Origin of the sequence: Paraglaciecola hydrolytica, from assembly GCF_001565895.1 — a bacterium.
In the GTDB taxonomy this organism is placed as follows: Bacteria; Pseudomonadota; Gammaproteobacteria; order Enterobacterales; family Alteromonadaceae; genus Paraglaciecola; species Paraglaciecola hydrolytica.
The window spans coordinates 96,670-154,340 of the sequence record NZ_LSNE01000009.1; the positions used below are offsets into that span (position 1 = coordinate 96,670).

At 41.9% G+C, this 57,671-nt stretch carries 46 protein-coding genes and 1 pseudogene; 29 read left to right on the forward strand and 18 right to left on the reverse strand.

Annotated features, from left to right (window positions below; genetic code table 11):
• Nucleotides 1-161: 161 nt before the first annotated feature.
• The 5 genes from dnaK to AX660_RS16215 all read left to right on the forward strand — a co-directional run bounded on the left by dnaK (nt 162) and on the right by AX660_RS16215 (nt 5,013).
• Entirely contained in the window at nt 162-2,081 is a 1,920-nt protein-coding gene (gene dnaK, locus AX660_RS16195) for a molecular chaperone DnaK (RefSeq protein WP_068378937.1), read from the forward strand.
• Nucleotides 2,082-2,230: 149 nt separating this feature from the next.
• Nucleotides 2,231-3,370: a molecular chaperone DnaJ gene (gene dnaJ, locus AX660_RS16200; protein ID WP_068378940.1), complete on the forward strand. Its 1,140-nt coding sequence runs from the start codon at nt 2,231-2,233 to the stop codon at nt 3,368-3,370.
• Nucleotides 3,371-3,529: 159 nt separating this feature from the next.
• A complete protein-coding gene (locus AX660_RS16205) occupies nt 3,530-3,967 on the forward strand; it encodes a DUF2059 domain-containing protein (protein WP_068378943.1) in 438 nt (145 codons plus the stop codon).
• A 243-nt stretch (nt 3,968-4,210) separates the two neighbouring features.
• Nucleotides 4,211-4,594 carry an SMU1112c/YaeR family gloxylase I-like metalloprotein gene (gene gloA2 / locus AX660_RS16210; protein WP_068378946.1) on the forward strand — a complete coding sequence of 128 codons (384 nt, stop codon included), beginning with the start codon at nt 4,211-4,213 and terminating at the stop codon, nt 4,592-4,594.
• A gap of 53 nt (nt 4,595-4,647) precedes the next feature.
• Complete coding sequence (locus AX660_RS16215) at nt 4,648-5,013, forward strand: putative quinol monooxygenase (protein ID WP_201027459.1); 366 nt, start codon at nt 4,648-4,650, stop codon at nt 5,011-5,013.
• A gap of 78 nt (nt 5,014-5,091) precedes the next feature.
• Here the strand turns inward: AX660_RS16215 and AX660_RS16220 are convergent, their stop codons facing one another.
• Both AX660_RS16220 and AX660_RS16225 read right to left on the reverse strand, forming a co-directional pair.
• Nucleotides 5,092-5,418, reverse strand: a complete 327-nt coding sequence (locus tag AX660_RS16220) for a hypothetical protein (RefSeq protein WP_068378949.1) — start codon at nt 5,416-5,418, stop codon at nt 5,092-5,094.
• A 447-nt stretch (nt 5,419-5,865) separates the two neighbouring features.
• Entirely contained in the window at nt 5,866-6,342 is a 477-nt protein-coding gene (locus AX660_RS16225) for a c-type cytochrome (protein WP_068378952.1), read from the reverse strand.
• A gap of 209 nt (nt 6,343-6,551) precedes the next feature.
• Between AX660_RS16225 and AX660_RS16230 the strand changes: the two genes are divergently transcribed.
• Nucleotides 6,552-7,208 (forward strand): cytochrome b/b6 domain-containing protein, encoded by a 657-nt coding sequence (locus AX660_RS16230; protein WP_068378954.1) that lies wholly within the window; start codon nt 6,552-6,554, stop codon nt 7,206-7,208.
• A gap of 53 nt (nt 7,209-7,261) precedes the next feature.
• On the opposite strand, the gene tmpT is transcribed toward AX660_RS16230, so the two are convergent.
• From tmpT to AX660_RS16245, 3 genes are all read right to left on the reverse strand, one after another.
• A complete protein-coding gene (tmpT, locus tag AX660_RS16235; RefSeq protein WP_068378957.1) occupies nt 7,262-7,903 on the reverse strand; it encodes a thiopurine S-methyltransferase in 642 nt (213 codons plus the stop codon).
• An 81-nt stretch (nt 7,904-7,984) separates the two neighbouring features.
• Nucleotides 7,985-9,556: a PH domain-containing protein gene (locus AX660_RS16240; RefSeq protein ID WP_068378960.1), complete on the reverse strand. Its 1,572-nt coding sequence runs from the start codon at nt 9,554-9,556 to the stop codon at nt 7,985-7,987.
• Nucleotides 9,549-10,100, reverse strand: a complete 552-nt coding sequence (locus AX660_RS16245) for a PH domain-containing protein (protein WP_068378962.1) — start codon at nt 10,098-10,100, stop codon at nt 9,549-9,551. The genes AX660_RS16240 and AX660_RS16245 overlap by 8 nt, the downstream gene beginning before the upstream one ends.
• A gap of 301 nt (nt 10,101-10,401) precedes the next feature.
• On the opposite strand from AX660_RS16245, the gene putA reads away from it, so the two are divergent.
• The 6 genes from putA to greA all read left to right on the forward strand — a co-directional run bounded on the left by putA (nt 10,402) and on the right by greA (nt 21,077).
• Nucleotides 10,402-14,211, forward strand: a complete 3,810-nt coding sequence (gene putA, locus AX660_RS16250; protein ID WP_068378964.1) for a bifunctional proline dehydrogenase/L-glutamate gamma-semialdehyde dehydrogenase PutA — start codon at nt 10,402-10,404, stop codon at nt 14,209-14,211.
• Nucleotides 14,212-14,353: 142 nt separating this feature from the next.
• Complete coding sequence (locus AX660_RS16255; RefSeq protein ID WP_068379939.1) at nt 14,354-14,839, forward strand: Lrp/AsnC ligand binding domain-containing protein; 486 nt, start codon at nt 14,354-14,356, stop codon at nt 14,837-14,839.
• A gap of 112 nt (nt 14,840-14,951) precedes the next feature.
• On the forward strand, nt 14,952-15,755 hold the full coding sequence (gene dapB / locus AX660_RS16260; RefSeq protein WP_068378967.1) for a 4-hydroxy-tetrahydrodipicolinate reductase: 804 nt from the start codon (nt 14,952-14,954) through the stop codon (nt 15,753-15,755).
• 301 nt (nt 15,756-16,056) lie between these two features.
• Complete coding sequence (gene carA / locus AX660_RS16265; protein ID WP_068378970.1) at nt 16,057-17,208, forward strand: glutamine-hydrolyzing carbamoyl-phosphate synthase small subunit; 1,152 nt, start codon at nt 16,057-16,059, stop codon at nt 17,206-17,208.
• Between the two features lie 56 nt (nt 17,209-17,264).
• Nucleotides 17,265-20,486, forward strand: coding sequence for a carbamoyl-phosphate synthase large subunit (gene carB, locus AX660_RS16270; protein ID WP_068378973.1), 3,222 nt, complete (start codon nt 17,265-17,267; stop codon nt 20,484-20,486).
• A 114-nt stretch (nt 20,487-20,600) separates the two neighbouring features.
• The gene (greA, locus tag AX660_RS16275; RefSeq protein WP_068378976.1) at nt 20,601-21,077 is read left to right on the forward strand and encodes a transcription elongation factor GreA; all 477 of its coding nucleotides are present in this window, start codon (nt 20,601-20,603) and stop codon (nt 21,075-21,077) included.
• A gap of 233 nt (nt 21,078-21,310) precedes the next feature.
• Here the strand turns inward: greA and AX660_RS16280 are convergent, their stop codons facing one another.
• Nucleotides 21,311-23,194 carry a S8 family peptidase gene (locus tag AX660_RS16280; protein WP_131811819.1) on the reverse strand — a complete coding sequence of 628 codons (1,884 nt, stop codon included), beginning with the start codon at nt 23,192-23,194 and terminating at the stop codon, nt 21,311-21,313.
• Nucleotides 23,195-23,219: 25 nt separating this feature from the next.
• Nucleotides 23,220-25,112, reverse strand: a complete 1,893-nt coding sequence (locus tag AX660_RS16285) for a hypothetical protein (protein WP_131811820.1) — start codon at nt 25,110-25,112, stop codon at nt 23,220-23,222.
• Between the two features lie 207 nt (nt 25,113-25,319).
• Here AX660_RS16285 and AX660_RS16290 point away from each other — a divergent pair, with 207 nt between their 5' ends.
• Nucleotides 25,320-26,198 (forward strand): hypothetical protein, encoded by an 879-nt coding sequence (locus tag AX660_RS16290; RefSeq protein ID WP_068378986.1) that lies wholly within the window; start codon nt 25,320-25,322, stop codon nt 26,196-26,198.
• Here the strand turns inward: AX660_RS16290 and AX660_RS16295 are convergent.
• The gene (locus AX660_RS16295; RefSeq protein WP_068378989.1) at nt 26,178-29,003 is read right to left on the reverse strand and encodes a serine/threonine protein kinase; all 2,826 of its coding nucleotides are present in this window, start codon (nt 29,001-29,003) and stop codon (nt 26,178-26,180) included. The two genes, AX660_RS16290 and AX660_RS16295, sit on opposite strands and share 21 nt — an antisense overlap.
• 435 nt (nt 29,004-29,438) lie before the next feature.
• Nucleotides 29,439-30,017, reverse strand: coding sequence for an ECF-type sigma factor (locus tag AX660_RS16305; RefSeq protein ID WP_068378997.1), 579 nt, complete (start codon nt 30,015-30,017; stop codon nt 29,439-29,441).
• Nucleotides 30,018-30,294: 277 nt separating this feature from the next.
• Here AX660_RS16305 and AX660_RS16310 point away from each other — a divergent pair, with 277 nt between their 5' ends.
• Complete coding sequence (locus AX660_RS16310) at nt 30,295-30,699, forward strand: cupin domain-containing protein (RefSeq protein WP_068379001.1); 405 nt, start codon at nt 30,295-30,297, stop codon at nt 30,697-30,699.
• Nucleotides 30,700-30,706: 7 nt separating this feature from the next.
• Here the strand turns inward: AX660_RS16310 and AX660_RS16315 are convergent, their stop codons facing one another.
• The 4 genes from AX660_RS16315 to astA form a co-directional block, all read right to left on the reverse strand.
• Nucleotides 30,707-30,922 (reverse strand): hypothetical protein, encoded by a 216-nt coding sequence (locus AX660_RS16315; protein ID WP_068379004.1) that lies wholly within the window; start codon nt 30,920-30,922, stop codon nt 30,707-30,709.
• A gap of 201 nt (nt 30,923-31,123) precedes the next feature.
• Nucleotides 31,124-33,532: a M20/M25/M40 family metallo-hydrolase gene (locus AX660_RS16320; RefSeq protein ID WP_068379007.1), complete on the reverse strand. Its 2,409-nt coding sequence runs from the start codon at nt 33,530-33,532 to the stop codon at nt 31,124-31,126.
• Between the two features lie 162 nt (nt 33,533-33,694).
• Entirely contained in the window at nt 33,695-34,036 is a 342-nt protein-coding gene (locus AX660_RS16325) for a hypothetical protein (RefSeq protein ID WP_068379010.1), read from the reverse strand.
• 260 nt (nt 34,037-34,296) lie between these two features.
• A complete protein-coding gene (gene astA, locus AX660_RS16330) occupies nt 34,297-35,316 on the reverse strand; it encodes an arginine N-succinyltransferase (RefSeq protein WP_068379013.1) in 1,020 nt (339 codons plus the stop codon).
• A gap of 134 nt (nt 35,317-35,450) precedes the next feature.
• Here astA and AX660_RS16335 point away from each other — a divergent pair, with 134 nt between their 5' ends.
• Entirely contained in the window at nt 35,451-35,879 is a 429-nt protein-coding gene (locus tag AX660_RS16335; protein ID WP_068379016.1) for an Lrp/AsnC family transcriptional regulator, read from the forward strand.
• Between the two features lie 67 nt (nt 35,880-35,946).
• Nucleotides 35,947-36,252 carry a DUF2845 domain-containing protein gene (locus tag AX660_RS16340; RefSeq protein WP_068379020.1) on the forward strand — a complete coding sequence of 102 codons (306 nt, stop codon included), beginning with the start codon at nt 35,947-35,949 and terminating at the stop codon, nt 36,250-36,252.
• Nucleotides 36,253-36,415: 163 nt separating this feature from the next.
• On the opposite strand, the pseudogene AX660_RS22875 reads toward AX660_RS16340, so the two are convergent.
• Nucleotides 36,416-36,577: pseudogene (locus AX660_RS22875) on the reverse strand (LysR family transcriptional regulator); the annotation flags it as partial.
• Between the two features lie 182 nt (nt 36,578-36,759).
• On the opposite strand from AX660_RS22875, the gene AX660_RS16345 reads away from it, so the two are divergent.
• Both AX660_RS16345 and AX660_RS16350 read left to right on the forward strand, forming a co-directional pair.
• Nucleotides 36,760-37,527 (forward strand): AsmA family protein, encoded by a 768-nt coding sequence (locus AX660_RS16345; protein ID WP_068379022.1) that lies wholly within the window; start codon nt 36,760-36,762, stop codon nt 37,525-37,527.
• Nucleotides 37,528-37,858: 331 nt separating this feature from the next.
• Nucleotides 37,859-39,031: an OpgC family protein gene (locus AX660_RS16350; RefSeq protein ID WP_082768962.1), complete on the forward strand. Its 1,173-nt coding sequence runs from the start codon at nt 37,859-37,861 to the stop codon at nt 39,029-39,031.
• Between the two features lie 44 nt (nt 39,032-39,075).
• Here the strand turns inward: AX660_RS16350 and AX660_RS16355 are convergent, their stop codons facing one another.
• Nucleotides 39,076-41,463, reverse strand: coding sequence for a CocE/NonD family hydrolase (locus AX660_RS16355; RefSeq protein WP_082768963.1), 2,388 nt, complete (start codon nt 41,461-41,463; stop codon nt 39,076-39,078).
• 166 nt (nt 41,464-41,629) lie between these two features.
• Here AX660_RS16355 and AX660_RS16360 point away from each other — a divergent pair, with 166 nt between their 5' ends.
• Both AX660_RS16360 and AX660_RS16365 read left to right on the forward strand, forming a co-directional pair.
• A complete protein-coding gene (locus AX660_RS16360) occupies nt 41,630-43,753 on the forward strand; it encodes a winged helix-turn-helix domain-containing protein (protein ID WP_068379025.1) in 2,124 nt (707 codons plus the stop codon).
• Nucleotides 43,754-43,831: 78 nt separating this feature from the next.
• Complete coding sequence (locus AX660_RS16365) at nt 43,832-44,362, forward strand: DUF3750 domain-containing protein (RefSeq protein WP_068379028.1); 531 nt, start codon at nt 43,832-43,834, stop codon at nt 44,360-44,362.
• Between the two features lie 260 nt (nt 44,363-44,622).
• On the opposite strand, the gene AX660_RS16370 is transcribed toward AX660_RS16365, so the two are convergent.
• Complete coding sequence (locus tag AX660_RS16370; protein WP_068379031.1) at nt 44,623-47,043, reverse strand: TonB-dependent receptor domain-containing protein; 2,421 nt, start codon at nt 47,041-47,043, stop codon at nt 44,623-44,625.
• Nucleotides 47,044-47,294: 251 nt separating this feature from the next.
• On the opposite strand from AX660_RS16370, the gene AX660_RS16375 reads away from it, so the two are divergent.
• Complete coding sequence (locus AX660_RS16375; protein ID WP_068379035.1) at nt 47,295-48,215, forward strand: DMT family transporter; 921 nt, start codon at nt 47,295-47,297, stop codon at nt 48,213-48,215.
• On the opposite strand, the gene AX660_RS16380 is transcribed toward AX660_RS16375, so the two are convergent.
• Together AX660_RS16380 and AX660_RS16385 are read right to left on the reverse strand one after the other, a co-directional pair.
• The gene (locus tag AX660_RS16380; protein ID WP_068379038.1) at nt 48,212-48,892 is read right to left on the reverse strand and encodes a Fe2+-dependent dioxygenase; all 681 of its coding nucleotides are present in this window, start codon (nt 48,890-48,892) and stop codon (nt 48,212-48,214) included. The genes AX660_RS16375 and AX660_RS16380 overlap by 4 nt on opposite strands.
• A 100-nt stretch (nt 48,893-48,992) precedes the next feature.
• Nucleotides 48,993-51,179 (reverse strand): TonB-dependent receptor, encoded by a 2,187-nt coding sequence (locus AX660_RS16385; protein WP_082768964.1) that lies wholly within the window; start codon nt 51,177-51,179, stop codon nt 48,993-48,995.
• Between the two features lie 244 nt (nt 51,180-51,423).
• Here AX660_RS16385 and AX660_RS16390 point away from each other — a divergent pair, with 244 nt between their 5' ends.
• From AX660_RS16390 to AX660_RS16425, 8 genes are read left to right on the forward strand one after another with little or no spacing between them, the layout of a single operon-like run.
• Entirely contained in the window at nt 51,424-52,197 is a 774-nt protein-coding gene (locus tag AX660_RS16390; RefSeq protein ID WP_068379041.1) for a DUF3450 family protein, read from the forward strand.
• Nucleotides 52,197-53,549 carry a MotA/TolQ/ExbB proton channel family protein gene (locus tag AX660_RS23505; RefSeq protein ID WP_082768965.1) on the forward strand — a complete coding sequence of 451 codons (1,353 nt, stop codon included), beginning with the start codon at nt 52,197-52,199 and terminating at the stop codon, nt 53,547-53,549. The genes AX660_RS16390 and AX660_RS23505 overlap by 1 nt, the downstream gene beginning before the upstream one ends.
• Complete coding sequence (locus AX660_RS16400) at nt 53,546-53,941, forward strand: MotA/TolQ/ExbB proton channel family protein (RefSeq protein ID WP_068379043.1); 396 nt, start codon at nt 53,546-53,548, stop codon at nt 53,939-53,941. The genes AX660_RS23505 and AX660_RS16400 overlap by 4 nt, the downstream gene beginning before the upstream one ends.
• A 5-nt stretch (nt 53,942-53,946) precedes the next feature.
• Nucleotides 53,947-54,354 (forward strand): ExbD/TolR family protein, encoded by a 408-nt coding sequence (locus AX660_RS16405; protein WP_068379053.1) that lies wholly within the window; start codon nt 53,947-53,949, stop codon nt 54,352-54,354.
• Nucleotides 54,351-54,995 carry an energy transducer TonB gene (locus tag AX660_RS16410; RefSeq protein ID WP_068379055.1) on the forward strand — a complete coding sequence of 215 codons (645 nt, stop codon included), beginning with the start codon at nt 54,351-54,353 and terminating at the stop codon, nt 54,993-54,995. Before AX660_RS16405 ends, AX660_RS16410 begins: the two co-directional genes overlap by 4 nt.
• Nucleotides 54,996-55,018: 23 nt before the next feature.
• A complete protein-coding gene (locus AX660_RS16415; RefSeq protein WP_162266427.1) occupies nt 55,019-56,428 on the forward strand; it encodes a tetratricopeptide repeat protein in 1,410 nt (469 codons plus the stop codon).
• A gap of 59 nt (nt 56,429-56,487) precedes the next feature.
• Nucleotides 56,488-57,099, forward strand: a complete 612-nt coding sequence (locus AX660_RS16420; RefSeq protein WP_068379061.1) for a PepSY-associated TM helix domain-containing protein — start codon at nt 56,488-56,490, stop codon at nt 57,097-57,099.
• A gap of 25 nt (nt 57,100-57,124) precedes the next feature.
• Nucleotides 57,125-57,664 carry a DUF2271 domain-containing protein gene (locus AX660_RS16425; RefSeq protein WP_068379064.1) on the forward strand — a complete coding sequence of 180 codons (540 nt, stop codon included), beginning with the start codon at nt 57,125-57,127 and terminating at the stop codon, nt 57,662-57,664.
• Nucleotides 57,665-57,671 lie beyond the last annotated feature (7 nt).

Consider the following 57,671-nt stretch of genomic DNA (forward strand, 5'->3'; position numbering starts at 1 on the left):
CTGGTAACACGCGCTCCTCAAAGTGGCGTTGACGTTCAGGCATAATTAAATAAACAAATAAGTGCATAAAAAAGGCATATTTTTATTAAATTGTATTGAAAATAAAAATAATAACCCCACAAAGTGTACAGGCTTTTAGAACTAATTTTGGAGATAAACTAATGGGTAGAATCATTGGCATAGATTTAGGTACAACCAACTCTTGTGTAGCTATTTTAGATGGCGGCAAGGCTAAAGTAATCGAAAACGCAGAGGGCGATCGCACAACTCCCTCTATCATCGCTTATACACAAGACGGTGAAATTTTAGTCGGTCAACCGGCTAAACGTCAAGCGGTGACTAACCCAACCAACACGTTGTTTGCTATCAAGCGTTTGATTGGTCGTCGTTTTGAAGATAAAGAAGTACAACGTGACATCGACATCATGCCTTATAAAATTGCTAAGGCTGACAATGGTGATGCATGGGTAGAAGCGAAAGGCGAAAGAATGGCGCCACCGCAAATTTCTGCTGAAGTACTGAAAAAAATGAAAAAAACCGCTGAAGATTATCTTGGCGAAGAAGTAACTGCTGCGGTTATTACCGTTCCTGCTTACTTTAACGATGCACAGCGTCAAGCGACTAAAGATGCCGGCCGTATCGCTGGTTTAGATGTAAAACGTATTATCAACGAGCCTACCGCTGCTGCACTTGCCTATGGTATGGACAAGAAAAAAGGCGACAGCGTTGTTGCAGTTTATGACTTAGGTGGTGGTACTTTTGATATTTCTATCATCGAAATCGACGAAGCTGATGGCGAACATACTTTTGAAGTATTAGCCACTAACGGTGATACCCACTTAGGTGGTGAAGATTTTGATAACCAAGTTATTAATTATTTGGTTGAAGAATTCAAAAAAGACAGCGGTATTGATTTACGTAAAGATCCTTTGGCCATGCAACGTTTGAAAGAAGCAGGCGAAAAAGCCAAAATCGAACTTTCTTCTGCTCAGCAAACTGAAGTTAACTTGCCCTACGTAACGGCTGACGCTTCTGGTCCTAAGCATTTAGCCATTAAATTGACTCGTGCTAAGTTAGAATCTTTAGTAGAAAAAATGGTTAAAGCGACCCTTGAGCCACTTAAACAAGCTTTAGCTGATGCTGATCTGACTGTAAATGATATCAACGATATCATCTTGGTTGGTGGTCAAACTCGTATGCCTTTAGTGCAAAAATACGTGACTGAATTCTTCGGTAAAGAGCCACGTAAAGATGTTAACCCTGATGAAGCCGTTGCCGTAGGCGCAGCAATTCAAGGTGGCGTATTATCTGGTGATGTAAAAGACGTATTGTTACTTGACGTAACACCATTGTCTTTAGGTATCGAGACCATGGGCGGCGTAATGACGGCGCTTATCGAGAAAAACACCACAGTACCAACCAAGAAGTCACAGACGTTCTCTACTGCGGAAGATAACCAATCTGCGGTTACGGTACATGTACTACAAGGTGAGCGTAAACAAGCCTCTGGCAACAAGTCTTTAGGTCAGTTTAACCTTGAAGGTATTCGCCCTGCACAGCGCGGTGCACCTCAAATCGAAGTCACTTTTGACATTGATGCCGATGGTATTTTGCATGTATCTGCTAAAGATAAAGATACTAATAAAGAGCAAAAAATCACCATTAAAGCCTCTTCTGGTTTAACCGACGCTGAAATCGAGCAAATGGTACAAGATGCTGAAGCTAACAAAGACGCAGATAAAAAGTTTGAAGAGTTAGTCCAAGCACGTAACCAAGCTGATGGCATGGTACACGGTACTCGCAAGCAAGTTGAAGAAGCCGGTGATGCCTTAAGTGATGAAGACAAAGCTGAAATCGAAACGGCGATAACTGCTCTTGAAAAAGCCATTAAAGGTGACACCAAGGAAGAAATCGAAGCTAAGACTCAAGAATTGATTCAAGCTTCAGCTAAATTGATGGAAGTGGCGCAAGCTAAAGCCGGTGCTCAAGGTGCAGAACCACAAGACGCTGGTTCTTCAGCTAAGCAAGATGACGATGTTGTTGACGCTGAGTTTGAAGAAGTAAAAGACGACAAAAAGTAATTTTTGTTTACTCATTAACCTAAGCATTGTTGCTTAGGTTACAAACTTGGCGCAGCGGGTAAACCGGTTTGCGCCTTGTTTGTTTTAGCAAATCCTTAGAATAACTGTTAAAAACAGCCAGAATTACCTTATCAGGATACACAAGTAATATGTCGAAGCGAGATTATTATGAAGTGTTAGGTGTGGACAAAAGTGCCGCCGAACGCGATATAAAAAAGGCCTATAAACGCCTTGCGATGAAGTATCACCCCGATCGTAATCAGGGTGATAAAGCCATGGAGGAAAAGTTTAAAGAAATTCAAGAAGCCCATGAAATCTTAACGGATTCGCAAAAACGCGCGGCATATGATCAATATGGTCATGCAGGTGTTGATCCTAATCGTGGTGGTGGTCGAGGGCAGCAAGGTGCTGACTTCGGAGATATCTTCGGTGATGTATTTGGCGATATTTTTGGCGGTGGTGGACGAGGTGGCAGACAGTCACGAGCGCGTCAGGGCTCAGACCTTCGTTATAATCTTGAATTAAGTCTTGAAGAAGCGGTACGCGGTAAAAGCGTGGAAATTCGAGTGCCTACTTTAGCTGAATGTGAAACTTGTCATGGTTCAGGTGCGAAAAAAGGCTCTAACCCAGTGACTTGTTCAACCTGTCACGGGCAAGGCCAAGTACAAATGCGCCAGGGCTTTTTTGCCGTGCAGCAAACCTGTCCTACTTGTGCGGGCAAAGGTAAAATCGTTAAAGATCCCTGTACCCCTTGTCGTGGACATGGCCGTGTTGAAAAAACCAAAACCTTGTCAGTTAAAGTGCCTGCTGGTGTAGATACCGGTGACAGAATTCGTTTAACTGGTGAAGGTGAAGCCGGAGAAATGGGCGCGCCAGCCGGTGATTTGTATGTGCAAGTGCACGTGAAAGAGCACAAAATATTCACTCGCGAAGGCAATAATCTTTATTGTGAAGTGCCCTTAAGCTTTACGCGAGCGGCCTTAGGTGGCGAGATTGAAGTGCCTACTTTAGAAGGTAAAGTCAAACTCAAAGTTACAGCAGAAACCCAAACCGGTAAAATGTTCCGTTTACGTGATAAAGGCGTTAAGTCAGTGCGCAGTGGCAGTGTGGGTGATTTGATCTGTAAAGTAGTAATCGAAACACCAGTAAACCTGAGTACCCGTCAAAAAGAGCTATTAGAAGAGCTTGAAGATTCTATGGGTAAAGGCAAAGACGTTGCAAAAAACCGCCCTAAAGAAAGTGGCTTTTTTGATGGAGTTAAGAAGTTTTTTGACGACTTAACCAACTAATCTGTTTGTAGTTTTGCTTTGTTATTATAAAAAACCATTCAACTGAATGGTTTTTTTATGGGTGTTAAATACCTAAAATTTATGCAAGAATTCTGTTGCTTCCAAGCGAGTTGGAGCTGCAGTCAAAGGACTGTTTAACGTGATTTATTAAGGATAAAAATGAAAAAATTATTAGCTGTTTTCTTAAGCATGGGTATCGTGTTTAGTGCGGTGGCAGAGCAAGCCAGTAAAGAAAGCGTCGAAAAGTTAATGGTACTTACGGGTGCTAGTGATATGGGTAAACAAATGATGGGCCAGATGTTGCCGGCTATGCAGCAAATGATACCTGATGCTCCACCTGCGTTTTGGCAAAGTGTAACCGAAGAAATCAATATGGATGAAATGGTGGCTTTGATCGTGCCAGTTTATCAAAAACATTTAACTGAAGAAGACATTCAACATATGTTGAAATTCTTCAGTACACCAGCGGGTAAAAAATTGATTTCAGTACAACCTGTTATCATGCAAGAGTCGATGATGATCGGCCAGCAATGGGGCCAACAGTTGTTTATGCGCGCTAAACAAAAATACGATGCAATGACGCCTGCAGCTAATTAATTTTTCTCAGAGCGACGTTGTTTATATTGTATATACCCAAAATTATTGAAATTGCACGGCGGTTGCAAACGAATGAGACTCCATGCGCTTAGCCGTACTAAGTGCTAAGTTATTTGCATATCATGGCAAATGCGTGGCGCCGACAAACGTGTAGTTTCAAGGATGAAGGGTATTATAGAGCGTTAAACAACAAACTCTAAACCTAGCTTAGTTGTTTAAGCCTTTAGTTTGTAAAAGGAAAGTATGCTTAGCCGTATCCACCATGCAGCGATTATTTGCTCCGATTACCAAGTGTCTAAACGCTTTTATACAGAGACTTTGGGCTTAGCCATTGTTGCCGAAAACTATCGAGCAGAGCGCGATTCATACAAATTAGATTTAGCTTTGCCTGATGGCGGGCAACTAGAGTTGTTTTCTTTTCCAAAACCACCAACCAGACCCAGCCGGCCTGAAGCTTGTGGTTTGCGTCATCTAGCCTTTGTGGTTGAGTCCGTCGAGCAGGTTAAGCAACTTTTAGAATCAAAAGGAATTGCTGTCGAGCCAATTCGCATAGATGAGTTTACTGATAAAGCTTATACCTTTTTCAGCGATCCAGATGGTTTACCCTTAGAACTCTATCAGGCTTGAAAACTTCCTTGGCTATGGAGAAATATAAATTGGTAGATCGGCGGAAATTTATTGTGTGGCTAAGTGCATTAAGCTTAAGCCCGTTTTTATCTAAAGCATCTTATGCAAAACAACAAGGTAATAAACCCATGTATGGATTGATTGGCAAAATGTTATGTGTCGAAGGTAAACGTGATGAGCTGGCGAGTATACTCGTTAAGGGAATTGCTGGTATGCCGGGTTGTTTAAGTTATATTGTGGCAAATGACAATATCGACCCAAATGCACTATGGATCACTGAGGTGTGGTTAACTCAAACAGATCATAAATCATCACTTGCTTTGCCTTCAGTGCAAGAAGCAATAAAACAAGGCAGACCGTTTATCACAGGTTTTGGAGAACGCTTTGAAACTACACCCATTGGTGGGCAGGGTCTTTAATACTAGTGTGTATCAACAATGTAAAACAAATATAAACAAGCTAAGCGATTGTGTACCTAGCTTGTTTATTAAATCTGATTACTGTTTTGTTGTTTGGATAAAGTTAACAACATCAGTAGCTTGACGATTTTCTGAAAATTCAGTTAAACCTTTACCGCCACAGCTAACGTTGTTTGAATCCAACACTAAATCTAATACTTTTTGCTTTGAGCTAGCCAAAACACCAACTTGACGAGAAACAGAACGTTTAAACAAGTTCACATCGTTAGTGACTGCTGCTTTACAGAAGCTAGCAAATTCAGTATCGCCAACATATTTTACTTTTTTAGCGCTTTCTAAAGCTGCGTTAGCATTGAATGACAAGCAAGCCGCAGATACAACAACAGAAATAAGTAACTTTTTCATATTCAATACCCCAATAGGTTGTTTAGATTTCTAGAATGTTGGTCAGCAACCAACGACTACAATAGTAATTAAATTACAAAATAATGTTGTTTTTATTGTGTATGAGATTAATTAAGGTTATGTAAATTCGTTATGTTAATTAATTAACATTAATTAAGTTATTGATTTATAAGGTTTGTATTTGTTTTATTATTGCTATTTGGAATATGGTTATGTGAATTTCATCTTAAAAAGTGTAATTAAATTACGATATTTAAGCTTGTAACGAGAATTGAGTGCGATTTATTAACATAATCAGAGGGAAAATGTGACTCATTGGAGGCATTTGTTACCCACACTGAGACTATTTGGCTAAAAATAATACCAGAGTGGGTAGCTGTACAGCAGCGCTAAACAGTATTTTACAAGTAAATGGTCGCTGTTGTTTGGTTTAGTCTATTGTTAACGTTAATCCGCTCTGAAATTTTTATGGCAATCAGAACAAGCGTCTTTAACCGCCTTTAATTGACTAGGTAAACTATCAATGTCCGCTTGGCTGGCTAGTTCTACCAAGGTTGTTGTTTGTGCTATTAAGCCCTTCGCTTTGGTAGAAAATTTATCAGGATCTTGCCAGATAGCCGCTAAAGCATCGGTTTTAATTCCGCTTTCTGCGCCACTACCTGCAGGAAACCAGTCAGCTAATACGGCCGCATTCATACTCAGGGTTTGCGCCGCTTCTTGTATTTTGGTGACGTCTGCTTGATCGGCTTTTAGTTGTTCGTTAATGGCTTTCATGGCGCCACCCATTTTTTTGAGCTTGCCTTGACGCGACTCAATTATCGACGCTGTATCCACTGCTTGCGCAGGGCTTGCTGCAGTCATAAAAGTCACGCCTACAATATTCGCCATAATAGCGATACTTAAAATGTTTTTTTTCAATGTCATAAGTCCGTCTCTAATGTAAGTATTTTAAGATCGTTGTAAAAGGAGTCGCTATTTAAACTGCTACATCCACGGCAAATACTAACGTAAAGTTGCACAAATCAATATAAATAACACTCATTTTTAAGTTTAAATCTTGACGCTGAAACTACACATATTGTGAGCACATACGTGATCCGTTACTCTAGATTTTTAATATTCAAATAGACATCATGAAAACTAGCCAATTAAAACAAAAGAAAGTTTGGGATTTACCCATACGTTTAATTCACTGGTCCCTGGTCATATTGATTGCAGTACTGTGGTGGACAGCTGAAAACGATCAAATGGATAACCATCGTTTAGCTGGTTATGGCGTATTGGCATTGATTGTTTTTCGCCTTTATTGGGGCTTTGCTGGCAGTAATACTGCTAGGTTTTCTCACTTTATTAAATCACCCAGAGCAGCGTGGCAATATGGGCAAGGCTTATTTAAGCCAGAGCAAAGCAATAAAATCGGCCATAATCCTCTTGGCGGCTATAGCGTGGTATTGTTGTTATCTCTGCTGATCACACAAGTTGCATTAGGTCTTTTTGCCATTGATGTTGATGGTTGGGAAGCTGGACCTTTAAATCACTATATTTCCTTTGAAGCAGGGCGACTGTGTGCAACGTGGCACGAGTACACATTTAATATGCTTCTAGCTTGGATTGTTTTACATGTTGCTGTGGTCATGTATTACCTTTTGGTGCGTAAACAAAATCTTATAAAGGCGATGGTTACTGGCCGTATTTCAAGTTTATATATAGGCGAATATCAAGGTGCCCACTTTATTCACATCATCATTGCCTTAGGTCTAGCTTTGTTGACGTTATGGTGGTTTATCTAAGGTCTTTTGCGAAATTCAGCGGAGTTGTTTTTTCACACTCTAGTGATGGTTGATTACAATTTTTTATCCAACAGCCAAACTTGTTGCTTAGCAGCAACTCGTCCTTTTAAACCGCCAACTAAGGGCTGATTGTACAAAAGTGTTAGCTTGTAGTGCTGTGCATAATGTTGTTTAACTTCGTCTGCAACGACAGAAAATGGCGGCCCGGGCATCGTATCTTGATCATAATCAAAGCTGATGAGTAATTGTTTGGCTCCTTGCGTGATAGCGTGCAGATGTTGGCTGTATAGATGGCGCATAGCACTCGGCAATGCCACCAAGGCTGCACGGTCATAAATCCCATCAACCTGACCAAGTTGTTGTGCTGTTATTTTAAATATATCACCAACAAATATGTCGAGATTAGGGCCTTGATAGCGCTTAGCTGTAAGCAAATCAGAGACGCGGGGCATAATATCCAATTGTTTAAACAGTTCCTTGATCGCTACTTCACTTAGTTCAGCGCCGACTACTTGATAACCTAGGTCGAGTAACCAAGATATATCATGGGTTTTACCACATAGAGGAACGAATATTCGGCTCGCCTTAGGTAGGTCTAATTGATGGAAGTAACTAATTAATAAAGGGTTGATATCTCTTTCGTGAAAGCCAATTTCACCTTTTTCCCAGCGCTGATGCCAAAAATCTGCTTCCATTTTCTCTTACCTTATACAAAGTGTTGTTAGGCGCCTAACTTGAATCTTAATGTGGTTAAAGTCAGTTAGGCTCTGCTCATGCTACATCCAAGAAATCTTACTTGACTCTACCTTGTATAAACAATGATTGATCAGCTTGTAGGCCACATCTTGCGGCAACAGAGGTGCTGTAACAGAGCCAGAGGCGAGTATTAACTTAACGCTGGCAAGTTGATGTTTTTTCATCATCACACTTTGTTTAAATTGGCTTTGTTGTACTTTGTATGTCGGAAAACAAACATAGTCGATGCCAATTAATCCACGGCGTAAATACACATATTGTTCATCAAAGGCCACACCCCAACGGCGCCAACGTAGATAAAATAGGCCGCTAAATACCGCAAATAAACCGACCAATACTCCAGCAACTTTGATGTTGTGGTGATACAACACAAAACTTTCGAGTAATACCCATATAGGCAGTAAAAAATAACCAATGGTACGTACTAAATAAAAACCACTGATTGGCATAAATCCTATATTAAACAATTGATTATCTGGGTACAGATCGTCAATTAAGGCTTTGCTCTGCAGCGGAGTAATAGAAGGTACAAGGATTTTATTACTCACTGCTGATGGCGATGCGTGATCAAGCTGAGCATTGCTTTGTTCTAATTTGAGATTAATTCGTTTAAGTAGCACATCTAGCCAGTCTTGTTTTTGCATCACAAGTTGCAAGCGGCTTAAAGGCATACTGACTTCATGTTTGGTTAACAAACCACTGCGCCTAATATAACGATTAGCACTTTTACTCAGAGTGTAACCATAAAAACTGACTATTGAGCCAAGGATCGAAAAGCTCAACATCAGCATCATTACTAACATAGTTAGAGATAAAGCAAACAAAGTCACTTGCCATACGGCATGGGTTTCAAGATTAAATAATTCTTTTAAATCGATGCCCAAACTATTCAATGTTTGGTTGAGTTTTTCGGCAATATTGTCGTAAAAAGGGGCTAATCCACCTAGTATTATCCAAACACGGTTGCTTGTAATACCGTGGATCACTAAATCACTTAAACTGCGCTGATTAAGCAGTTGTTCATGCACAGAGTTGGTCGAGTTATTGGTGCCGTTATTTTCAATCTCGTGTTGGTTAGCCTCTGTCGGCTCTGACTTATGACTGAGAATTTGCTGTTTTAATTGTTCAGCTAGCTCGAGTGGCAAGGCCACCAATTTAGCCTCTTGTTTAGCCGAGCCCGCCGTATCAAGTTGCAAACAAGCAAACCCCGTTAAACGGTAATAAATTGGTTGTTCTAGTTTGACATTTTGGATGCGCTCAAAAGGCAGGTTGAGTTGTTTTTTGCTGAAAATACCAGAACGGATTTCCACATTATTTTCGGAAAAACGAAAGCGGTAAACCTGAAAACTCCACACTGCTACGATAAACATTAGGCTGATTAACAGGGTAATAGTGGGCAGCCAAATATAAGGGTGTTTTTGCAGGCTCGAATAACTAAAAGCTAAGGCAGGCAACAAATACACAACGTTGCCAAATATCCCTCGTAAAAAGCCAACAGCAAAATAGAGTATGGCGATCGGGGACAGGCGCTGCCACTGATCCTCGGTATGAGCTTGATGTTTGAGGTCTTGTAAAGGCTCTGAGCTATCCATGTTGGGCAAGATCTTTGTGTTGTAATATCAATTGACGAATATGCTCTGCGGTATCGAGAGTTAACCCAGGTAACTCGAAGGTATGCATGGCACCGCCTGCACTAAAAACCTGCAAACTGGCCAAACCTTTATAACGCTCAAGTGGCCCTCTTTTTAATTCAATATGTTGGATACGTGTAATGGGTTGACTGAGCACTTTTTGGAAAATCAAACCCGAGCTGAAATGCAAGTCAAGCTCGCGTAAAGCATAACGTTTACGTTTATCGGCAATATAAGCTAAACCACAAAAACCTAAGCCTAAGAGTGTAAATAAGCTTAAACCCAGCGGTAAATACAGCATTAAAGTTTGTGGCAAACTTAGCCAAGGTTGCAGATAGACTAGTACGCCCAATAAGGTGATTAACAATGTACTGAGGATGTTGATCTGCAAATTCAATGGCGCGTATTTTTCTGACAAGGTTTGTAGATCAAGTTGTTGGATCATTGCTAATTGCTCAGGCGTTGCTGCACTGAGATTATCGTTGCTAAACAATGTTTCTGACATAGTAGGTTCCTGAAAATAGTCCTGACAATATATAACAAAAATGCGTTTGCCACAGAGAAATCAAGTTGCTTTGATTTTTTTGTATAAATCACTGCTATAGGTAATTAAAAAGGTTTTTAATATTGTTTAAACGTGATTTTTGGTAAGTAATATACTGATATTGTCCTTAAAATGCCGGTTTTTATGACGCGTAAACTAGCTGGTTTTTCACGCGGTTTATCGCTATCTATACTGAACTTACAACGTGGTTTTGACTTGTTTAGTTCACTACTTCAATCGTGTCATTTTAATGAGTTATTGCATGCCCTCAGCATCTCTTTTACCCCTTAGACAAATCATTCGCCAACATATATATATGCCTGAAGATCAGGCCATTGACAATCTATTACAGCTGAATCCGCTGACAGACGAAAATCGCCTAAAAGTCGAAAGTACAGCCTTAAACTTTGTTGAACAGTGTCGCAATAATCCAGATAAACAAGGTTTGTTTGACGCATTTTTACGTGAATACAGTTTATCGAGTCAAGAGGGTGTCGTTTTGATGACCTTGGCCGAAGCACTTTTGCGGGTGCCAGATAGCCATACCATCGACAAACTGATTAAAGAAAAAATCCACCTTGGCCAGTGGGGCGAACATCTGGGAAATTCAGATGAATTGTTGGTTAATGCCGCCAGTAGGGGCTTAGTCCTCACCAGTAAAATCCTTAACAAACAAGTCGACAAAACGGAAAGCCCAGAAAACTGGTTTCGTAAACTCATCAATCGAGTAGGCGAACCATTAGTGCGCAGCGCCACAGTACAAGCCATGAAGTTTATGGGGCAACAATACGTATTAGGTCGCGATATTGAAGAGGCGGCTAAACGAGGTAGAAAAGGTAATCCGTCAGGTACCCGTTTTTCATTCGATATGCTGGGTGAAGGCGCGCGCACTTATGCTGATGCTAAAAAATACTTTGAAGCTTATATGTTGGCCATTCACAGCATAGGTAAAAAAAACCAACAAACATCTGTGGGATTGGCCGATGGAATTTCGGTCAAACTCAGTGCTTTGCATCCACGTTATGAATTCAGTCACCATCACTTGGTATTAGCAGAATTAGTGCCCAGCGTGATTGAGTTGGCTAAAGCCGCTAAACAATACAATATTGGTTTTACCATTGATGCCGAAGAAGCCGCACGTTTAGATATTGAACTCGATGTGTTTGAAGCATTGGCTTTTGCGCCACAATTGGCTGGCTGGGATGGATTGGGATTTGTATTACAGGCCTATCAAAAACGTGCAGTATTTGTAGTGGACTGGTTAGTGCAACTTGCGACCTTAAGCCAACATAAACTGATGGTGCGCTTGGTTAAAGGTGCATATTGGGATGCTGAAATCAAACACGCACAAGAGCAAGGTTTAGTGGATTTTCCGGTATTTAGCCGTAAGGTTCATACTGATTTAAGTTATCAAGTATGTGCAGGTAAATTACTCGCTAACCGCGTCGTACTTTATCCGCAATTTGCTACTCATAATGCGTATACCGTGGCTTTGATTATGCAAATGGTCGAAGGCGAGCTCGATAGTTTTGAATTCCAACGTTTACATGGCATGGGCGATTTATTATACAGCCAGATTATGCAGTTAAACGGACAAGCCTTACCTTTACGAGTGTATGCACCCGTGGGGGTACACCGTGATCTCTTACCCTATTTGGTACGCAGATTACTTGAAAACGGTGCTAATGGCTCTTTTGTTAATCAGTTTTTAGATGGCAAAATCGCTGCGGCTAACCTCGCTAAAAGTGTTGAAGCAACTATCGAGGGCATGAGTGGAAAACGTAATACTAAAATTCCTTTAGCCCATGATTTGTTTACTGCAGCCGGTGAACAACGCGCAAATTCAAGAGGTGTGGATCTTGATGATCCTTTAGCCGTGGCCGAAATTCAGCAAGAAATTACTCTAATCCAACAACACAAACCCAGTCATAGCTGGTCTGTGGGACCAATCATTAATGGGCAAATGCGCATTGATGAGCCGCAAGCCATCCTATCACCAGCGGATAAAAATTTGCTGGTGGGTTATTGCACTGATGCGCAGCCCCAAGATATTGAACAGGCTTTTACCTCAGCCGCACAGGCACAAATAAAATGGCAAGCCATAGGCGTCAATAAACGCGCGGATATACTGGATAAAGTCGCTGACTTATTAGAACAGCAAACCGAGCAATTGACTGCCTTGATTAGCTTTGAAGCGGGCAGGACATTAGGTGACGGTGTATCTGAAGTGCGCGAAGCCGTGGATTTTTGCCGTTATTATGCACTACAAGCGCGCTTGCTTAATGCCAATCATGCTGATGCCACTGGGCTTTCTACTGCCAAAGGTATTTTTGTGTGTATTAGTCCGTGGAACTTCCCTCTGGCCATCTTTGTTGGTCAGGTGGTTGCGGCGCTGGTAACGGGTAATGCCGTATTGGCTAAACCTGCCGAACAAACCCCGATTATTGCCGCTTTGGCAGTAAAAATAATGCATCAGGCAGGTGTACCAGTCGAGGTATTACATCTTATTACTGGTACAGGTGTTAAGGTCGGTTCGATTTTAATGGCAAACCCATTAGTGGCGGGAGTGGCTTTCACTGGTTCAAGCGAAACCGCCCAGCGTATTCAAGTTAACTTGATACAACGTGGCTTGGATCATCCTGGTGTGACTATGCCTCCTTTTATCGCCGAAACCGGCGGGCAAAATGTGATGATAGTGGATTCTACCGCTTTGCCGGAGCAAGTGGTGGATACGGTGATCCAGTCGGCTTTTTTGAGCGCTGGCCAACGTTGTTCGTCTTTAAGAGTGCTGTATTTGCAGCAGGATATTGCCGATAATGTCATCGCCATGCTTAAAGGTGCGATTGCCACTTTAAAGGTTGGATTGCCTTGGGAACTGAGCAGTGATATCGGGCCGGTTATTGACCAAAAAGCCTTAACCAACCTCACTGCTCATTGTCAACGTATGCAACAACAAGCCACGTTGTTAACTATGGGCAGTTTGTCGAAGGAATGTCAAAACGGTGTATTTATCGCGCCGCAGGTATTTGAAATCCAAAACATTGAGCAATTGAAACGTGAAGTATTTGGGCCAATTTTGCATGTCATTCGTTTTAAAGCCACTGAGCTGGATTTGATTTTAAAAGACATAAACGCGACAGGCTATGGCTTAACCTTGGGCATTCATAGCCGCCTTAAACAGTTTGCCGACAAAGTATTTAGCGAAACTAAGGTGGGCAATACCTACATCAACCGCAACATGGTTGGCGCTGTCGTGGGTGTTAATCCCTTTGGTGGACAAGGTTTATCGGGTACAGGATTTAAAGCGGGTGGCCCCCATTATTTATTAAGGTTTACTGACTTGTGGGCAAGTATTGCCATTGAGGCTAAAACACTGGGGAATGAAAGCTTATCACCCTTAACCTTGGCTAGTTTAAACACGCTTAAAACTAATCAATCTACGTGGAATAAGGTTAAGCCTATAAAACGAGTCAGCAGTTTAGCGGCCTGTTTAGAAAAATTGCAAACTCATGATGTGGCAGGCACGTTGGCGAGTGTGGCTGATATTTGTTTACAACGTATTAGCCTGGTAAACAGTGAACAAATGCAGACTCAAGACTTACCCGGCCCGACGGGTGAAACTAACGAATTAAGTTTACATGGTCGTGGTGTGGTGCTGCTTGGTTTTAGTCAAATGATGCAAACAGATAACTGGATTCAGTTATTTAGTGCCCTAGCCGCGGGTAATAGCATTATGTTGATTGGTTATGACGAGCAGGCGCAGCATAGTGCTCGTGCAATCGCTGCGCAGTTGGCCTTAGTGACTAAAGGTGAGATACCCATGATAGTGGCAAGTGCTAATAGCCATGGAGAGTTAGCTACGTTGTTACATCATCCTTTGATAGATGCTGTGGCAAGTGTGCAAGTAGAGGGGCTTATGCCTCATCTGGCACTGCGCAGTGGCGCGATTATTCCGCTGATTAATCATGTAACTGCTGCTTTTGCTTTGCTGCCTTATTCAGTGGAAAAAACCAGAACCGATAACATTGTTGCCACAGGCGGCAACGCAATGTTGTTGAATCTAAAAGAGTAGATATATTCCTACGTCGCTTGGAAAGACGGAAGCGCGTATTTTCAGGTGACTTGGATATATCTGATTTGCCATGGATGGCGAGTATGTTAAAAGGCTAATGTGGATTGGCATAAACAATGATGTTTCAACTAGTGAAAGAACAATGAAAAAAAGCACTGAAGCCTTAGATCGAATTGATGTGAAAATTTTGCAAATTTTGCAGCAGGATTGCCGTATTTCAAACGTTGAACTGGCAAATAAAGTCAATTTAAGCCCAACCCCCTGCCTAGAACGGGTCAAACGTTTAGAAAAAAATGGTTATATCGATAAATACGTCGCCCATCTCAATCCTAAAAAACTCAATGTCAACCTGAGTGCCTATATTCAAGTGTCATTAACCAATACCAGTACTAAAGATTTGGAAGAGTTTAATCGCCAAGTTCGCGCTTTAAATGAAGTGGTGGAATGTTCGATGGTGGCTGGTGGTTTTGATTATTTGATAAAAATTCGCCTGCAAGACATGGCCGAATACCGCGATTTTTTAGGTGATAAATTAGCCGCCATTAAAGGTATCAGCCAAACCCATACCTATGTGGTGATGGAAGAGGTTAAATCTACCCATTTGGTTAAGTTACCGACATTATCATAAGGGAATTATGAGTTAAGCCTTTTTAATCTCAATCCTAAGCTGCAAGCTGCTTTCATTTCAGGCACAATCAACGTCCAATTGATCCTCCACTGAATTTGAAAAGAAAATCACCATGAGCAATATTGCAATTTTTGGCGCTAACGGTCGCATGGGCCGTGTATTAATCGAAGCAATCAATTTAGATAAAGATTCTCAACTTACTGCTGCCAGTGTGCGTGTTAGTTCAAGTTTAATTGGTGCTGACGTAGGCGAATTAGCCGGTGTTGGTAAACTGGGCTTAAACGTCGTGGCTGACTTAAGTCAGCACTTAGCTGATATTGATGTATTAATCGATTTTACCTTGCCAGGTGTTTTACAAGACAACCTCAATTTTTGCATTAAACATAATAAACCTATGGTGATAGGTACAACTGGCCTAAACAGCGAGCAAAAGTCAGCGTTACATGCAGCAGCTAAACACATTCCCATCGTATTTGCCGCTAACTATAGTGTGGGCATTAACCTGCTATTAAATTTGGTTAGACAAACCGCTAGTGTCATGGGCAATAGCGCCGATATCGAAATCATAGAAACCCACCATAGATTTAAAAAGGACGCTCCTTCTGGCACTGCCGTCGCTATTGGCGAAGCCATTGCTGATGAGTTAGGCCGAGATTTAAACCAGTGTGCAGTGTATGGCCGTGAAGGTGAAACAGGTGAGCGCGATCACAATACTATTGGCTTTGCTACCGTAAGGGCAGGGGATGTTATTGGTGACCACACTGTATTGTTTGCTGATATGGGTGAGCGCCTCGAAATTACCCATAAAGCCTCAAGTAGACTAACCTTTGCCAAAGGCGCGGTTAAGGCGGCTAATTGGTTGGTACAGCAACCAGCCGGACTTTATGACATGGCCGACGTTTTGGGCTTTAAGTAGGTTTTTGCGGCTTAGGACTAAAAATCCTAATTAAACGCTTATTTATGCATTTTTGTGAATTGATAATAGACCGCTTCAGGCTATTCGTGTATAGTGCTGCGAATTTGCCAAAAATTACAGAAGTTACTATAACTTCAACCAGTTATGTCTTGCAAATTAAGTAAAATATTATGTAAATCAATTGTTTATATGATGTTTTGAAGTGGGCTTGGTAACTGTGAATATCAAGCGCCAGAGCATTAATTTAAGGTTAATGCTTACATAACCTTACTTTTTATTATTAAGTAACCAGGAGGTTGACTTGGCTAATTCCGCCCTTTTAGTACTAGCAGACGGGTCTGTGTTTAAAGGTACTGCGATTGGAGCGTCTGGTGTGTCGGTAGGGGAAGTGGTTTTTAACACTTCCATGACAGGATATCAGGAAATTTTAACTGATCCTTCGTACGCTGAACAAATCGTTACTCTGACTTATCCTCATATCGGTAATACCGGTATCAATGAAGAAGACCAAGAATCCACCAAGATTTGGGCTAAAGGCCTAGTTATTCGTGATTTACCCTTACTGGTCAGTAATTACCGTAGTCAACAAAGTTTGTCTGACTATCTTGAAGCCAATAACATCCTTGGCATAGCCGATATCGATACCCGTCGCCTGACTCGTATATTACGAGACAAAGGTGCACAAAATGGTTGTATCATTGCTAGCCATGCTCTTGATGAAGTTAGCTTAGACGAAGTCCATGCTTTAGCGATGGCGCAAGGTTTTGCCGGTTTAAAAGGCATGGATTTAGCTAAAGAAGTCACTTGCGACACAGCCTATAACTGGAACAGTGCCAGTTGGGACTTGGAAGTGGGTTATAAACCTGCTCCTACTGAGCAACCCTATCATGTGGTAGCTTACGACTATGGTGTTAAACACAATATCTTACGTATGTTGGTTGACCGTGGTTGCCGCTTGACAGTAGTGCCAGCTAAAACCAGCGCCCAAGAAGTCTTAGCCCTTAAGCCTGATGGTGTGTTTTTATCCAATGGCCCTGGCGACCCAGAACCTTGTGATTATGCCATTAGCGCAATAAAAACCTTGTTAGATACTAATATTCCTATTTTTGGTATTTGTTTGGGCCATCAATTGTTAGCTCTTGCTAGTGGTGCCAAGACTTTAAAAATGAAATTTGGTCATCATGGTGCTAACCACCCAGTTAAAGATTTAAAAGCCAATCGTGTGATGATTACCGCGCAAAACCATGGTTTTGCGGTAGATGAAGCAAGTTTGCCTGCTAATCTTGAAGTTACCCACATTTCGCTGTTTGATAAATCCTTACAAGGCATTCATCGCACTGATAAACCAGCTTTTAGTTTCCAAGGACATCCGGAAGCGAGTCCTGGGCCGCACGATGCAGCGCCATTGTTTGACCATTTTATCGAATTGATGCAGGCAGCTCACTCTGCATAAGAGTGAGCCAGTACTGCCAGTAACTTGAATTTAGAGATAGAGTAAAGAAGACCGCCATGCCAAAACGTACCGACATAAAAAGCATCCTGATCTTAGGCGCTGGGCCCATCGTTATAGGTCAAGCCTGTGAGTTTGACTATTCAGGCGCACAAGCCTGTAAAGCCCTTAGAGAAGAGGGGATCCGCGTCATCCTAGTAAACTCTAATCCAGCGACTATCATGACCGATCCAGACATGGCCGATGCGACTTATATCGAACCAATCCATTGGGAAGTGGTTAAAAAGATCATCGAGAAAGAACGTCCCGATGCGATTTTGCCGACCATGGGTGGGCAAACCGCGCTTAACTGTGCGCTGGATTTGAACAAGCATGGTGTGTTGGAAGAGTTTGGTGTGGAAATGATTGGTGCCACGGCCGATGCTATTGATAAAGCGGAAGACAGAGAACGTTTCGACAAAGCCATGAAATCTATCGGTTTAGCTTGTCCGGTGGCTGAAATTGCTCACTCTATGGAACAAGCTTTTGATGTCAGTACCCGTATTGGTTTCCCTTGTATTATCCGTCCTTCATTTACCATGGGCGGCTCTGGCGGCGGTATTGCTTATAACCGTGATGAGTTTGAAGAAATTTGTCGTCGTGGCTTAGATTTATCTCCTACCAACGAATTGCTAATCGATGAATCGTTAATTGGTTGGAAAGAGTACGAAATGGAAGTGGTACGTGATAAGGCAGATAACTGTATTATCGTGTGTACCATCGAAAACTTCGATCCAATGGGCGTGCATACAGGTGACTCGATTACCGTAGCACCAGCACAAACCCTGACTGACAAAGAATTCCAGATCATGCGTAACGCTGCGATTGCGGTATTACGTGAAATCGGCGTGGAAACGGGTGGTTCAAACGTACAGTTTGGGGTTGATCCTAAGACTGGCCGTTTAGTGGTTATCGAGATGAACCCAAGGGTATCGCGTTCATCTGCTCTTGCTTCTAAAGCAACAGGTTTCCCTATTGCTAAAGTGGCAGCCAAACTGGCCATTGGTTATACCCTAGATGAGTTAGCGAACGACATTACTGGCGGATTAACTCCAGCGTCTTTCGAACCTGCTATCGATTATGTCGTAACTAAGATCCCCCGTTTTAACTTTGAAAAATTTGCTGGTGCTAATGATCGTTTAACTACTCAAATGAAGTCAGTGGGTGAGGTAATGGCCATTGGTCGTAACCAACAAGAATCTTTACAAAAAGCCCTACGTGGTTTGGAAGTAGGGGTTAACGGCCTAGATTCCATTATTGATATTAACGACCCTAACGCTAAAGCTATCATCGTTCGTGAATTACGCGAACCTGGTGCTGAGCGTATCTGGTACATCGCTGATGCTATGCGCATGGGTATGTCGGTGGATGAAATATTTACCTTAACCAATATCGATCGTTGGTATTTAATCCAAATCGAAGAGTTGGTCATCCTTGAGCAACAAATTACTGACGTGGGTTTGTCGGGCATTGATTACGAACTAATGCGTACCCTAAAACGTAAAGGTTTTGCCGATGCACGTATTGCTGATTTAACCGGTGTTGACGAGGCTGACGTGCGTGAAGCCCGTCGTAACTTTGATATTCATCCAGTGTATAAACGGGTTGATACTTGTGCGGCAGAATTTTCTAGCAACACGGCTTATATGTATTCCACTTACGATGAAGAGTGTGAATCTAACCCCACTGACAATAAAAAGATCATGGTATTAGGCGGTGGTCCAAACCGTATCGGTCAGGGCATAGAATTTGATTATTGCTGTGTACACGCGGCTTTAGCTTTACGTGAAGACGGTTACGAAACCATTATGGTTAACTGTAACCCTGAAACCGTTTCTACCGATTATGACACTTCAGATCGCCTATATTTTGAATCAGTGACCTTAGAAGATGTATTAGAAATCGTACGTATCGAAAAACCAGTTGGCGTAATCGTGCAATATGGTGGTCAAACTCCACTTAAATTAGCGCGCGCATTAGAAGCCGCGGGTGTACCTATTATCGGTACTTCTCCTGATGCTATAGATAAAGCCGAAGATCGTGAACGTTTCCAAAAAATGGTTAACAAGCTTAATCTTAAACAACCGGCTAATGCCACGGTAAGCAACCTAGAGCAGGCGCTTGTTGCCGCTGAAAAAATCGGTTTCCCCTTGGTTGTGCGCCCGTCCTATGTGTTAGGTGGTCGTGCCATGGAAATCGTCTATGACATTAAAGATTTAACCCGTTACTTAAAAAATGCGGTAAAAGTATCTAATGATGCCCCTGTATTGCTAGACCGTTTCCTTGACGATGCTATTGAAGTAGACGTTGATGCCATCTGTGACGGTAAAGAGGTAGTGATCGGCGGTATTATGGAGCATATTGAACAAGCGGGTGTGCACTCGGGTGATTCTGCCTGTTCTCTACCACCTTATTCTTTAAGTCCGGCCATTCAAGATGTAATGCGTGAGCAAGTTAAGGCGATGGCCCTGGAATTAGGTGTTATCGGTTTAATGAATACCCAGTTTGCCGTCAAAGATAATCAGGTTTACTTGATTGAAGTCAATCCACGTGCCGCTCGTACCGTACCTTTTGTGTCTAAAGCCACAGGTATGGCTCTAGCCAAAATTGGTGCTCGTTGTATGGTTGGCCAATCACTGGCGTCACAAGGTATTACCAAAGAGATTATCCCGCCGTTTTATTCGGTTAAAGAAGTGGTACTGCCTTTTGCTAAGTTCCAAGGTGTTGATCCCTTGCTTGGGCCAGAAATGCGCTCAACCGGCGAAGTGATGGGCGTGGGTGATACCTTTGTTGAAGCCTATGCCAAAGCTAACTTGGGCGCGAGCCAACCCATTCCCGTGGGCGGTAAAGCCTTAATGTCAGTGCGCTTGAACGACAAAAATCGCGTGATTGAACTGGGCCAAAAAATGTTAGCCAAAGGTTTTACCTTAGAAGCAACTAGCGGCACGGCTGATGTATTAAATAAAGCCGGTGTGACTTGTAGCGTAGTAAACAAGTTAAGCGAAGGTCGTCCGAATATCGTTGATGCCATCAAAAACCGTGAATATTGTTACATCATCAATACCACTGAGGGGCGCCAAGCCATTGATGACTCAGTGTATATTCGTCGTGAAGCCTTACTCAATAAAGTACCGTATACCACTACGATGAATGCGGCGTTTGCTACGGTTAATGCCAATAAAGCAGAAGATCGTGCGCGTGTAACATCAGTCCAAGAGTTGCACAAACGTATAAACGCTTAATCTGAGTGCTGGCCAGAACTCATTTCTGGTCAGCGCTTGAAAATTGTAAATTAGCACCTATGTTTGACTGCTAAGCAATATACCTGATTATCCAACAAAGTGAGTTGTTGAACTATGAATCAATACCCAATGACAGCCAAAGGCGCAGAATTGCTGCGTGAAGAGCTGCAACATTTAAAGTCAGTCAAAAGACCGCAAATTATTAAATCTATTGCCGAAGCGCGTGAGCATGGTGATTTAAAAGAAAATGCCGAATACCACGCTGCCCGTGAGCAACAAAGTTTTTGCGAAGGCCGTATTCAGGATATCGAAGGTAAATTATCGAATATTCAAATTATCGATGTCACCAAAATGGCCAATAATGGCAAAGTGATTTTTGGGGCTACCGTTACGATAGTTAATCTAAGTAACGATGAAGAGATCACCTATAAAATAGTGGGTGAAGATGAAGCCGATATTAAAAATAACTTAATTTCTTATGGCTCTCCCATTGCCCGTGGTTTGATTGGTAAGTCGCTAGACGATATCGTCAATATTCAAACACCTAAAGGCAGTATTGAGTTCGAAATCTCTGCAGTAGAATATATTTAAACGCGAGTTAAATTGTTTTATCAATAATTCAGAAAGAGGCCATTGGCCTCTTTTTAATATTAGATATTTAATTAGTGCCTATGAATCGATATTAGTCAGTCACTTATTGTGCTGTTTTAACGTTTTGCGGCCACTTTAGCAAACAAGGTTTATTCGCCATTCCGTACTTTCATACCTTGCACTGAAAATTGATTGGTGAGCAGTTACACAATGTTGATACAGATTCCTAAGCTTTAGATCCTGCAATATTGTGGTTTATAAGCCGTTTCCTTTGTCATTTCTATAACGTTGCCACAAGAGCCATTTTGACAGGCTTGATAAGCAATTCTATCAGCGCTATTAACAACATAGATTGGATCGTCAACCGTCTTAATAAAAGTCGCGTTGCTTGCTGTTATTTCACCTTCCCCTTTGTATGAATAAATATTGTATTCAATACCGACAATCTGTGTGCCGATTGATCCAAACTCGGCTTGATACAAATTACAAACAGGAATTAATTTATCCATTTCCTCAAGGTATCGAGTATCAGTGTTGTTTTCGTAAACGTGCGCTACTTGTGAAGCGTTAACTCTAAACAAGTTGTCTATGGCCATCAAACTGGCTAATGCGTCTACTGTGCCTTTACCGCAACCTAATATTTTACAATCGGAAGGCAAACCCTTTTTGTTTAATAAAATGTCGTATGAATTAGCCTCTAAAATTCTTTCAATCTGTAAAGGGGTTAATTCAGGGTATTTCATTTTTAAACCTGCTGCTATTGAAGCAACTAATGGTGTCGCAAATGATGTTCCATTCGTTGCTTTGTATTCACTTGAAAGTTGAGTTGGATCTTCATTTGGAACCGCAACAACAATACCTGTTCCTGCTGCAGTAATATCAACTGCGCTTCCATAGTTTGAAAAATCACTTTTATCTTCGGTATGTGGGGCAACTGAACCGACTGTAATTGTGTTTTTACAATTGGCTGGACTAATGTTTTCCGCTTCCATTCTCTCATTACCTGCGGCTACAACAACCACTATTCCTTGTTCTACCGCAAAATCAATAACCTCTTGATAAAACTCGCTACAACCTGCTGAATTACCACCACCTAAACTTACATTGATGATATCAACTTTTTGATCAATGTTAGGTATTCCCGCTACTTCTCCACCTGCTGCCCAAACAATACCGTCATAAATATCATTTTGACCACAACCTTTATAATGACAAACTTTGGCAAAAATTAATGATATATCGTCGCTGTTTAATGCGCCCGTCATGCCAAGCCCGTTATCAGTGTATGCGCCTATAACTGAGGCCACGGCTGTTCCATGTTCCATCATTTTAAACTCGCCCGTATCGGGGTCTATGTTGCCATCTGTATGGTCTGCCACTCTATCAACCGTAACTGGTTCGCCTTGTAAATTAGGGACAAAAGAAACAAAACTATAACCACCATCAACAGGTAAATCTTCGTGGTTAGACGATCCACTATCAATAATGGCTATTCTTACTTTTCTACCTAGTTTGTTCTCAATATTTTGCTTAAACAATTCAAAGTTTGAGTTCGCTTTATTTTCATCAAAAGAACCAAAATAAGATTGACTGTTATACCAAGGATCATTGAAGAATGTCCCTGACCAGTTGGCAGATACGACACTGGTAGTTTCGGACTTTTTTACATTGAATGCCTCATTTACCTGTGCTTTTTTAACTTCTTGAAGCGCTTTAAACTCTTTCATAAAATCATTAACAGATTTTGTTGTTGTGATCTCAATTAAATCATTCCCTAATGACATTGTTCTTAAATGTCTTATTTTTGCGCCTAAATTATTTTCAAGTTTTTCAATTAAATTATAAGCGGCATCTTCATATATATTTTTTTCAATGTTGTATGCTTGCTCCATTAAGTTATCAAACTCGCCTTCATCCCCTGTGCTTTTATATTCAGGAATATTAATTAATATTTTATGGTGGTGAGGATTAGTGAACTTAACAATCACTTGGAAAACATTACTGTCATCCACTCTTTTCATTAAAACATTGCGTAAATCAAGTTCGCCATTGTCTTTTGCTGAAACGCTTAATGCTGTGATTAAAACGGTGATAAATACTATAAATAATTTTTTCATTTTGATATCTCGCTTAATTTTTAAATTAGTTAACAAAGTCAGTAGTGTTTGTTCTTTGTGATAACGCTCTTAATAACTTATATTTATCACTGTAAACCCACTTATTACTTTTGTTATATTCACCATATTGGGCATTACCGATAAACCGTGAAAAGAATGTTTTATCTTCGTCTAACCATTCATAATCTTTACTAAACTCAACTGTAAATAATTTGTCATCAAGTGCGGCTAACTCATTAATAATTGGAACAATCGCTTCACCTGTATTGACCAAGTTTTCAAGGAATGAATTAAATAAGGAGTTATATGATCCAAGTAGTCCATCGTCTGTTTCAAATTCACCTGTATCAACTGATAATTGAATACCACCGATATATTGTAAAATGATTGAATAAGCGGCTCTGTTATCACCATATAATTTATTTTCATACTGTTCTTTTTGTAATGAGTTAATCTTTCCGATATTAAATAAATAGTCAGTGTAGAAATAACCTAATAAATTATATTCTCTGGTTTGATAATATGAATTTTCATATTTCAATTTCATTTTTAGGGCTTCACGATTAATTTCAGTATCAATATTCGCAATAACCATTATTTCTAAATTAACTTGTATTAATATGCTGCCATCAAAGAATTGAGCCGCAAATCCGTATGTTTCGCCATAATCACCTACATCATTGGCGGTAATGGTGAATAAGCCGTTTTCATGTGATATTGATACTTCATCCATATCGCCATACCAGTATTCAATTTTTTCAAACTTAACGTTCTCTGGAAGATCGTCTTTAATGGTGTATGAAAGTGTTTTTGTTGAATTTTTACCTATCTTGAAAAAAGGTCTATCAAACTCACCAAGTATGATTTGTGCTTCTTCTGTGTTTTGTTCTAAAAAATTCATACTTACAGTGGTCGGTTGGCTGTTGTTTTTTCCGTCATTAACCAAGAAGGAAAATATGGCAATACCGTCTTTACCTACAAAACCTGTTTTGACTTTTAACCATCTATTTTTACAATCAAATTGATAAGTGAAAGTATCAGGAAGGTTAAAGGTGTCTTGTATATCAAAACGACAATCAAAATTGGTATCTCCATCCTCGTCAGTAATGGTAAAGGTGTAGAAATACTCTTCGTCCGATGACATAGAGATAAGTAAACCCTTTCCATCTTTATCTTCGTTAAACCTCACTTTTGGGGCATAGTCATTTTTTGGTGTTGTATCTTCAATAACATTCACCGTAAAACTAAATGCTTCGCTTCTATTGCCGTGAATATCGGCTACTGACCACTTAACTGTTTTAAGTCCTACGGTATCGCCCCTAACGTCAAACCATCCGTCAAATGGTTCCACATATAAGCCTTCGTCGGCTTGAAATTGTAAAGAACTCACATCAATCTGATCTCCGTCTGGATCAAGAACTGTGTAGCCAATAAAACCTATTTTTTCACCGACCTTCACTTCCAAAGGCGTAGAATCCATAGTAATAACAGGTGCGCCATTAATGACCTGAATAATGTTCTTAACCGTTAAGGACAAGGTTTTTGTTGTGCTGGCCTTACCATCACTTGCTACCACTTGAATTGTGGTATTTTGCGTTGCTTCTACTTCGCTTGCGGTAAGAGTAAGCGTTGAACCATTAATACTTGTAGTAAGGTAATTGTGTGTCTCATTTACCGTAATATTGACGTTATCACCGTCTACATCTGAAAATTGTAAGGCCACTTCAACAGACGTGTTTTCGTCCATTGTGATAGTTGAAGGACTCATCGTTAAGGTTGGTGCCGTGTTAGTTGGTTGTGGCGTTGTGGGCGTTGTGGGCGTTGTGGGCTTTGTGGGTGTGCTGCTGCCTGAACCGCCACCTCCACATCCGCCTAAAAGTAATATCAATAAAATCGAGTGAAACAGCTGTTTGCCCATACATACATCCTCTTTTTAAGTGCATGTCGAGCATCTACAAAATCAACTTACTAAAAAAGCTACGCAGCTTTCATCCATTACCGTAAATAAAAATTAAAAAAATATTTTGCCGAGCCATTATGGTTTATAGCAAAAATTACGTATCTATTTTATTAGGAGGATCTTTTGCCAAGATGTTACCTCAACACTATTTGAGGTATAGCGACAATGGATGAAAATGCAGTCAATCAACTCATCAACGAAGAAATGAAACAAATTGCTGTAGCTAAGGCGATTAAAAAGAAATTATTCAACGATATACATGTTTTACAAAAAAGCGATATTTTCTCTAAGTATTACAATAGTAAAGGGAAAGGAAAAAAGGAAAACATGCAAATTGAATGGAAGCATTTTATCGTCGAAGAACATGAAAAAGATAAAACCAGTCGCACCATTGTTAACCAACGAAAAGGTACCACACGTAATGGTAATAGTTATGTTAAAGACGTTAATGTAAAAACGATTGTAACTCAGTATGACTATATCAAAGTAAAAAATGACAAAAACGAGGTGTTTAACTATCGACTGGTCGATTTAAACATGGCTAAGTTATCGGTGGGGCAAATTGTCAGTTTAGGTTGGATCTATCATAAGCAAGGCGAAAATCAGCCAGACTCGGTGATTGAACAGGGTGCCAGCTTTGGTCAAATGTGGCAAGACGACGTTCAGCCAATGGTCTGTGTGCATCATAGTGATGGCGAAAAATCCCATGAGTTGACCTATCAAGGCATGTCTGCAAGAGATCTATTTGATCATGTTCACAGCAATTCAATCGGCCTTTGGCATTTGTTGTGGATATTGCCAATTATCTTAATGTTTAATATTAACTGGAAAAACGACAATGAGGCACTCATGGTTTTGTGGTTAGTAGGTGGGGGCATTGTTAGCGCAATAACAATGGCAATTAAACGCCATCGCAACGGAGATAAAATGTTTAAAACCTTTTTAGCTTGGTACGATACTTCGGCTAAACATGCCTTTAAAGTCGGCTCTGAGGCACTATTGATTTTACAAGAACAATTCAGTTCATCTAGGGTAAAAGGATAAAAAACTGTCGTCTATCGGCACCATGGTTAAACCTTTGGTGTCGAGTTGCAGTTGATAGTGCTTTGCAATGGTGTAGGTGACTTGTAACCAAAAATTATCGCTACTGGGGTTAATCTGGTGGTTATAGTCAAAGGTTTCTTGCAGGGTACGCTGTGCCTCTGCGCCTTCGTCAAGCTCTGCATGGGCTTGTGCTAACCAAAAAGTAATATCTTGGTATATGCCAGTTAAATCATAGAGATAAGTAAAGTCATTAATATTCTTTAAGTGCTTACTGCCAGCTAATTTACTGGCAGCAAAGTCACCACTTTTACGCAGCAGGTATTCTTGTACGGCATCGAGTGGAAAAAAGCTTAAACCATCAAAACGGATTACATTAGCATTGATTAAGGCTAAGCCCTTATTTGGCTGGCGCTCAAGGCCCAGTTGTAAGGCCTGTAAAATCAGTAGTTCGACGTTTAAATCTACTTTTGTAATAATGTTATCTTTATTGGTATTTAGCCAAAGTATCAGCTCAGACAATTGTATTAAGGCTTTAGCGTAATCAAATTCTAGGGTATTCCAAACATAACTCGCCCATAGTCTGTAAATTTGATAGAGGTCATCGTTGGTGCTTAAAGCCTCTTGTAAACCGAGTTGAAAAGCCACCATTGATTGTGAATGCAGCCCATTTGCGTCAAGTACAGTCGTATGATTTTTGATCACTCTCGTTCGGCTTCTTCCTTTCAATTGGGCAGAGCGCTTAAAAGCCAGTTCACTGTATGGCAGGGCCGCAGAGGGATCATTAAGATCTGCAAAGTAAATATTCGCAGTGGTGTTTAATGCATGAATCGCAATTGGGTGATGCGCCCCATAAGTGGTCTCAATAAGAGGTAGTGCCGCCACCAAGCCTTGGATATAAGACCGCTGTTGACGCAACATCAGGTCAAGGTCAGATATTCTTGCAATAACCGTTGAAAATTCGGGATGGGTAACAGGAATGTCTGTCAAAAAGGTGTCTATTTTTGCCTGTAAGTTGGCAATCTTAGCTGTCGGCACTGCCTCAAGATCTTCATATTTTGTTAATGCATATTCAATATTTTCATAGAGCCTAAAAATTTCATTAATATTGATTTCAATGCGCTCTTTATCACTAAACAGCGGTAAATTGGCCAAGATAACATCATTGATTTGTTGCCATTGTGTTATCCCTTGCTCACCAAAAAGGTCAATTAACGCACTGCTAATACTCAGCTGCAGTAACAACGTGCTGCGCAGTGGGGCATTGGTATTTTGCTGCCGGGCCAAGGTACTTAGATAAAGGCTGTGGGCCTGTGAACGATGGCCTAACTTTAACAAAGCCCTAATGTTGAGCCGGGTTAAGGCATTTTCTTGTTGGTCATCCAGGGTTTGCATACCGTCGATGTGCAGGGTTTGTTGCAGCATAGTCAGTATTTTTTGATACTCACCCAAACCAAACATGCTCTCAACCAGGGTAGTGATAATACGGTACTGCGAGCTAAGGGTTAAGGCCTTTGAACCAATAACCTGCTCAAAACTGCTGTGTAACAATTGCACCGGCTGTATATTGCCTTGGCCAAATTGTTGTGGGGCAGTGAGGCGGATAATTTGGTCGAGCTGCTTAGCGACTTCTTCCGATTGGTTTTGCTCTAAGCCGATTTTGTTGTTTAGGTAAAGTGAGCCGCAGGCACTGCTAAAAATAATTAGCGCACTGGCTATCAGAATGCGGTGTCTAAACAGCCATTTACGCGCCACTACATGGGGTTGTTTAACTTGAAAACTCAGGGGGTAATGTTGTTGCCAACACAGCAAGTCCTGTTTAAGGCTGCTTATGTCGGCATAACGATTAATCGGTAAAGCTTGCAGGCAGTGTTTTACCACGGCTTCTAACTCTCTGCGTTTACCTAAACTTACTGCCGTCTTGTCTGTTCGCTCTAACAGAGTGCAACGCTCCATTAAAAAGCTCAGTAATTTACCAAAGGAGTAGATATCCGCTGCTAGAGTAATGGGCTGGCCAGACAGTTGCTCGGGCGCCGCAAAACTGCGACTTGCGCCACCAATGGCATTGCGCTGTTTATCGTTTTGTAAACTGTCGTCGGTCATTTTGGCAATGCCAAAATCCAGTACCTTGACCTCACCATTAACACTGACCACCACGTTGTTGGGTTTAATATCACTGTGCACAATATTAAGCTGATGGGCGGTGTGCAGGGCATCACATACATTGAGCAGTAATGTCACGATAGCCGTGAGGGAAAGACTATTGATGTGACAATACTGGTCGATGGCGACACCTTCGATGTATTCCATCACAAAATAACACGCGCCAGAGGTTAATTGCCCGGCATCCAGCACCCGTACAATATTGTTGTGGGCTAAGCGACCTAAACAGCGCGCTTCAAAAAATACCGTTTCTGCACCTGTTAGTGCGGCAATACTGGGGTAAACAAACTTGATGGCCACACATTGCTCAAAGACGCCATCAACCCGTTTGGCATGATACACAATGCCCATGCCCCCTTTACCTAAAATCTCCACCAACTCATAGGGGCCAATGCGCTGCCCTTGCAGGGCTTCGATGTGCGCATCACCGGTTACCGCACTGACTTGCAGGCCGATTAAGGTATCAAAACTGGTATCATGTTGTGTGGCCAACATGGCCCGCAGTTGTTTAACAATATCTGGATTATTAAGTTGGGCGAGGTAGATCTGTTGTGCACCTTCGCTCATGTCACCCAGTGCGCAATAATGCTCATAGAGTGTACGCAAATTAATTGGCGTTGAGCCTGAGGTGTTTGGCGTTTGCAACGGTGAGTTTATTCCATACTGCTAAACAACGTCCTTGAAATAAAAGGGCTGCTCAATTGAGAATATCGTGGTCGCAGAATAAAACGAAATAAAATTTATTAATAGTTTTTAGTTGAATTATTTAACCTAATTAGAGACTTATGGCGCTTGAAATGGATATTTTTTTATAATCTAGCAAATCTAAGGCTTGTAGTTTGTAGGGCACATTTGCGTGATATATGCCTAAGATCACCACATTTGTATTGTTTGTAGTGGTAATTTTGAAATAAAAATCCTCGTTTGCCAGATTAAACTCAAGCTGCGTTTGTTGGGTTCCAGTTTTGAAAAAACAGCACTTTTTCTGCTCGCCAAATTGTATTGTGAATAGTTTTATCCAAGGTGATAATGATACTTTGATGGGTATCATTGAGTATGAAGTTTTAAGGATCGTGATACTCATGCCGATAGTTGTGTTTTTAACCAAGATTTAGCAAAAGCCATATCTTTTTCAGCACTGGATACACTGATACCGACGATTTCAGAAATTTCTTTCACTAATAAACCACCAAAATATTTCAATTTAACGGTTTGTGCCTGCCTCGGAAATTCAACTTCTAAGCGCTCAATTGCTTCATTCAGTGCTAGAAATTCATCATCTGAGTCATCGATTATCTCATCGTTAAGCTCTTCAGAATATTCCATAGTGTGAGCGTTGCGTTTATTGGCTTGTGTTTTTCTTGCTTGGTCAACCAATACGTTGTGGATGGAGCGCGCCACCATAGTGAAAAACTCTTTACGATTGGCATAAAACTCATCATTACCATTTTGTAACCTTATGTACAATTCGTGCACGAGTGAGGTAGTCGAGTTGACATGCTCTTGGATTGCCGCATCACCAAACTTTAACAACACACGTTTTCTATTTTCGGACGCAAGCTTTCTCAGATGATCGTAAATGACCAAATAAAAATGCTGTTCTGCCCCTTCTTTTTGCAACTGCCAATCAATAATCGCGCTGGTAATATCTACCGACATAAAGTGCTTCCTGTGAAGAAAAATGATGTCGCGATAGTATTCTTTTGAAACAGAATTGCCAGCTACGTATTTATTTTTTATTCCCGCAATAATTATTTTAAAAAGCTCAACAGAGGGAGCTCTATACGCATGCATCACAATTTACGTTATGCTTTTTTGAAAGTTAGTTAATTATCCCACTATATTTGAATAAAATAATGACAAGTTTATTTCTGTTAAAGTGAAGCAATCAGAATTAACCAGACTACAACTTAAAATTTAATTAAAGGTACTTCGAATGAACTTATCCGTGGAAAATCTGGCTCAGGTATTTGCGGTTTTAAAACCTGATCTTAGTGTGCAGCAGGTGGTAAATGAGCCATCCCTTTATGCTGATCTAGATAAAAATTATGCAGGATTTAAAGATCATGTATTGATAGCCGTCCATGATTTTACTCAGGACTGGCCGACGTGGGAATGTCATCCGGCAGGGGACGAGATAGTGGTATTGCTCGCTGGGCATTGTGAATTTATATTGAAAACAGACTCTGGTGACCAAAGTTTATTGTTAGATCAACAGGGCTCTTATGTCGTAGTGCCAAAAGGTATCTGGCATACCGCGAAGATAGCGACATCCGCAAAAGTATTGTTTATTACCCCGGGTGAAAATACCCAAAATGCTGAGCAACCAGAGTCACGCTAAACTCTGGTTATATCAACATAATTGGTGGTTGTCCGAATACACTGTTGTGTTGTGCTTTCAATTCAGACGTAACTTGCATGGTGCATTGTTCTGTTAGAATGTGGTTGTTTGCCATAGCTGTAGCTACTACCGTTACTGGCTTGTCATGGGAATAAGCCATCTGGCCTATTTCAACTAAAGTTAAGCCAAAAAATGCGATCCAAAATAATTTTTTCTTAGACATGCTGTGCTCCTTGTTGTGCCTTATGTGGCGAATACCGCCATCTATAACATAGATAAAGCAAAGCTGATGCCATATTTTATTGCTATAAAAATCAATGGTTTATTTATTATATTGATGTAGTGGCTAAAAAAGTAAGCTAATCATTGGTTAATTAGCTCACTTTTTAGTGTGTATGGGCATTGGGATCTCTGCCAAGCAATATTATTGGGGCGCAGACGCCAGAGGAGCTAATTCGTTGTGCTCTGCATTGTGAGGGGCATAACGAAGAGTTTCGCTGATCACCGTGGCATCGGTCAAACGAAAGGGCGATGGCATAATAAACGCTGGCCGTGTTACCAAAGTGGGCATGACCTTAGCTAAATCAAAGCGGGTATCTAGCAAGCGTATCTCGACTTCTTGTTCAGCGGTATAAGTAAACTCAATCAATATCGGTTTGGTTTGGCTCACAGTATGCGTGAAGAAAAACCCTCGTTGATGAGCTTTGCCTTCTGAGGTAAATGCCTGTCCATCAACGCTGATCGATTCAATCATCATGGCGTTATCTGTGGCTAACTGAATTCGCGCACTCTCAGCTTGTGGTGTAACTAACAAACTTACTACAAAGCGGTTTTCTGTCATGTTAGTTTGTGTCGCTTGGTAATTTAGTGGAGCTAAATCAATGGCTTGTACTATTCTACTAAACGTAGGTTTACGCCAAGGATTCATAGGATAAATGCCTTCTACTAATTCGCTGCCCTGGTCCGCTGTTGCTAGTACTTGCTCAGTATAAATATCCAGATGTGGGTTATAGGTAAACATCATGGCCTTGCCTGAATTACCATCAAGCAAATAATTGAGGCTACTTGGTTTTTTCTGATCTTGCGAGTAGCCCGTGTTAATGACTAAACCTATGATACAAACGAGGGTGGCAAGCTCCAATGTCCTTTGTTGCCATTTAAAATAAGGCATTTTTACCCAAATAGGTAAGAGTACAATGAGCAATAAACTGGTTAAAATACTGGCGATATACAGTAGCGACAAACCCAAACCAATAACAAACATCGGGATCTGTGGCGCCAGTACTAAGATGCCTGGCAAACTGAGTAAGATATAAATAACGGGATGAATGTTTTTTTGCGGTTTAACGATCGAATAGGCCAAGGCACTTAAAGGAGCCACTAATAGCAAGACTAAAAAGCCTGCTCCGGTAAGATGTAGGGCAATCACGCCATTGATAAGTAACCATAAAAAGGTGGGAGCCAACAACCATTCAAGCGGTGAAATTTTTGCAAACTTATATTCAGTCCAACGATAAATAGCGGCATTTAATATGATACTTAACAGGATAGCTAGAGCAATCAGCCAATGTCCACTGTAGGTAAAACCCTGGGGGGTATCGATAAATTCTGGAAACAGCCAAAGCGACCAATGCCAACACAGATAACCTATTCCGCCTGCACTTAATACACTGGTTAGGGCAGGTATAAAACCAAGCAACAAGCCTGCTAAGGTCAAGGTCCTGCGCCATAAACCTACAATTAATAAAATGATAAACTGCGCAATTAAAATAATAAATATGGGCAATACCCAGCTAAAGGGATAATCCACCAAAAGCCAATTTGCTAGATTAAAATAAACTTGATCGGCATCACTCTTAAGCGTGTTTAAGTCGGTGTTCGCAAACAAAGGGAGTAAGGCAACTAAGTAACTGGCTTGATGGTTTAAGGTTGAGCGATCAAGACGTTCAGGCGTATCTTGCGCCGTATGGTAGTCAAAATGGTCATCGATAAAGGCAAAATTGAATCCGTTAATATTCGCTTGGTCACGGAATATGGTCAGATCAGTATCGTTAGGTAGCATTTTATAAATGCTATACATCAACGAGTTAGCCAAAGGGTAGGGTACATTGGCTTGTTTAAACTTTTCTATTAATGCGCTATTGCCACTATTCGTTTCAAGCAACATAAAACTCGCGCCACCTGAGCCCCTCGCTTCAAAGTTAAGCACTAAGCCAATATCTTTTGCCCAAGGGTGTTGTTCAACAAAAGCCTGAGCGCCGAGTAAACCTACTTCTTCAGCATCTGTGATAATCACTACTATGTCGTTACTATGTTGTTGTTTACTTGCAATAAAAGCCCGAAGCGCTTCTAAAATAGTCGCTACTCCACTGCCTGCATCACTGGCTCCCAATGACGATGAGACCGCAGAATCATAATGGGACATCAGCGCCAAGGCTTTTTTGTCGGTTTGAATAGTCAGTATATTGGCTGGGTTATTTGAATTTGCAGGAAGCCGCGCAACAATATTGGCCACATAGGCCGATGCGTAGTAATAAGGCGAAAGCGCAAGGGTGTTTTGGGTTTCTACTTCGAGCCCCATAGTTTGTAGCTGCTGCACAATATAATCATGCACTTCATTATGCGCTACCGAACCTGTGTAGTGGGGTTTACTGGCAATAACGTTAATGTGTTCAAAGGCGCGTTGCTGGGAAAACTTGTTTTCGTCATTGAGAGCGTAGGCCTTGTCAGAGGGTTTTTGTGACAACCAACCTAAAACAAGGGTGCCTAGGATAAGTAAACCAATAATGGCGGCGGATAGGTGAGAAATATGGCTGTTATTATTGTTTTGCATAAGCTTATCCCTGAGTTTTATTCAGGGTACTTGGTCTGTCACAAAAAAAGAAGTCTTGCCACTTATCGCTGTTCGAATTAATCCAATTATTCGCACAAGCAGATTTTCAGATTTTGTTTGCTCAGCGCATAAAGTAGATAATTAATCAGCCTAACTTACCTATTAAGAAACCGATAACACATTCTGCTCAGTCTGGTTCTGCTCGCTTAGCTCATTCATTTCTAACAGCTTGAGCCCTCTTTGTGCATCTTCAATCGCTTGTTTGCGCCAATTCAATTGCAGACGTTGTTTTGCTGATACGTAATAAAGTAAGGCACGTTGATAACGCAACATGCTATTACGCTCATCAGGATTGTAACTTGCAGTTTCAATGGCTTTTTTTAACTTTATAAGCTGAGTTGGCAAGGTTTTATCTGGATCTTGTGGTGTTACTGGTTCACTGAATACCAAAAGCGAACTACCACAGCCAAGCAATAATAGTAATAAACAAATTTTCAGTTTCATGTTGGGGCTCCTAATTACGATGTTAATAGCAAAGAGCAGAATCAGTGCCAAACAAGTTGTAATGTGCTGAGTTAAAATGTTGAGGTGGGGGGATTTTCTTAAGCTACTGATATGTCGTTGTTTTGTAGTGTTTTTTGCGAGTTAACATCCATTGAAATGACTTGTGGTTTTAACGTTTTTGTTGATATGTGTGAGTTTCACAATCTGTTTACTGATGTGGGTAGGCAACTTTTACATAGTGAGCAGTCGGTTTTTACAAACTACATAACCATAAAACGTACCTCATCTTGGGAGCCAAGTAATAATTGGTTAGCGACATCAGGAGAAACAAATAGGGTTTGAGAATTTTCATCAAATTTAACTTGGTCGGAGATAGCACCACGAAAGTGTTCGACACTGGTATTACATAACATAATAGATTCTTTCCCTTGAACTGCAGTGACCTTTACCTTGGTAAGTGTACTGTTTTTTACACTGGCAATGTCATGTAACTGTGCTTCCACCGTTGGCCCTGCATCAAATAAATCAACGTAGCCCTTATGCTGAAATCCCTCCTGCTGCAATAAACGTAAGGCAGGTACCGTGCTGTTGTGGGGCTGGCTCACTACGGCCTGTGCTTCTTTACTAAGCAAACTCAGATATATCGGATAGGCAGGCATTAATTCGGCAATAAAATGCTTTTCCCCCGTACCTACCAAATGCACCGCGGTGGCAAAATCAATATCAAAAAAGTGCTCTTGTAACCATTGCCAAAAAGGTGATTGACCATGTTCATCGCTTACTCCGCGCATCTCGGCAATGACAGTAGATGAAAAACGCTCTGGATGTTGTGCCATAAACAAAAAACGGATTTTAGACAGTAATCGTCCAGCCGAACCGTTACGATAAGCCTTACGTAAAAACAAAGTACAGATCTCGGACGCACCGTGGTAATCATTGCAAACACTTAAGGTGTTAACAGTGCGGTTTACTCCAAGTAATTTAGAGCCTATACGATTTTGACTGATGCGGTAATGATATAAGGGAGAGTCGTGGCCGACACAAGCTTCGATACCTGTCGTCCCTAAAATGGTTTGGGTTTCGCTATCTTCTAAAACAAATAAATAACTGCCATCTTTATTTGCTTGAAGTGCGTCACTTACCGCTGTTTCAGCATGTTGGATTTTTGCGGTTAATTGATCGTCACATTGTGGTAGCGAGGTGAAACCATGGCCAGCCTCGATAGATATTTGTTTGAGGGCGGCAAAATCGCTTTGACGAATGGGACGGATAATTTGCATGTGCTGTGCTGTACCTTAATTTTTATTATTGTTAGAGCAGGGCAATATTGTTGAATAAAACTCGTTAAATTTGCAGTGTTAAACTGGGTAAATTAACGGTAAGATTTAGCAAATTAACCAACTTATTAATCAATATGCTCAGTGATAAAGATAATCAACTGATTGGCTATTTGCGCGCTAATGCCCGCGCGACTATTTCAGACTTGGCTCGGCTATTAAACTTGTCACGTTCTACGGTGCAAAATCGCCTAAGTCGCCTTGAGCAATCGGGGGTGATTCAAGGTTACTCGGTTGAATTTGGCAGTGAATATTTAAACCAACTTGTGTGCTCTCACGTTGCGATTAAGGTCAAACAAAAGCTCACGGCCAAAACCAATAAACAGCTGGGGCAATTGAGTCAAATTACCGAACTCTATGCCATTAGCGGCGAGTTCGATTTGATTGCCGTGGTATACGCCCAATCACTGGAACAACTCAGTAAAATCCTTGATGACATCGGTAATTTAGAAGGGGTAGAGCGCACTAATTCTTCGGTAATCTTAGAAACCAAATTTAAGCGGTGAGTTGACCTGGTAATGAGATTTATGTCAGGGTAAACAAAGTTGGCTAAAACTCACCACTGAGGTATAGATGAAAAGTTATCGTATTTTGAAATTTACAGGTTTTATCGGCTTAACACTTTTCTGTGCAAGTTCAGCCTTGGCGGACAGTTTGAGATGCGGAAATAGCTTAGTCAGAACGGGCGATACCACCGTAGAAGTGAAATTAAAATGTGGCCAACCTTTCGATATAGAAAATACCGGTAAAACTAAAGTCAAAAATAGCTACGTGGAAATAGAGCGTTATACCTACATACCTGAAAAAGGCAAATTCGTAAAAATTCTGGAATTTCAAAACGGTAAGTTAGTAGAGATTATCAATGGGCCAAGGGTGTGAAAACCTTAATACTATTGTCATTTACCTAGATTAATTCTCTTGTTTCAAATATAGCGTTAATGACCTATTAATATACTGAATTAGCCCGAAAACATGTCGACAAAAACCCGACAGGCGGCAAAAATTCCAACATTATGTTGGTTAGTCTAGCCATTTTTTATCGTTATTTATTAGCAAACCAATGCTCAAGATATTCGATACATTGCATTAATTTTGTGGAGCGCTGCAGTAAAGGCTCACCCAATTCTTCTTCAAGGCGGCTGATTTCCTTACTGATCATGGATTTAGAAACATTGGTTTGTTTCGCTACACGCGTAAAACTACCTAAGTCTACTAAGAGCCCCGCAACAACATTTTACCCAAAGATAAGTGTTAATCTGAATTTGGCGTGATTTAGCAAACGATTGATTATTGAACTGCACAGATATCGTCAATACTGTGTCCGACTATTGAATGGTAGTTTTAAGTGACAAAGATAATATTAATTAAATAACTTGGAGAAAATAGATGAAAAAAGGATTGATGATTTTTGCTCTACTGATAGCGGGTTTTGCTTGGTATGTGTTAAGTGGGGCAGGGGATTTTATTCGAAGCCAAATTGAACAACAGGGCAGTAAATATCTTGGCGCCGCGGTATCGGTTGCAAGCGTAGATCTGGCGTTAACTGAGGGACGAATGGACATCAATAGTCTGAATATAGAAAATCCATCAGGCTTTAGTAATGAAAACGCGTTTAGTGTTGATTCAATCACACTCGATTTAGGCGACGTTATTAATGAGCCTTATATTGTGCAGACGATTAACATCAATGCGCCAACTTTTCTATATGAACTAGACGCGGGTGGGCAGGGTAATCTGCTGGTGCTAAAAGACAACTTAATGGCTAATTTGCCAAAGACTAACAATGAGTCGGCATCAAAAGAAGGCGCCAATCCTTTGTTGATTGTTGAAAACGTAACAGTGAGCAAGGTTCGTCTTAAATTCAATTTTGAAAAATTGTCCACGGGTGACCTAAAAATTGACACAAAAGAATATGAAGTCATCTTGCCTACTTTTAATGCAGGTCCTCTTGGACAACCTAATGGCCTGCCAGCCGACCAAGTGGGTCTTGCTGTCATCAATGCCATGCTCGATAACGTGATTAGTGCCGCTAAATCTGAAGTCAAAAAACGCTTGGCTGAAGAGGCTAAGAAAAAAGTAAAAGAAGAACTCGAAAAGCAAAAAGATAAGTTGCTAGAAAAAGCTAGCGATAAGCTTAAAGGTATATTGAGCTAACCTCAACTCTGCATAATTTGCGTTGTTTTTATTATTATTTGTATAAAAATCAAATAAATATAAGTTTGTATATGCCCAAAATTATTGGCGTTGCACGACGGCGGAGAATGAGTGCAGCCAACCAACGTGCGGCTTCAAGGGTGAAGGGTTATCGTCTGAATTAATACGTTCGAATTGAGTGAGGCTGGGCTCAACCATTAAGGTCGATTTTGCGCCAAGACGAGCCTGTTACTCATTGATTCAATAAGAAATAGCGTTTACTCTCGCCACATACAAACAGCTTTAAACGAGGGATATTTGTGCTGGTCCTCTCGTTAATGGATTGGAACGAATGACACAAATGAATGCACCGGAAGGTGTGGAGCGGCCATTACGCGATACACGGCTAGACGTCTTTCGGGCGATTGCTCTGTTGATGATATTCATCAACCATGTGCCTGGACAGTATCTCGAATATATTACGCACAAGAATTTTGGTTTTTCCGATTCCGCTGAGGCCTTTGTACTGATTTCCGGTATGTCCGTTGCACTCGCCTATGGTAGGCGGTTTGGCATTGGCGAACGGCTCGCCACGACATTGCGTATTTTGCGCCGAGCTCTGACCCTCTATACCGCACATATCATGACGAGTCTTGTGACCTTTGCCATCTTCGCGGGAGGGGCGCTGTGGTTCGCTCAGCCAGAATTGCTTTCTAAAATCAACCTCAGGGCTGTTGTCGACAATACGGAGCAAGGACTGGTCGGTGTCGTTTTACTTGGCCACCAGTTTGGCTACAACAATATCCTATCCATGTATGCCGCTGTTTTTCTCATGCTGCCGTGCTACTTCTGGCTCTACGCTCGCGGACCTCATCTGCTCCTTGCGGTTTCAGGTACGATCTGGCTATGCGCCGGCATATGGCAGGTAGCGCCACCTAATTTTCTCGACGACGGCTATTGGTTTCTCAACCCATTATCATGGCAGTTTCTTTTTGTCATCGGATTTATTGGCATGCTGAAGGCTAAAAATCAGGGTATTGGTTTCAACCCGATACTCGCGGTGTCAGCGGGTCTTTATTTGTTCATATCTATACTCTGGGTGATGTTTTCTTGGTGGTCTATTGATATTTCGTTCGGTCTGCCCAGAGTGCTGACTGGTTTTGACAAGACATTTCTGTCACTGACAAGGCTGCTTCATGTGCTTTGCGCAGCCTATCTGTTGGCCACGATCCCTGTGCTGTCTCGCTGGGCAGCTCTGCCATTGTCGAACCCGCTTGTTGCCGTGGGGCGGCATTCGCTGGCGATTTTCATCTTCGGCACCATCTTGGCGATGGTAGGGCAGGTGATGTTGTTTGTTACCGGCAAGGATCCGATCTTCGGTACGCTGTTTGTTCTCCTTGGCATAATCGCGCATTTCGCCTATGCACGCTTTCTTGACTGGCAGGCGGCTATCGCCGCCAATGCACAGCATCGATCTAGCAAGCGCACCCTGCCAGTAACATCTAATACCAACTCCATTAAATAAATGTACACTCAGCGAAAATTTAAAAAACCAAGCGATGAGCTTAGCTAAATATCAACCCAGGGTGAGAGTGGAATATTGATTTGACTGTCGTTGAACCAACTAATGGTTAATGGCTCACCCACTTCGTCGATATTTTCGTTGTTTACGTCTTTTCCTGTGCCTAAATTCACCTGTGCATCCGCATTTTTATTGACGTTTAAGACCAGAACTATACGGCTGCCTTTATTGAGCAGTTTGGCGCTCATGCGAGTATTCGTAATCGGCACTATGGTTTTTTGATTGGGTACTAATAACTGGCGCTTGCTCATATCTTTGGCGTAACTGGCACGGCTTATATAACGAGCTAGATGAAATACCTTGCCATCAGGCAACTGTTCATACAGGTTGTAACCAATGTCCACGTCTTTTTTATTGATTGCGATAGAAAAATAACCGCTTAGCGAGCCAGCAAACTGCATGGGTTTATCCAATTTAGGGCTAACAAACACCAAACCATTGGGCTCGTTTAACTTATCTTCAATCACCGACCAGTGATTAATATTACGTTGTTCTGTGCGATCCGTCATATCAATGGTTTGGCTGACCGCATTCAGTATGGGTTCGGCTGAGGTTGTTAGGGTATATCGCCCCTCTTTATCGGCCTTACTGCCCAAATAATAGCGGGTTGTTTGTTGGTTGAGTTGTTCATAAGAGTTGTGGTGTTGCCAAGTATTACTGCCCATCAATTGATAATTGACCTTGCTTTTAAGCAGTTTAGGCTTGGCTTTATTAAACAATAGGTGATCAAACCATGCAAAAGTTAGTTCTTCGGTGTCTTTTTCTAAGGCAACTTCATCAAGCTGATAATTGCCTTCATGAGAGCGCGGAATATTTTGGGCGGTGAAGTGATTATAAGGGCCAATAAGCAGGGTATGGTTGGCATTTTTATTGTACTGATAATGCCTTTTTAAAAAATCTATTGCTGAAATCTGGCCGCCATCAAAGTAACCGGTAATCGATAACACCGGGATGTTTATGTTGGCATAATCTTGTTGGTAGGGCAGCATGGCCTGATAGTATTCATCATAACTTGGATGGGACAATAAAAGCTGAAACCAAGGATTAGCTTTGCCATCAATTTTATCAATATCTGCAATGGGGCGGCCGCTGGTATATAGATTTTGGGTGCGTTGATTACTGAGTTGCCAGTCACTGTACACACTGGGATCGGTGGTTTTATTGTTGGTTACGTAAAACGCCCATTCATAATTGGCGGTTAATACAATGTTGTTTTCATAAGGCAATCCGGTTATTGGGCTGGCGGCTGCATAAGGCACAATAGTTTTAAGGGCAGGGTGCATGTATTTTGCCGCGGCCCATTGAGTAAAACCGTTGTAACTGCCGCCATACATCACCACCTGCCCATCACTCCAACGTTGTTTGCTTAGCCAATCAATAGCCGCCGTAGCATCTTCACCGTCATGTTCCCAGGGAGTAATGTTATTGGAGCTTGAACGTTTACCCCGTGAGTTAACTACTACCCCGACATAACCATGGGCCGCCGCGTGGATAGCTGTGTTGATGTGCTGATCCACATCAGCATAAATGGTAAATTGCAAAGCGACAGGGCGTTTTTGTTTATCGTTTTTTTTTCTGACAATAGTTGCTGCCAACTCTACCCCAGTCGCCGTGGTGATAAGTATTTCAGGCTCAATCAGATAACGTTGTTTATTTTCAATCGCAAACAAGGAAGTAGTAAACGGAATAACCTCGGCCAGCACTATATACAGCTGAGTATTAACAATAATATCAATAACCTGCTCAGTGTTTAGTTGTTCAAGTCCCTGATATTTTTTAAACACATTTAATAAGTAATCTTCAGCGCGGGGTACCGACCAACCTAAGGCAGCATTTGCCTTGACGAGCTCTTCGTCTGACATGGCGGCAAAAGTGTCAGTGAGTTGTTGCTGGAATTCTTGTTTGAACACCTGTTTGTAATCGCTCTGCTTGCTTTGTTTATCGACATTTTGTTTGAGTAGGGATTGAGCGTGGAGAGTGTAGTGATAAAACGCTAAGGGGTTTTTATTCTCTGCAATCACTTGTAACAAGCTTTGGTATTCTGCGCGCATCGACATTATGGCGGTACTATTAAACATGTTTTGTTTGCTCACCACTGCAGGCTCAAGTTGTGTGGCAAGAGTCTTTAGCTCGCTTAAAAATTCTTCAGATATGAGCAAAACTCTGAGCTGTTCTAGATTATCTATTTTTGCTTTAGCTAAGTGAGAAGGGCTGCTAAAAGTCGCTTCGCTGGTGTCTTGAGCAATAGCCATATTGTTGTAAGAAAAGCTGCAAGAAATGCTCACCGCGACAACAAAAGACAAGCCTATTAGCCGTATCTGGTGATGCCAACTCAGTATTGTGTTGATACTTGTGTTTAGGGGGTTAAAGTTCATGTTGATAACCTTGTTTTAGAATAACCTGATGAACAACAATGCTAGCGCTGAGGCTTTTACATTAGGTGATAAAAAGGTGACTTCTTGTGACTTTTGATGACCAAGGCTAGTGCCTATGTTATTTTCGGCAGCTTAATTTGTACTTAGTTTATTCTTAGGTTTTTGCATGCGTTGGCAAATTGCCCAGTTTATTTTTTGTGATCAACAACAAACACTGGTTTCAGAAAATCAGGTTCAACAGTTAGAGCCCATGGCGGTAGAACTGTTACGTTATTTTTGTCAAAACACCGACCAAATAATCAGCATTAATACCCTGATCGAGCATGTATGGTTAAACCGTGTTGTCAGTGATAACACTGTGAGTAAATTGGTGACGAAACTGCGTAAAGCCTTTGACGATGATGCTAAAAAACCTCAATTTGTCGCCACTTTCCCCAAAAAAGGTTACAAGTTTATTGCGCCGGTAATACCCCTTTTAGCATCATCAAATGGCAGCCCACTACCAACTCTCGATATATCCACCAATCCATCTTCAAACATATCTTCAGATGCCGTTCCAGAAAGCCATGTACGTGTTAAAACAGTCTCACCGTTGAGCAAAACTTATGTTTGGGTCACTTTGTTAATATTGCTGCTGGTCGGTGTAAGTTGGATAGCGACTAATAAACTTGCGGCGCCAATCCACAATATTGTTGGCGTGAAAGCACTGACCCGCGAGGGTGGCCATGAGATGTTGCCCCGAGTCTCTCCTGACGGACAATATCTTGCCTATATGCAACGTAGCGATGCGCAACAAACTGAGCAAAAGTTGAGTTTATGGATTAAATCCATCGTCACTCAAGAGGCAATAGAAATAAGCCATACTGACTTAAACACAGCATGGCTTGGCCCTTTGGCATGGAATGATGCGGGTGATAAAGTGGTTTATTTACTCACCACAAGGGACTCATGTGCTTATTATGTGCGCGAGTTTGACGGCCTCGCAGTAAAACCCGCCAAATTGTTACTCGAATGCCCAGCAGGAAGTTATGGCAAAATTGCCTTTTTACATGATGATGAGCACTTTATTTATGCGGCTGCGCCTGGTCCCAATGCCGCATTTTCTTTGTATGAATTTAGTCAGTTAACAGGTAAGAGTCAGTTGTTGCCCCAACCACCATTGGTATTAGGCGGTAATAGTTTGTTTGACATACATCCCAGCGACAACAAGATTTTGATTTCATCCCCAGATCAACAACAGTGGGAAGGCTTTTATGTACTCGACCTGGATAGCAACAAACTGGAACTGTTGTTTAAACAAGACGCCTATACCTGTTGTGGTATTTGGGATCACTCAGGCAACAGGGTGGTGTTGATGGGAGAGCATCCGGCTTATCAGCTTTTGAGTTATGACTTAAAGGGTAATGATCCGCAAATACTCTATTCTGGTAGTCAACAATTGTGGCGCCCAGAACGCCATAGTAATGGTCAGGATTATTTGTTTGTAGCAGGGCAGGTTAACCACAATGTGCATCTTTATCATTTTACGGATGCCGCAAGCAACGTTGTGGTGAGTTCTTCGGTGGATGATCGTTTGCCGGTGTACTCAGCCGTCTCGCAACGTATTGCTTATGTCAGTGTTAGCAGTGGCAATGAAGAACTATGGTTAGTAAATGTTGATGGCTCAAACGCTAAAAAAATCAGTCATTTCAAAGATAGTCGTCATTATTTTGATTTGCAGTGGAGCGCTGACGGTCGTTATCTTTTTGCTATGACCTTAAATGAAATTCATAAAATAGAGGTGTTAACAGGGCAATATAGCAAACTCTTGCTGCCACAAATTGAGCTCCGTGCATTGTCGATTAAAGATGCACAAACCCTTGTTTTCAGTCAGTTTATTGATAACCGCTGGCAAGTCACTTTCTACGATCTTAATACCAACAAAACTCAACTTGCTGATCCAAAATGGAAGTATGTACGTTTTACTGCTGAGCCAGCAGATACCTTGTGGCAAGATCAGAATGAAGCACTTTATGTGGGCTCAATACCTCAGTTGAGCATTGATCATGATATTGTGCAGCAATCCATGTTGCTCGGCCGGGTATTGAATCTTAAAAAACAAGGTGACAGATGGTTGTGGCAGTATATTGAAAACGGGGTATTTAAACTTATGCAAAAGCAGGCAGATAATCCAGCAACTGCGCTTTTTAATACCAACAGCAACCATTTTGATCTCTCAGATATTGGAGTGTTGTATCAACAGACTGTCAGCGATGATGCGGATATTTATACCACAGTGAGTAAACCTTAAAGGTGCAGTGCCACTTGCTATGGGTCAGCATAAGGTCGATTGTGACAAGATAGCTAAGTTTTAAATGGGTAGGTAGAGATGAAGTTTTATGTAGGTATAATTTTAACGGTGACCTTGTTGAGCGCTTGTGCAAACAACAACTGGCGCACGGCCAGTCGTGAACCCGCGGGGATTGCACCTGATCCTGCTATACAACAAGAGGCGGTTATCGAGGTTTATGCCGCCGATGCTTTTAGTTGGCGTGGCTGGTTTGCGGTACATAGTTGGATAGCCGTAAAGGACAAAAATGCAGCGGAATATACCGTCTTTGAAGTAGTTGGTTGGCGGGTTAACCGCGGATTACCTGCCTTACATCAATACCAAACTAACACACCTGATCGTTTTTGGTATGGTGCCAAACCTGAAAAGCTACTTTCAATTCAGGGCGCTAAAGCGGCCGAACTGATCCCTAAAATCACTGATGCGGTTAGTCGTTATCCTTGGGCCAATGAATACACAGTCTTTCCCGGACCTAACAGCAATACCTTTCCGGCTTGGATAGGGTTGCAAGTGCCTGAACTGCAACTCGACTTGCCTTTTAGCGCTATTGGTAGTGGTTATGCTGATTAATATTTAGTTGGCAATATCAAACAACATACATGGATTTTGACGTAAATATCCTTCATCCATGCAACTGCAGGTTTGTTGGCTGTACTTATTCACCTCATTCGCCCCATTCACCTCATTCGCGAGGGCCACCTAGTGAATAAAGCTTATTGAGTTCTCATTCAATTGCCGTTGTTGGGTAATTCCAAAGATTTTGGATATAAAAAATGCCGCTTGTTTCGCTAAGCGGCATTGGATTTTTTACGCTTTTTTAATTTTCTGCATTAAAAAGTGACGTTTACACCAGCCCAAAAATTGCGAGCTTTATCTTTGTTATTGAAGTCATCAATAAAACTGGCGCTGTAACCATTTGTATTATTGCTGTCATAAATACAGCTGGTGGCGGTGTCATTACATGCGGTAAATGCAATGTTGTAGGTCGTAAAATCATGATCAAGCAAGTTGTTGATACGCAAGTTGAAAGTGACAGACTCACTGGCTTTAAATGACGCCCCCATATGGAGCACATGGTAGCCTTCATAATAAAGCGCGGCATCGGTATTGGTATCCCATGAACGATAGCGTTTAGTACGCATTTCTGACGTCAGGAACAAGTTCAATGCATCGGTAGCCGCCCAGTTTAGGCTTAGGTTAGCCATATGCTTAGAGCTATTGCCTAAAGGTTGACCTTTTTCAGCCCCACTTTTTTGTTCGCTGTCGGTATAGGTGTAATTGATGCGAGCAGCAATACTGTCATTAATTTCCCAACGACTGGCAAGTTCTGCACCTTGTATGCTTACCTTATCTATATTCACGGTTTTACTGCTATTTGTGTAGCCTAATTCCGCGTATTCACCGGTGCTGCTGCATTCAACGCCAGTAATGGTACCACAAGGTTGACTGTCAATTTTGTCATCAAATTCATTTTTGAAAATGGTTAGATTAAAATTGTGGCCGTTTTGATGATTCCAGTACGCTGCAATTTCTGACGATACACTGGTTTCGGCTTGAAGCGCTGAGTTACCAAATTGTGGTGAAGTACCTTGCCCACCAAAACCCACTACACCGTCGTATAGCTGAGTGGTTTTTGGTGTTTTATAACCGGTGCTGATACCACCTTTGATTGTCCATTGCTCATTTAATGTATATACACCGTATAAACGTGGACTTAATTGGCTGCCAAATACTTGATGGTCGTCGTGGCGTAAACCAGCAGTAATAGAAAATGAGTCCGAGCTATCCCACGTATCTTCCACAAACACAGACCACATATTGTGTTCTTGTATTTCACCAGGGGTGCCATCTTCCATACCAAAGACACCATCTTCCAACTCACCACGAATTATTTGAATACCGCTGACTAAAATATGCTGGCCAGCTAAGTTAAAAGGCATGTCAAGTTTGGCGTCTAAAGTGTACTGATTGCTGGCCATTACACGCTTTTCTCGTGGCAGAAAAGTCGTTTCAGCTAGTGCTTTGCGATCTTCCAAGCTCATATCCGCATAAACACCTGTAGCATCAAACATAGCTAACAGTAATTCACGTTCGGTAGTGGTGAATGGCAGCGTGCGACCGTGGTTTTGTGTATCAACATAAGACAGTGAAACAAAACTATTACCAAACGCCCAACTACCATCATGGCTTAGCGACCAAGTATCGCGGGTAAATTGCTGTGCTGCGCTATAACCTGCCCGAGGGTTGGTGCGACGTGCCCACTCACCGCCATTAATAATACAGGCATCTTCTCTGGTGCCAACAGCACCTTTACAAAAGTTACCGGCGGCCCAGATGCTATCAATATTATCCACTGTGCCGACGGGGTATTCTTTGTCGCCGTTTTCATTAATAACAGGGGTATTGTCATATTGTTGTATGGAGGTTTCAATATCAAACCAAACACTTTGATTTGGTGAGGGAGTCCAGCTTAGTCGTCCGCCTAATACCTCATTTTTATTGTCAACCGTTTTGCCACCCGCACCAAAACCCAAAGAGCGTTCACGAGCTTCGCCATTAGGATACTCTACTGTCGCGTATTGTGGCATTGAAGACAAACGGTTGTATGCACTGCCACGCAGGGACATGCCTAGGACTCCGGGGATTAATGGTCCCATCACGTTAAATTCGGAGGTTATATCTTCGCCAAAGTTGTCATCAGTTTGTAGCGTGCGACTGTGGCTAACCGAGCCAACCCATTTGTCAGTTACTTTGCGTGTAATAATATTGATAACGCCGCCTAAGGCATCAGCACCATATAGAGTAGATGCTGGGCCACGAATAACTTCTATACGATCAACTGCATCAAGCGGGGGAATATGGCCAAATTGATTGCCACCAAAATTGTTTGGGTAAATATCACCGTGATTATTCTGACGCTTACCATCCACCAGGATCAGTGTGTAGTCCGAGCCCATACCCCGCATGCTGATAGAGCCCTGGCCGGTTTTGTCACGGGTTTCACCAATATCAACTCCCTCTAGATCTCTCACCGCATCCAGTAACGTAGTGTAGGGCCGAGTACTCAATTCTTCGTGAGTAATGACCGATATACTAGCAGGTGCATCGACTAACTTTTGCTCAAAGCCTGATGCTGTTACTACTATGACTTCCATCCTATCTGTTTTGGCTAAAGTGGGTTCTGCATTAGCAGTTGATAAAGTGAACACTGAGGCAATAGTGCAGGCTAGAGTCGTTGGGCGATACAACATTGTTATTCCTTTAAAAGCGTAAACACGCAGGGTGTTAGGTATATTTTTGTAAATAGTGTTACAAATGATAATTATTATCATTGGCTTGGTCAATCGTTATTGTTTCTAAAGGCAATAAATAGTTGTGTTATGCCTCGAAGAGGGGCGTGTTCTAAAATATTTAATTAAGCACAGCTGTTAGAACTGCTGTTTGCAAGTTATAGTCACGCCCCAACCAAGCCCTAGCGTTTTTATTTTGAGAACAGCTTTTTATGCGCAGTACCATTTTATATGTGATGACAGTATTGATCTGGGGTTCAACCTGGTTGGCCATCGAATTTCAGTTGGGCGTAGTAGCGCCTGAAGTCTCACTGGTTTATCGTTTTTCCATCGCCGCATTTTTAATGTGGGGCTATTGTTTGTGGCGTAAACTTCCCCTTAAATTTTCTGCTAAAGATCATCGTTTTTTTGTGGTGCTGGCGGTGTGTAATTTTGGTTTTAATTACCTGTTGTTATATTGGGCGCAGGCGTATTTAACCTCTGCCATGACGTCGATTGCCTTTTCGATGTTGCTCATCATGAACATCATCAACAACCGTTTGTTTTTTGGTAAATCCATTGCACCACGGATGTTTGTTGGGGCCGCTTTGGGTTTGGCTGGTATCGTGGCCTTGTTTTGGCAAGACATCCGTACTTTTGATTTATCCAGTACGGCCATGCTCGGTTTAGGTTTATCTCTTGCCGGTACTATGGTCGCCTCTTTTGGCAATATGACCAGTGTGCGTAACTCAAAAAATAATGTGGGTGTATTGCAAGGTAACGCGTGGGGCATGCTGTATTCGGCGTTTTTTTTAGCTATCTACGTTGTGTTAAATGGAGGCAGTTTTACCTTTGATTTTGCCGCGCCTTATGTCTTGTCGTTGTTGTATTTAAGTGTCTTTGGCACTGTATTGGCTTTTGCCTTTTATTTTATTCTGATTAAAGATATCGGCCCTGAACTCGCCAGTTACACTGTGGTATTGTTTCCGGTGGTGGCGGTGGCTCTAAGTATCTGGTTTGAGGGTTTTGAATTGCAACCAAGTTCCATGTTAGGTTTTATCTTAGTCCTGAGTGGCAATGTGATTGTATTAACGCCTTTTAGAAAGATAAAAGCCTTATTATTGCCTAATAAGGCAGTACAACCGGTCGTTTAAGTTTGTGCCCATTGGCGTAACAAATTATGGTAAACCCCAGTTAGTTGTACAATTTCTGGGCTGTCTTGTACTTTGTTGCGCAGTGACTGAATTGCCATATCCATATCAAATAGTATGCTGCGTTTTTCGTCGCTAGCCACCATGCTTTGTAACCAAAAAAATGAAGCTAAACGCCGACCTTTGGTGACGGGCGTTACTCTGTGTAAGCTGGTTGCTGGGTATAACACCAAATCGCCTGCAGCGAGTTTTACTCGTTGCGTGCCATAGGTATCTTCCATTACTAACTCGCCACCTTCATATTCATCAGGTTCAGAAATAAATAAGGTCATGGATAAGTCGGTACGTATTTTCACAGGTGTGCCCGGCACTTGGCGTATGGCGTTGTCGATGTGAGTGCCAAATGATTGTCCACCTTGATAACAATTAAACAGAGGCGGGAATATTTTGCCGGGTAGGGCGGCTGACATAAACAGATTATTTTGCGCCAAGGCACTTAAAATCATATCGCCTAACTGGCGTCCAATCAGTGAATCGTTGGGTAGTTGCAGGTTGTTTTTAGTTTGTGAACTTTGGTAACCAGCAGTGATGTTACCGTCTGTCCAGTCGGCTTTTTGTAGTTGTTCTTTCGCTTGTTTGACTTGTTCTTTAGTCAGAACTTGAGGGATTTTTAATAACATAGCTGCTACTTTTTTGAGGGCTTAAAAACAATATTGCCTTACACCACAGTGCAAGGCAACATTCGAATACATAAGGCAATATTCAGATCTTAAAACAGGTTTAGAAGCTGTATGTGGCGCCCAGAGTTATTAAGCGGCCAGTTCCTGGAATAAAGTGACCACCACCTAATTGATCAACATAATCTTCATCGGTGATATTGCTGCCGTTAAGATTGATTGAGAGTTTTTCGGTGGCTTGATAAGAAACCATCATATCAAATAAGGTATAGGAATCAGCTGTGCGGCTAGTTGAGGTATTGCCGTTGTTACGTTCACCCACATACTCCAACCCTAAGCCGGCGGCTAATTGATCGTTAAAATCATAACGAGCCCACAAACTGGCAGAGTTTTTAGGTGATCTTGCTAAACTAAGGCCCACGTTATCATCTAAGTCGTTGACTACTTCTGTATCTTGGTAGGTATAGCCAGCGGTTACTGACAACTCATCTGTCACTTGCCCAATAACTGACAACTCTAATCCTGTTACTTTTTGCTCACCATCAAAGTAATAAAGATTTCTGTCATCGGCATCACGATAAGAACCATCGATTTTAGTATTTTGAAAAATAGCCGCTGTAGCGATAGCTCTACCCTTAAATAACTCCCATTTTGAACCTAATTCGATGCTGGTGTTTTTTTCTGGATTGGCATTGTTTTGATTGCCACTCACGCCGCCTGTTAAGTCGCTAGCCAGTGGGGTAAACGACGTGCCAGCACTTACATAAATAGTGCTATTTTGGCTGGGTTTGTAGCTTATATTAGCGTTCCAACTCAACTCTTTGCTATCTGTTGTAATGTAGCTGGCTAAGTCAGCAGAGTCATTGTGATACTCTGTATCAAAGTCATCCCAACGTAAACCTAAACCCACTATCCATTGACTGTTTAGTTCAATGTTATCAACCACATAAACCGCCTTACCAGTGCCATCAGCAAAAGTTCGAGAACCATCACGGCCATATTGTCCAGTAAATTCAAGATAAGGATTGGGATCAAACAGATCATTTAATACTGGAGTGTCATTAAGGTTATCCGCTACCAATGCAACATAGCCCCAACGCTCGAATTTTTCTTTAGCGAATTCGGTCCCTGCAACCACATTGTGCGTCATACCAGAGATCACATATGTACCCTGTAAATCGACTTGCACAATATTAATACTGTTGCTGGTATCACGAGTTTTTTCATCACTCATACGTACATCGGTAGAGTCAGATACGCTAATAAAACGTGGTGCAGTTACTACATTTACCCGATCAACCGAGGCCGTTCTGGCTTTGGCAATTAATTTAGTGGATGCACTTAATTGGTTTTCATATTTAAGGGTGAATGACTTGGCATCAATGTCTTCAAAGTCACGATATAAGTTACCGTAAAAATTATCAAAATTAACCGGTGGAGTAGAGTTTGCATAAGCGGCTAAAGGGCCTTCGCTGACATCACTAACCCAAGGGATGCCGTAATCTGGTACGTTATCTTGGTTGAGTACGTCGGCATTGAGACTTAAGTTTGAATCAGCGGTTAACTGAGTCATTAATGAAGCGGCAATAGCCTGACTTTCATTGCTAACATTATTACGACCCGCAACATCGCCATCTTCTGCGAGTAAATTAATCCGTAAAGCGGTTTGCTCTCCTAGTTTAGTATTAAAGTCCACCGTGGCACGATAATCACTTTCGGTACCGATACGCGCAGTAACATCGGCAAATTCTTCTAATTTAGCGGTTTTAGTTTGCATATTAATGCTGCCGCCAGCACTACCACGGCCATTGGTGGTTGAACCTGGACCTTTGCTTACTTCTATTGATTCCGTGTTGTAGGTATCACGGCTGTAACCGGCTAAGTCACGAATACCGTCGATAAAAATATCATTGCTGGCATCAAAACCACGGATACTCATGCTATCACCTGGAGGGGCTCCCCCTTCACCAGCCGCCATTGATATGCCCGGCACGTTGCGCAGTGCATCACGTAAATTATCCACATTACGATCTTTCATCACTGATTGAGAAATAACCGTAATGGTTTTGGCGGTATCTAATAAAGGCAGGGGATATTTGTCAGATGTAGATTGGTCGACTTTATAGCTATCTTCAGTTTGTGCTGTGGCTTGTGACACGGCTAACTCTTTCACTTCCTGTGCATGACTCAGGCCTATTGGCAAAATGGCGCTTAACGCTAACGCGATTGCGCTGCGGGTAAATTTCCTATTGCCGCTATTTATATAAAAACTGCCAATGTTTACTTCCATTATTCTGTGTCTCCAAGTTGGTTGATATAAGTATCAAATTAAAAGGTGTGTGCTCTTTAGGTTGAATCTACTATATTTTTTATCAAATCTAAATGCAAGTAATTATCATTTGCAAATGTGTTTACTTGATTTTATGTTTCTGGCATTATTTAGTCATTGTGAAAATACATCTTTAATTTGATAGCTAGTGACAGCCTTGTCATCGCGATAAGTGCTTTGGGGTTTAGTGTGATGTGGATAAAAAATGAGTAATAAATCAGTTCGATTATTGGTATTAGCTTTAGCGCTAAGTTGTGCTTTGTTACATGGCGGGATGAATGCCCAAGAGGTAGCTCGAGCCGATCATATGGTTGAACAATGGTTGTCGCTAGAACGTCAAAACAGCAGCTTAGAGTCTGATTGGCAAACACAGAAACCCTTGTTAGCACAACGACTCAGTTTGCTAGAAATCGAAAAAAAGCAGTTAGAGGCCATGCTTAATGAAAAATCCACTGATTCCAGTGAAGTAGAGCAAAAACGCCTAACACTTATTCAAGAGCAATCTGAGCTAGAGGTCAATCAAGACAAACTTACTCAAGGTGTCAATCTATTGCTCGGGCAATTAAGTGGACTACAGCCTTTATTGCCCAACCCTTTGTTACAAAGCTGGCAGCAAGAAAACGCTAATTTAACTGAGTCGTCACTCATATCAGAGCAGTTGCAGGTGGCTTTAGCCCAGTTGAATAAACTGGCTGAGTTCGATCAACGTATTAGTGTTGTGCAGCAAACTCTGTTTAATCCCCAAGGCGATCAAGTTGTAGTCAAACAATTTTACTTGGGCGCAGGTTTAGCCTGGTTTGTGAGTTTGGATGGCACTTATGCTGGCTCAGGGCAAGTCACAGAGTCCGGCTGGGAGTGGACCTTTGATGACAAGATGGATAGTAGCGAAATTAGCCGTGCCATCGCCATTTTTGAAAAACAAGCCGAGGCTGATTTTGTCCAGCTTCCGCTTAAACTCAGCTCGGCAGGGAGTCGTTAATGTCGGTCTCGCCTAAGTATTTAAACGCTATGTATTACGGGCTAATACTCATAGTCAGTATTAGTAGTCAAAGTGTGATGGCTAACGACAAGTTAGATAGCGCCTTATTAAAAAACATCACTCAAGCTGAACAACAGTTAAGTACCACAGAAAAACGCATTAGTGCGGAAAAAAGCCAACTTGCTAAGCAGTTAAATAACCTAGAACAACAGGTTCAAGCCTTACAGCAAAAAACCGCTGCGGCCAGACGTTTAAGTGATGAAAAAACCTTGAGCCTTAGTCAGTTAGAAAGCCGGATTAAAGAGTGGCGCGAACAACAAGCCTATCAGCAAAATCTAGTGAATCGTTTTTTGAATCAACAACAACTGGCAACGCAGGTAAGTCTTGTGCCAGTAGAGCAAAAATTTGCCTTGATAACTGATTTTGCCAAAAGTTTTCAAGCCAAACTCAAGCCTGATTGGCAACAACGGGATGTGGTGATGGCAAGTGGTAAAGTTGAGTCTTTAGCGACTTTATCAGTAGGACCTTTGCACTGGTATTGGTTAGCCAACGAACAACAAGCAGGTATTGCTAGTTTTCAGAAAGGTGATAAAGAGCAGAATGGCCAGTTGCAGTCAGAATTATTGCTCAGTTCCTCGGCCAGCAGTGGTTTAGCAGATATCAAACAACAAGCTCAGGGTAACTTGACTTTTGATCCCACCATGAACCGTGCGATGGCACGTCAGCAACATAACGAATCTGCCTGGCAGCACGTGGTTAAAGGTGGCGTTTGGGTTTTGCCTATTCTGCTGTTTGCGTTGTTGGCAATCATTATTGCCTTGTATAAATCTTGGCAGTTAATGCGTTTACCCAAGTTGGTACGTTTTACTCCAAGCCATGTACAGCGTTTGATACAGGATAAAGATGTTGCTAGCTTAAATGTCGTAAAAGGCCCACAACAAGCCTTGTTAAAAACGGCCATGGAAGCAGGCAATGACAAACTGCGTGACGATCAGTTGTTTATTCAATTACAACAAAACAAATATTGGTTAGAGCGCTGGTTGATGGTTATTGGTATTACCGCCTCAGTCGCACCTTTATTAGGTTTGTTAGGCACAGTAAGCGGCATGATCGAAACCTTTAAGATGATGACCTTGTTTGGCAGTGGTGATCCCGAAGTGGTATCGGGTGGGATTGCACAGGCCTTGATCACCACTGAATTGGGTTTAGTGGTGGCTATTCCTGCATTGGTGCTTAGTGCCATTTTGTCGAAACGCGCAAAAAGCTATTATTTTGAGCTCGAAAACTTTGCGATTTTGCTTAGCCAACCCCAAGACTTGCATAACAACGAAACACCAAAGGTTGCAGCATGATTACACAATTAGTTAATAGCTGGGTTTGTTGGGCGATTTTGTTGCTGGCAATTTTTTGTTATCAGCAACTTTGGCAGCAGTATTTACTGGCAGCCTCGAGACAAGGAACTTCGCAGCAAACTGAACAACAAGCTGATGCTAGCCGCCAATTTACTGGGGTGCTTATTGGTGCCTTACCTTTACTGGGGCTGCTTGGCACTATCATTGGTTTACTCGAGTGTTTTGTTGGCCTTGCCCGTGAAGGAGCGAGCGGAGCCGTCCTTTCCGGTGGTATATCCGATGCCTTACTCACCACCCAATTAGGTTTGGTGTGTGCGCTGCCCGCGTGGATTTTACAGGCGGCGACACGAGCTAAAATGACACGTCAGCAAACTCTGATGTTAGCGAGGTAAGGCATATGCAATCTCGTCTGCAACAACGTCTCGAACAGCAACCCGAACAAGGCATTGATATGTCGCCTTTGCTGGACGTGGTGTTTATTCTATTGATCTTTTTTATCGTGACCACGGTGTTTGTGCGCGAAACTGGCGTAGAGGTGGATAAACCTCAAGCTATTTCTGCGGCGCAACTGGAAAAAACCGTGATCCTGCTGGCCATCACTGATGCCGGTGAGGTTTTTTATGATGGCAGTCAGATTGGCGTGGTGGGGGTGCGCGGTATATTAGAACAATTGCAACGTAGTGATCCCCGTCCTGTGGTGATCCAAGCCGATAAAAATGTGCCAACTCAACTGTTACTTGAAGTAATTGACGAAGCCAAACTAGCTGGCTCAACCACAGTTAATCTGGCAGCGCTTAAACAATGAATATGCTAACTCAATGGTTAAAACAACGTTGGTTATCTTTGTTATTAAGTAGCTCGATGTTGCTGATGGCCTTAGTTATTTTGGGGTTAAGCCATTGGTTAAAAACGCAGACTTCACCGACCTTGTTAGTCCGAGAAGTCTCCACCCTTAGTTTGCCACCACCACCGCCGCCTCCCGTGCCGCGTCAGCAGCAAAGTGCAGATAACGCTGCAGTAAGTTTACAAGTTGAGGGGCAGGGCGCTGTATTGCAAAAAATCGAGATTGATATGCCACCTTTGGATTTATACAAACCTCAGGAGATGTTGATCGATCCCATGACGACCCAGTGGCAATCTTTGGAAGTGAACTGGGATGCTTTTGAGCTGGATGCTCTGGATAGTTTGCCCACTTTATTAACACCTTTACGGGTGACTTTGCCTAAAAGCCTGAGTCGCCAAGGCATTGATACAGCGCTAATTAAGTTAGATGTGATGATCGATGAAGGCGGGCAAGTGACGTTAATCGAGATTGCCAGTAATCCTTATCCCGAATTAGCCGGCGAAATTCAAAAATTGGTGCGCACTAGCCGTTTTAGTCCACCCCAAAAAGATCATGAGCCAGCACGTGCGCGTTTTATCTGGCCAATAGAAATTAAATCCTAGGTACCCTGTCATTCATGAGAAATATGAAATCTTCGATTAAACAGTTAAGGGCAGCTATTTTATGTTGTTTAAGTCTGCTGCTGAGTCTTACTTTTAGCTCACACATTCAAGCCGCCTTGCAGGTCAAGTTGGCCGAACCCAATTGGCAGTTTTTACTTAATAGCCAGCCAGTTAGCCCAACTTCTGCTCAACTTGATGCGAGTGAACGAAGCTTTGCTCAGCAAATTCAGCCTTTACTGAATGCACAAAATTATGAGCAAGTGGCTAAAGCTTTTAGCAGCAGAGAACTTGCCCAAGACAGTGCCGCTTTGCAGCAATTACGTGGCCAAGTGATGTTAAGTTTAAAACGTTATGACGATGCGGAATTAGCACTTAAGGCTGCGTTGCTTAAACTGCCAGACCTAGCCTTAGCCCATCGTAGTTTGAGCATGTTGTACATGCTAAAAAAAGACTACCAACAAGCCAGAACTCATCTTACGCGCAGTATCGAATTAGGCGTGGCCGATGCGCAGTTATATGGTCAACTAGCCTTTATCAATTTAAACAGTCAGCACGCCGCCAGTGCCATCGCTGGTTATCAACAAGCCTTGTATTTAGATCCCGATAACAGCCAGTGGCAGCAAGGTTTGTTGTATGCTTGGCTCAACAGTCATAACTTTGCCGCTGCTCAGCGTTTGGTTGAGGATATGTTAGAACAGGGTAAACACGCTAAGCCAAGTGAGTTATGGTTATTGCGTAGCCAAATTGCCATGCAACAGCAGCAACCCCAAGTGGCTTTAAGTAGCTTAGAAATGGCCTTGCAACTGGCACCGCAAGATAACGAAAATACCTTATTGGCGGCTAAATTACATGTGCAACATGGCAGCGTAGCCCGCGCCGTGGAATTATTAGCTGGCAGTTTATCTTCAGTAAACGAGTCGAACCAAGTCGACGTATTAGCTGCACTAGAGCAAATTTTACCTTGGTTATTGAGCCAAGCTTCATCAGATAAAAGTCAGGAAAAATATGCCGCCAGCTTGCTCGACGCAACCCGTGTTTTAAACCTTAAGGGCCGCGAACAAGCCAAACTTAATTTGTTTCGTGGTCAGTTAGCTTTACAACAAAATCATACTGACAAGGCTAAACGTTATCTGACTGAGGCCATTGAACAAGAACCCTTATTAGGTGATGCCTTGTTAGCCTTAGCTAAGGTCTACCAAAAACAAAATTTAAGCCAACAAGCTGAGCTGTATTTTGTGCGCGCCACAGCCATCCCCAAGGTGAAATTGCAGGCCTTGTTAGCCAATGCGCAGTTACAGATTGAACAAAATAACTATGCACAAGCGCTGGAATTATTACAACAAGCCGCGCGAGTAGAGCCCAATCGCCGAGATATTCAGCAAAACGTGCGTGAACTGCAAAAAATTGTAAGGCAGGATCAATATGCTTCTTAGTGCTAATGCTCGCTACACTGTGGTGATTTTTTATGGAGAGTTTATGCAGAGAACGGTAGATGAAAAGTAAAAACTGGACATTCTCCTTAGGTTCGATCCGTCAATGGCACTGGATAAGCTCAGCACTGTGTTTAGCTGGCATGCTGTTGTTTGCTGTAACAGGGATCACTCTCAATCATGCTGCTGATATTCCGGCAAATATTCAAATTACTACGGTTGAAGCCACCGTTCCGCAAACATTATTAGCTAAGTTAGCTGCAGGCCAAAAGGAGGCTATGCCCCTCAGGTTACTCAAGTGGCTGGCTGATGAACATCAACTTTATATCAGCTCAGAGAGTAAAACAGAGTGGAGTGACGATGAGTTATATGTGTCTTTGCCACGCCCAGGAGGAGATGCGTGGTTAAGCCTCGATTTAGCCAGTGGAGAATTGACCTATGAAAAAACCGAACGTGGTGTGGTGTCCTATTTAAACGACTTACATAAAGGGCGCAATACCGGCAAGGCATGGTTTTGGTTTATCGATTTATTTGCTGTGGCATGTGTGGTGTTTTGTGTGACAGGTTTGGTCTTGCTTTACCGTTATGCCGGACCGCGGCCAAGTACCTGGCCAGTGGTGGGTTTAGGTTTTGTTATTCCATTGATATTAATTATTTTATTTGTGCATCCGTAAATTTTACAAAAAGTAAGAGAGAAAAATGAAAAAAACTTTATCTACATTATTGGGAGCATCTGCCTTATTAGTGGCGCCCGTTTTAGCACTTACAAGTTTTAGCTCCAATGGGGCTTCTTTTGAGGTGCAAGTCGAGCTACCCACCATGGATGTAGCTGAATACCATGCGCCATATGTCGCCATGTGGTTGCAAAGCAGTGATAAAACCGTCACTAATTTAGCTTTATGGTACGACAAAGACATGCGCAACGACGAAGGCCAACAATGGCTTAAAGACATTCGCCAATGGTGGCGTCGCAGTGGTCGTAGTTTAAGTCTGCCAGCCGATGGTATTACTGGCGCTACGCGCAAAGCGGGCAGCCATAAAATAGATTTTGCCCCATTAAAAGCGGAGTTAGCCAAGCTACCTGCGGGGGATTATGAATTTTTTATTGAAGTGGTACGCGAAGTGGGGGGCCGTGAAATCATCAGTATTCCCTTTAGCCTACCTGTGACGAGTACCCAGAATTTTAATGAAAAAGGTAGTAGTGAATTAGCTCAAGTTAGCCTGACCGTTACGCCATAAGTTTGAT

Excerpts from the sequence above, each read along its gene's own strand:
- dnaK (WP_068378937.1), top strand. The coding sequence starts at position 162 with ATGGGTAGAATCATTGGCATAGATTTAGGTACAACCAACTCTTGTGTA.
- dnaJ (WP_068378940.1), top strand. The coding sequence starts at position 2,231 with ATGTCGAAGCGAGATTATTATGAAGTGTTAGGTGTGGACAAAAGTGCC.
- AX660_RS16205 (WP_068378943.1), top strand. The coding sequence starts at position 3,530 with ATGAAAAAATTATTAGCTGTTTTCTTAAGCATGGGTATCGTGTTTAGT.
- gloA2 (WP_068378946.1), top strand. The coding sequence starts at position 4,211 with ATGCTTAGCCGTATCCACCATGCAGCGATTATTTGCTCCGATTACCAA.
- AX660_RS16220 (WP_068378949.1), bottom strand. The coding sequence starts at position 5,418 with ATGAAAAAGTTACTTATTTCTGTTGTTGTATCTGCGGCTTGCTTGTCA.
- AX660_RS16225 (WP_068378952.1), bottom strand. The coding sequence starts at position 6,342 with ATGACATTGAAAAAAAACATTTTAAGTATCGCTATTATGGCGAATATT.
- AX660_RS16230 (WP_068378954.1), top strand. The coding sequence starts at position 6,552 with ATGAAAACTAGCCAATTAAAACAAAAGAAAGTTTGGGATTTACCCATA.
- tmpT (WP_068378957.1), bottom strand. The coding sequence starts at position 7,903 with ATGGAAGCAGATTTTTGGCATCAGCGCTGGGAAAAAGGTGAAATTGGC.
- AX660_RS16240 (WP_068378960.1), bottom strand. The coding sequence starts at position 9,556 with ATGGATAGCTCAGAGCCTTTACAAGACCTCAAACATCAAGCTCATACC.
- AX660_RS16245 (WP_068378962.1), bottom strand. The coding sequence starts at position 10,100 with ATGTCAGAAACATTGTTTAGCAACGATAATCTCAGTGCAGCAACGCCT.
- putA (WP_068378964.1), top strand. The coding sequence starts at position 10,402 with ATGCCCTCAGCATCTCTTTTACCCCTTAGACAAATCATTCGCCAACAT.
- AX660_RS16255 (WP_068379939.1), top strand. The coding sequence starts at position 14,354 with ATGAAAAAAAGCACTGAAGCCTTAGATCGAATTGATGTGAAAATTTTG.
- dapB (WP_068378967.1), top strand. The coding sequence starts at position 14,952 with ATGAGCAATATTGCAATTTTTGGCGCTAACGGTCGCATGGGCCGTGTA.
- carB (WP_068378973.1), top strand. The coding sequence starts at position 17,265 with ATGCCAAAACGTACCGACATAAAAAGCATCCTGATCTTAGGCGCTGGG.
- greA (WP_068378976.1), top strand. The coding sequence starts at position 20,601 with ATGAATCAATACCCAATGACAGCCAAAGGCGCAGAATTGCTGCGTGAA.
- AX660_RS16280 (WP_131811819.1), bottom strand. The coding sequence starts at position 23,194 with ATGAAAAAATTATTTATAGTATTTATCACCGTTTTAATCACAGCATTA.
- AX660_RS16285 (WP_131811820.1), bottom strand. The coding sequence starts at position 25,112 with ATGGGCAAACAGCTGTTTCACTCGATTTTATTGATATTACTTTTAGGC.
- AX660_RS16290 (WP_068378986.1), top strand. The coding sequence starts at position 25,320 with ATGGATGAAAATGCAGTCAATCAACTCATCAACGAAGAAATGAAACAA.
- AX660_RS16305 (WP_068378997.1), bottom strand. The coding sequence starts at position 30,017 with ATGTCGGTAGATATTACCAGCGCGATTATTGATTGGCAGTTGCAAAAA.
- AX660_RS16310 (WP_068379001.1), top strand. The coding sequence starts at position 30,295 with ATGAACTTATCCGTGGAAAATCTGGCTCAGGTATTTGCGGTTTTAAAA.
- AX660_RS16315 (WP_068379004.1), bottom strand. The coding sequence starts at position 30,922 with ATGTCTAAGAAAAAATTATTTTGGATCGCATTTTTTGGCTTAACTTTA.
- AX660_RS16320 (WP_068379007.1), bottom strand. The coding sequence starts at position 33,532 with ATGCAAAACAATAATAACAGCCATATTTCTCACCTATCCGCCGCCATT.
- AX660_RS16325 (WP_068379010.1), bottom strand. The coding sequence starts at position 34,036 with ATGAAACTGAAAATTTGTTTATTACTATTATTGCTTGGCTGTGGTAGT.
- astA (WP_068379013.1), bottom strand. The coding sequence starts at position 35,316 with ATGCAAATTATCCGTCCCATTCGTCAAAGCGATTTTGCCGCCCTCAAA.
- AX660_RS16335 (WP_068379016.1), top strand. The coding sequence starts at position 35,451 with ATGCTCAGTGATAAAGATAATCAACTGATTGGCTATTTGCGCGCTAAT.
- AX660_RS16340 (WP_068379020.1), top strand. The coding sequence starts at position 35,947 with ATGAAAAGTTATCGTATTTTGAAATTTACAGGTTTTATCGGCTTAACA.
- AX660_RS16345 (WP_068379022.1), top strand. The coding sequence starts at position 36,760 with ATGAAAAAAGGATTGATGATTTTTGCTCTACTGATAGCGGGTTTTGCT.
- AX660_RS16350 (WP_082768962.1), top strand. The coding sequence starts at position 37,859 with ATGACACAAATGAATGCACCGGAAGGTGTGGAGCGGCCATTACGCGAT.
- AX660_RS16355 (WP_082768963.1), bottom strand. The coding sequence starts at position 41,463 with ATGAACTTTAACCCCCTAAACACAAGTATCAACACAATACTGAGTTGG.
- AX660_RS16360 (WP_068379025.1), top strand. The coding sequence starts at position 41,630 with ATGCGTTGGCAAATTGCCCAGTTTATTTTTTGTGATCAACAACAAACA.
- AX660_RS16365 (WP_068379028.1), top strand. The coding sequence starts at position 43,832 with ATGAAGTTTTATGTAGGTATAATTTTAACGGTGACCTTGTTGAGCGCT.
- AX660_RS16370 (WP_068379031.1), bottom strand. The coding sequence starts at position 47,043 with ATGTTGTATCGCCCAACGACTCTAGCCTGCACTATTGCCTCAGTGTTC.
- AX660_RS16375 (WP_068379035.1), top strand. The coding sequence starts at position 47,295 with ATGCGCAGTACCATTTTATATGTGATGACAGTATTGATCTGGGGTTCA.
- AX660_RS16380 (WP_068379038.1), bottom strand. The coding sequence starts at position 48,892 with ATGTTATTAAAAATCCCTCAAGTTCTGACTAAAGAACAAGTCAAACAA.
- AX660_RS16385 (WP_082768964.1), bottom strand. The coding sequence starts at position 51,179 with ATGGAAGTAAACATTGGCAGTTTTTATATAAATAGCGGCAATAGGAAA.
- AX660_RS16390 (WP_068379041.1), top strand. The coding sequence starts at position 51,424 with ATGAGTAATAAATCAGTTCGATTATTGGTATTAGCTTTAGCGCTAAGT.
- AX660_RS23505 (WP_082768965.1), top strand. The coding sequence starts at position 52,197 with ATGTCGGTCTCGCCTAAGTATTTAAACGCTATGTATTACGGGCTAATA.
- AX660_RS16400 (WP_068379043.1), top strand. The coding sequence starts at position 53,546 with ATGATTACACAATTAGTTAATAGCTGGGTTTGTTGGGCGATTTTGTTG.
- AX660_RS16405 (WP_068379053.1), top strand. The coding sequence starts at position 53,947 with ATGCAATCTCGTCTGCAACAACGTCTCGAACAGCAACCCGAACAAGGC.
- AX660_RS16410 (WP_068379055.1), top strand. The coding sequence starts at position 54,351 with ATGAATATGCTAACTCAATGGTTAAAACAACGTTGGTTATCTTTGTTA.
- AX660_RS16415 (WP_162266427.1), top strand. The coding sequence starts at position 55,019 with ATGAAATCTTCGATTAAACAGTTAAGGGCAGCTATTTTATGTTGTTTA.
- AX660_RS16420 (WP_068379061.1), top strand. The coding sequence starts at position 56,488 with ATGAAAAGTAAAAACTGGACATTCTCCTTAGGTTCGATCCGTCAATGG.
- AX660_RS16425 (WP_068379064.1), top strand. The coding sequence starts at position 57,125 with ATGAAAAAAACTTTATCTACATTATTGGGAGCATCTGCCTTATTAGTG.